Source organism: Thermogemmatispora aurantia (genome assembly GCF_008974285.1).
Lineage (GTDB): Bacteria > Chloroflexota > Ktedonobacteria > Ktedonobacterales > Ktedonobacteraceae > Thermogemmatispora > Thermogemmatispora aurantia.
On the sequence record NZ_BKZV01000004.1, the window covers coordinates 166,423 to 223,698 of the forward strand.

Here is a 57,276-nt window from a genome sequence, read left to right on the forward strand (position 1 = left end):
CCAGGAGCCACGCGGCACGGGACCGCTCCAGGGGAGCGGGAGCGGCAGAAGCGCCACCGACGGCGACGGTGACCCGCAAGCAGCGCGGACCCGGGCCCAGTCCACAGAGCATCGGCCATCTGTTCCTCCACTCTGCTCCTCAGTGTAGCTGGACCGGGGTCAGAGTTCACTACCGTTCGCTTCCGTTTTCGCCTTTCCGGTTGCTTCCGGTCCACTGCTCCCGCCGCGCTCCTGCAACGCAAGTGGAGAAGAGACCAGCTCAGTCGCAGTGGCTGCCTTGTATGAGGAAGGCAGGAAGGGGAAGGAAAAAAGCGGGGGGAGCCGCTAGGGAGCGCCCGCGCTTAGCTTAAGGGAGTGGGCGGAGTGGGTGGCGTCGCCTCGCTGCCTCCTTCGCAGGCGCCCAGGGCTTTGAGGGAGGCTTTCTGTGCCTCGCTGAGGCCGCGCACATGGCGAATGCTCATCCCCTCGTAGGGGCGCTCGCTCCGCAGGACGTAGAGACAGGCCCCGGTTTTGGCCTGGGAGACGAAAATCACGCCATCGTCGTCGCCACTGGCGAGCAGCTCGCCGTCGGCGCTGAAGGCCACCGACCAGACCTGGCCCCGGTGGCTGGCAAAGGTCTGCTCGCAGAGATGGTAGCTCAGGCCGTCGATCTGGCCCAGGCGCAGGCTATGCTCATCGCCGCTGGCGAGCAGGCTACCATCGGGGCTGAAGGCGATGGCCCGGAACCAGGTAAGCGCTCCGTGACCAGGCCAGCGCTGGCAGCGGTAGCCGCTGCTCACCTCCCAGAGGCTCAGACTGCCATCGTTGCCGCTGCTCAGCAGGAAGCGTCCATCGGGGCTGAACGTCAGGGCCCCGATAGGACTGGCCTCGCCCTGGAGCGTTCGCAAGCAGCGCCCGCTCTCGACTTCCCAGAGCTTGATCTCGCCGTCGTTATCGCCGCTGGCGAGCAGGCTACCATCGGGACTGAAGGCCACCGACCAGACCATCGAGCCATGACCGTGGAGGGTCTTCAGACAGGCCGCCTGGCCCTCACGACGCATGTCCCAGAGCTGGACAGTGCGATCGTGGCTCCCGCTGGCGAGTCGCTGGCCGTCGGGGGCGAGAGCCAGAGACCAGATGACGGCGCTGTGACCATGCCAGGTTTTCAGGCAGCGTGTTGTCCCCTCCTGGTCCTGCTCGCTCAGGGACCAGAGGCGGATCGCCTGGTCGTCACCGCTGCTGATAAAGGTCCGGCTGTCGCGGAAGAGAATCGACCAGATCGGGCCGGCATGGCCCTGGAAGGCGCACAGGCAGCGGGCCTGGCCATCAGGCTCCAGCAGCCAGAGGCGCAGCAAGCCGTTATCGTCTCCGTGCACCAGATAGCGCCCGTCAGGGCTAAAGGCCATCGAGCGGGCCACGCTGCTGTGGCCCTGCAGTGTGCGCAGGCACTTGCCGCTCTCCACATCCCAGAGCTTGACCTTGCCGCTGTAGGAGACACTGATCAGCAGGCCGGCGGGACCGAAGGCCACGGCGCTCACGAACGTCGAATGGCCGTGCAGAATGCGCAGCCGCTGGGCCTCGCCGTTCAATCGCCAGATCTCGACCGCGCCGTCGTCGCAACCGCTGGCCAGGAGCGTCCCCTCGGGGTTGAAAGCAATAGTGGCCGCGCGCGTCGTATGCAGGCGCAGCGTGGTCAGAAGACGTCCGCTGGCCACATCCCAGAGATTGACCAGGCCATCTTCGCCACCGCTGGCGAACAGCTTGCCCTGGGGATGGAAAGCGACCGCCATGATATCGCCGCTGTGGCCGTGCAGAATGCGCAGGCAGGCGCCCGACTGAAGCTCCCAGAGACGCACTGTCTCATCATTGCCGCTGCTCACCAGAAAGCGGCCATCGGGGCTGAAAGCCAGATCCCAGACGGGTCCGATGTGGCCGTAGAGCACCTTCAGGCAGCGGCCCGTCTCGATCTCCCAGAGGCGAATCGTCTGATCCATGCCGCTGCTGGCGAGCAGGCGCCCGTCAGGGCTAAAGGCCACGGCGCGCACCCATTTCTCGTGGCCCTGAAAGAGGCGAAAGCATTGTCCACGCTCCTCGCCGCTCACATGCCAGAGCTTCACGCTGCGATCGTAGCCACCGCTGGCGAGCAGGCGCCCATCGGGGCTAAAAGCCAGGGCCCAGGCCATGCGACTGTGGCCACGCAGTGTCAACAGCGGGCGACCTTCCGTCAGATGCCAGAGGCGAATCTGCCCGCTGAAGCTGCCCACAGCGAGCAGGTGCCCGTCAGGGCTGAGGGTCAGCGAGGCGATGCTCTCGACTGGCTCTGTGAAGAGCGAATCGCTAATCCAGGCCGAGGCGAAGCTGGCCCGCTGGGCCTCTATGCCCTGTAGATAAGCCTGACGCACGGCCAAGCCGGAGAAATCCTTGCCGCGCAGATGGCCGTCCAGCGTCGCCATCAGATTGACCAGGTTGCCGCCACCGTAGCCCTGCACAGCGTACGGCAGGCCACGCAGACTTCCCGCTAGCGCCATCAATCGCTCCTCTAGCCGCTGCTCATCGCCGCAGAACGATAGCAGGCGCTCCAGCAGCGGCTGCAGTAGCATACGGACCTGGCTCTCACGGATATAGTCCTGGCTACTAGCCTTCATCAGCGCGTGCGAGAGCAAGAGCCGCGGGCGCTCCTGCAAGATCTCGCTGCAGACCTCCTCGACCAGGCGCTCGCTCACATACTCCATCACCACCGGCTGCAAGGTGAAAATGGCCCCCTGCTCGGCGCGCTCTACCAGGCAGCGCCAGCGCAGCGACTTGAGAGCCGCCAGTACCTCGCGACGCGAGACCGCCCCCAGCAAGTCCTGGCTCAGCTCTTCCAGGGGGACCATCTCGCGCTCGATGGCCAGCCAGTACATCAGATCGCTCTCCAGGGAAGAGAGGCGCTCAAACTGGTAGTCGAGCAGCTGACGCACCGTGTGAAGCAGCATTGGCCCCTCGCGCAAGAAGGCCTCGATCTGGCCGCCAAAGACCTCCTGCACAGTAGCGGCGGCGATTTTCAGCGCCAGAGGATTGCCGGCGTAGTGGCGTACCAGCTCATCCCAGGCGTGCGGTGTGCCCGAGAGACGGCGCTCCTCTAGCAGCTGCTGGATGGCCTCGCGCTCCAATCCGAACAGCTTCAGGACACGCACCGGCGAGAGCGGCCCCTCCAGCGGCTCCAGCTCGCCAGGCAGCTCGCGACTGGTTAGCAGCAGGCAGCTCTGATGAGTACACTCCGCCACCTGGCGTAGCAGGCGGCCATAGCCCTCATAGCCTTCGCGATAGCGTCCCTCAAAGCTGCCGGGCTGCAGCAAGGTCTCCATGTTATCAAAGATCAGCAGGCAGCGTCGCTTGCGCAGCTGATCGAGCAGCAGGGTCATGCGTCCTTCGAGCTGAGATGGCAGCGCCAGACCCTGCTGCTGAGTCAGGGCCTGAATGCAATCGGCCAGCAGCTCATCGAGCGGGGGAGCGTTGCGCAGCGAGCGCCAGAGGACAAGCTCGAAGCGGGGCGCCACCTGTTGAGCAAAGCGTACCGCCAGGGTAGTCTTGCCGATGCCACCCATGCCGAGGACAACGACCAGGCGGCAGTGGTCGGAGAGCAGCCAGCGCTCCAGAGTGGCCAGCTCCTGCTGTCGGCCATAGAACGCAGAAGCATCGGGGGCCTCGCCCCACTCAACGTGTGTCTCGGTCGTCGGCTGGGGGACGGGTGCCGAGCGCGCGGGCTGAGCTGGGAGCGGTCCAGTGGAGGCAGTGGCCGACTCTTCAGAAGGGGTCGAAGCTGAGGCAAAGGCAGAAGAAGAGGGGCGAAGATGAGCGGGCGCGCGGCGCTGAGTCTGAAGCAGCTCCTCAAACCAAAGCTCATCGAAGGGGATCGAACGCCGGGCAGCGCTCTCGGCAGCCTGATGCCAGAGCGTACGGGCCTCGTCGCGCGCGTGCTCCTCATGGAAGGCGCCGTAATGCCAGTAGATCTCGATGAGCTTCTTCAGATTCTCGCTCGTAGGGAAGGCCGTGCCGCCCTCCCAGTGACGGATCGTGCGCTCCGACACTCCGAGCATGGTCGCGATCTCAGCCTGCGTCAGACCGGCCTTCTCGCGCAGCGTGAGTGCCAGCAGACCGAAGCGGTCATCTTTGAGCTTATACCGACGGTGATAGCCCACGGCGTCGTGCTCCCAAATCGATGTCCTTCCATCTTGCTTGCAGTATCCTCTTGTGGACAGAGCGCAGCGGGTGCTTTCCCTCACCGGAAGCAACCGGAAAGAGAAAAGCGGAAGCGAGTGGTAGTGATCTTTCCCCCGCCCTTCGCTACACTGTGAGCGAGTCTGGCGAACGGGAGGGAGGAACGAACGGATCGCTCTACCAGACACAGCCTTCGGTCAGATGAGGCGCCAGGTGCGATGCCCGTCGTTTGCAAATGGGAAGGCAGGCTCTTTCACAGCGTTGTGAGAGGCATGACGGGCACTCTGCAGCGTCCTGGCTGTTATGGTAGCACAGAACTGGCTGAGCGTCAATCAAGAGCGGCGCCCTCCCCTGTTCGCTTGTTTGTCTGGCCGTTAATTGGGCCGGCTCCGCCGTTGGCGGCAGCGGCGACAGGCAGGCGCCTTATCTGGACCTGTGCCGCCGGCTGCCGAGGAAGGCTGGCGCCGATCGAGGCGGCGCTGCTACCTGGGGCGAGGGGCAAGGCCGCGCCGGACCTCATGCTGCTGCTCCTGCTGTTACCGCTGTTGGTGCTATCGACCACCCAATGAGGAGAGAACGAGACCATGAGCAAACACCTGCTTGCCCACCTGGCCCATGTAGAGATCGTGACCCCTGCGTTGGAGGACTCTCTGCGCTTCTTCACGGAGGTGATGGGGATGGAGCTGAGCGAGCGTGTCGGGGACTCCTGCTACCTGCGCTGCTGGGGAGAGTTCTATCATCACAGTCTGGTGCTCACCGCTGGCGAGCAGCCGGCCCTGGGCCACATCGGCTGGCGCACCTGGGGACCGGAAGAGCTAGAGCAAGCCGTCAAGGAGATCGAAGCGGCTGGCCAGCAAGGTCAATGGATCGAGCGCGGTCCGGGGCATGGCCCAGCCTATCGCTTCCGTGGTCCTGGTGGCCATCTCAACGAAGTCTTCTGGGAGGTAGATCGCTACAGCGCGCCGCCCGAGCTGCGCTCAACCTATCCCGCTCGCCCGCAGCGCTTCACCGGGCGTGGCGTGGCCCCGCGCCAGATCGACCACGTCACCGTGGCTTCACTCGACGTCATGCGAGACACCCACTGGTACTGCGACACCCTCGGCTTCCGCTTCATGGAATATACCGTTCCTGACGAGATGCCAGATATCGTCGTCTTCACGCAGATCACCACCAACGAGAAGTCGCACGATCTCGGTTTTGTCGCCGACTTCTCGGGTATCCCGGGCCGTGTCAACCATGTGGCCTTCTTCCTCCCGGAGATCAAGGACCTGCTGCGGGCCACCGACATCCTGCTGGAGGCCGGCCTGAGCATGGAGTATGGTCCCGGCCAGCACGGCATGGGCGAGCAATACTATCTCTACTTCCGCGAGCCGGGCGGCATGCGTATCGAGCTGAACTCGGGCGGCTATCGCAACTACATTCCGGACTGGGAGCCGGTGCGCTGGGTGCCCTCGCAGGGATCGAACACTATGTACCGCAATGCCGCCATGCCCGACTCGATGACGGAGTCCTTCCCGCTGGCGCCGGGCGGCTCCTTCCCCGAGCCGGCGGCCACCGGGGGCACGCAGATCGATCCCGATCTGGTCAATCCTTTCCGTCGGCGCGGGCGTGGCTAAGCAGCTCGCTCGGGCGGAGGGAGAATCCTCAGCGAAAGATGGAGTGTCCTACGATGGACAAAAGCGCGCAGAAGATATTGATTGTCGGCGGCGGCATCGCCGGCCTGACGGCGGCAGTGGCGCTGCGACAGATCGGCTGCGAGGTCGAGGTCGTCGAGCTTAATCCCCAGTGGTCCGTCTATGGGGTGGGGATCATCCAGCAAGGTAATGCTCTGCGGGCCCTCGATCGCATCGGCCTGGCCGAGAAGTGCATTGCTGCCGGGCACCCGATGGGAGGTGTTCGTTTCTACGATCTTCAGGGGACCTTCCTCTTCGAGGTGCCCCAGCCTCCGATTGCAGGGCCGCGCTATCCCCCAGGGAACGGCCTGACGCGCTCCCGTCTGCATGCCATTCTACAGGACGCCGTGCGGCAGTCCGGCGCCACCATCCGCCTGGGCCTGACGGTGGCGACCCTGGCGCAGTCCGAGAGCGAGGTCTCGGTGACCTTCTCCGACGGCTCCTTCGCCAGCTACGATCTGGTCGTGGGGGCCGATGGTCTGAAGTCGCTGGTGCGCCGCCTGGTCTTCGGCTCTGAGTACCAGCCGACCTACGTGGGCCAGGTCTGCTGGCGCTGCAATGTGCCGCGCCTGCCCGACGTTACGACAGGCTGGCTTTTCGAAGGCGGCCCCCACGGCAAAGCCGGTTTTATTCCGCTGGCCCCCGATTTGATGTACATCTTGCTGGTGGAGACGCCTCCTCCGGGACCGCCGCCCCGCTTCCCACGCGAATGCCTGCCAGCGGCCTATCGCGAGCGGCTCGCTCCTTTCGGTGGGCCGGTGGCTCTGGTGCGCGATCGCTACATTACCGATGAGTCCGAGGTCATCTATCGTCCTTTCGAGACGCTATTGCTGCCCTCACCCTGGTATCGTGGGCGCGTGCTGCTGATTGGCGATGCGGCCCACGCCATGACGGCCCATGTGGCCCAGGGGGCGGCGATGGCCATCGAGGATGCGATCGTCCTGGCCGAGGAGGTGGCGAGCGGCGACCCGCTGCCGCAGGCCCTGGACCGCTTTATGCAGCGTCGCTACGAACGCTGCAAGGCCCTGGTCGAGATCTCATCGCAGCTAAGCCAGTGGGAGCGCGATCAGACGCCCGATGCCGACGTGGAGGGCCTGACGCGCCGCTCGTTCGAGATTGCCGCCACCCCCATCTGAGGGGCAAGGCACCCACCGACCGACCCAATCACTGGCGCGCGGTGGGGCCTACCCGCTCGGTGCTCAGGCTCGCTGGAGCCGTGGTGCAGAGACTAACAGCAGACAGAGGCAGTATGATTATCGATTTCCATGCCCATTATCTGGCGCGTGAGCATCTCCAGATGCATGCTCGCGCCCCCGACGGGCGCATCCTGGGGGCCCGCTGGCGGGGGGAAGGCCCGGAGGCAATACTGGAAACTGGCGGTATTCCTCTGGGCAGCGCCTGTCAACCCGAGGAGTTCTACGACCTCGATGCGCGCCTGGAGCTGCTAGCGACGACGGGTGTCGATCTGCAGGTGCTGTCGCCGCCGCCTTTCATGGCCTTCTACGAGCTGCCGGGCGCAGAAGCGGCGCCCCTCTTGCGTGAGCAGAACGAGGCGATCGCCGCGGTGGTACGTCGCTATCCACATTCTTTTCACGGCTTGGGTCTGGCCCCGCTGCAGGACCCGGCGCGGGCCGTGGAAGAGATTGCCTATCTGATGGATCGGCTCCACCTGGCAGGAATCGAGATTCTGACGCGCGTCAATGCCTGGAACCTTGATGCGCCCGAGCTGGAACCGGTCTGGCAGGCCCTGGAGGCCCGCCAGGCCCTGGTCCTGATTCATCCGCTGGAGGTCCTGGGCTCTGAGCGCCTGACACGCTACTATCTGCGCAATCTGCTGGGCAACCCGGCGGAGACAGCCTTTGCCCTGGCTTCGCTGCTCTTCAGCGGCGTGGTGGAGCGCTATCCGCAGATCCGCTTTGTAGCAGCCCACGGCGGAGGGGTAGCTCCCTTTGTGGTGGGACGCTGGCAGCATGGGGCCCGGGTCCGGCCCGAGCTATCTCATCTGCATCAGACGCCGCTCAATCTGCTGCGCCGTATCTATGTTGATTCGCTGGTGCATGGGGCCGAGCCGCTGCGTTACCTGGTGACACTCCTCGGGGCTGAGCGCGTGGTGCTCGGCACGGACCTGCCTTTCGATATGGGGACGCGCGCGCCAACAGCTCTCTTTGAGGCAGAGCTGGAGCCGCAGGTGCGTCAGCAGATCTTGAGCGGCCACGTCGATCTGCTCCCCCACGCGCCCTGACCTGCTCTGAGCGAGCTGCAGACTCCCTTTCCCCTTCTGGTCCTCAGCGGACGGTGAACGGCTGCGTCGGGAGGTCAACCCGCCACGGCGGGCGACTCGCCTTCCTGGCTGGGCCGTGCCGTCCGCTCGCCTTTGCCGGAGCGCGCCGTCCACCGCTCTAGCCTGGCGCGGCCAGGGGACAGCGAGGGCTGGTCAGAGTGGAAAGGGTCAGGCTCTCCGAGAGGGCCGCGACCAGCCGGCTCTGAATGAGGCAAGGACCTGGGTGGAGTGGGTACGCTCTAAGCTCAGGGCTGGCTCCAGGGATTGACGTTGATGGGAGTCTCGGAATTGATCAGGTAGGAATGGAAGAGGCCTGTAGGATCATAGCGGGCGCGCACGGCCTGCAGGCGCTGCCAGTGCTGCTCGTCCATAAAGCGGGCCGGGCGCGTGGTAAAATCCGAATCGGCCAGAAAGAGACCCTCGCTGATCGGCTCGATGCGTCGCATCTGCTCGGTCAGCCAGCGGCGGCAGCGGGCGTCATCCGCCGGCTGTTTCCAGACTACGTAGCTGGCGAAATAGACATCGGCCTGCAGCGAGAGAGCCATGTCCGGCAGCGGGTGCAGGGGGGCCATGCCGAACCAGAGCGAGAACGACTGTGCAGTAGGCAGGCTAACGAAGGCCTCCCGCAGGGCTGGAATAGCCGTCGTCGCTGGCGCATTGAGCCAGGCATTATCGACGGCGTAGCGGTGCTCTTTGGGATTGGCACGTCGCTGCTCGGCGTATTCTGCGGCCAGGGTTGTGGGAACCAGCACCTGCTCCAGCAGGGCGCGCTCGCGCGCCGGACAGCGCTCGAAGGGCGCCAGGGCCTCGCGCGCCTCGGCGGGCGTCTCGGCGAAGCTCAGGCCCTGAACCAGCAAGACCGGCGTGGCCTGGCTCGTCAGCTCGCCACCGCTGCCCATGCCCACGGCGACCACTTCGACGCTGGGAGCCAGCCGAGGATGCTCCTCGTAGAGCCAACCCATGACCTCATCAAAGAGGGCGGCGGGATAGAAGAAGCTGCTGCGCGTCAAGGCTCCTGGCAGAGGACGTACGCGCAGGTAGAAGCGCGTGACAATGGCGAAGAAGCCCGGGCCGGCGCCACGGGCTGCCCAGAGCAGGTCGGGGTGATGCTCTGCGTCAGCGTGAACCAGCTCGCCGTCGGCAGTCACGGCGTCGATGGCCTCAATGCGCTGACAGGCCCAGCCCCAGCCGCGGCAATTCCAGCCCATGCCACCCTGGAGCAGGAAGCCGCCCAGGCCGACATCGGGGCAGTGACCGCCGGGAAACATCAGGCCCTGCTGCGTCAGCAGGCCATTCAGCTCGCTGCCCGTGACCGCCGGGCTGACGCGCACAATGCCGGCTTCGCGGTCCAGCTCGATCTGACGCAGGCCACCCAGGTCGATCAGCAGGGCCTCGTCGCGCAGGCTCCAGGCGGCCCAGCTATGGCCGCCGGCGCGCACAGAGACCTTCAGGCCATGCGCACGAGCCAGACGCACCCCTGCCACCACGTCATCCTCGCTGGTGGCCAGCAGGATGGCGGCGGGATAGCGCTCAGGTCGGCGCCCGTTGAAAATACGTCCGCAGCGTGCCTCTTCGTAGCCGCTCTCGCCCCGCCAAAAAAGGCGGCCTTGCAGTGTCGCCGGCGTGCTTCCGCGGCTCCATCTATGCTGCTCGCTCATGCCCACCGCCTTTCTGGGCATACGCTCGTCTGCTGACTGGCGGCTCTCACGGCTACCCTCCAAAAATACGGTCCGATCATGATGGCATGTGCTCCTCTCGTCTCCTCACCCTTACTCTTGTCTCGCTTCTTTGCTGGCTTATCCATTCACCGCTGTCCTGAGACAGCGCTGGCTGGGGCAGACGGATACGAGTGCCTGCCTGACCTGCGCACGGCCTTCCTCTCTCTTACCAGCTTCTCCCATGCGGGGAGAGGAGTAAGCCCGCACCAGGGAAGGGGAGAGGTGCACGCAGCCGCGCAGGCTCTCTCGCCCTCTTTCGTCTGCCCTCAGTCATGAGTGTAGCCGGCCAGGCCCAAGAAATCACTACCACTTGCTTCCGACTTTCTCTTCCGCTCGCTTCCCACGACCAACTAAGAGCGAGGGGCCACTTATGGCCCAGGCTCTCGGCGTGTCCGAGGCCGTAGCGGCGAGCGTCGCCTGACAAAGAGGGGAACCAACTGCTCTGGTGAAGGGTGCCGCCTGGCTGGCGATGACCCTGGTCTTGCGGCCTACTCAACCGGAAGCGACCGGAAAGGAAAAACGGAAGCGAGTGGTAGTGATTTTGTCCTACGCCTCCCCTACACTGCAGGAAAGACAAAGTCACAGGCAGGTCACAGCTTCACGGATCAGCAAGCGAGGTGCTCGACGTCAGTCAGGGGCTACTCCGCCTGGCTCAGCGTCAGCGAGCCGCCTGCCCTGATCTGTTGGCAGGCCCGCCCGTCGCCGTCAGCGATGCTGCCTGGTGGTACGCTGACCGACGGGGTCAGGTGTCTAGAGACAGCAAGCGAACAGACGAGCGAGCATGTGCCCGGGAGGAAGAGCGCAACGATGAGTGGGCGACTCCAAGGAAAAGTGGCCATCATTACAGGAACAGCCAGCGGCCAGGGGCGCGTTGCCGCCCTACGCTTTGCCGCCGAAGGCTGCAAAATTGTCGGCTGCGACCTGAACGTTGCAGGCGCCGAGGAGACCGTGCGCCTGGTGCGTGAGGCTGGCGGTGAGATGGTCTCGCTGCAGCCCTGCGACCTGAGCGATCCTGAGCAGGCCCAGCGAGTCGTAGAGCTGGCCGTCAAGACCTACGGTGGCTTCGACATCCTCTACAACAACGCCGGCACGGCCTGGATCGCGCCAATCGAACAGATGACGACGCGCATGTGGCACGATACCCTGCGCAGCGAGCTAGATACTGTCTACTACATGTGTAAGGCCGCCTGGCCGCACCTCGTTGCCCGTGGCGGCGGCTCCATCATCAACGTCGGTTCCGTCTCTGCCAAGTTTGGCAGCGAGGATGTCCCCGGTCTGGCCCACGCCGCCAGTAAGGGCGCGGTCATTGCTATGACACGCCAGCTGGCCGCCGAGGGGGGTAAATACGGCATCCGGGCCAACACCATTTCGCCGGCCCTCATACGTACGCCACAAACCGAATGGGCGATCAACTCCGGCGCTCTCGACGGCATCATGCGCAAGCTGATGCTCAAGCGTATCGGTACACCAGAGGACGTGGTTTTCTGCGCCATCTATCTGGCCTCCGACGAAGCCTCGTGGATCACAGGGGCCGACTTCGCCGTCGACGGCGGAGCCAGCGCGTTCTAGCCCCAGGGAGCGACGAGAGCGGCCCGCATCGTGGAGCAGCCTGAGTGAGCTGAGTGAGCAGCGGAGGAGAGCGCGCCGGCCAGCGATGGCGGATCGCCACGATCAGGCAGTCAAGTCAGACCAGGATACCATCGAGCTAGACAGCAAGTAAGCTAAAAAGAGAGGGGGGGCATGATGCAAGCAGCTTCCACTGTGGGAGGGGGACCGCAGCAAACCGATGAGGCCCCGCTGCTGGTGTTGCGTCATGTGACCAGACGCTTCGGGGGCGTCACGGCCCTCAACGATATCAGCTTTGAGGTGCGCAGCGGCGAGCTGCTCGGCGTCATTGGACCCAATGGAGCGGGCAAAAGCACCCTCCTGAGCCTCATTTCTGGGGCCCAGCGCGTTAGCGAGGGGGAGATCCTCTTCGCCGGGCAGCGCCTCGATCGTCTGCCCGCGCACGCGATCGCCCGTCTCGGCATCGGACGCGCCCATCAGATTCCCCGCCCTTTTGGGCGCATGACCGTCCTGCAGAACGTCTTGATCCCCGTCCATGCCCGACGAAACGAGACCCCGGGCCGGCGAAGCCTCAGCGACGATGCCGAGGAAATCCTGCGCCTCTGCGGCCTGCTCGACCGCAAGGATCGCCAGGCTGGCTCTCTGACCCTCCTGGATCTCAAGCGGCTGGAACTCGCCCGCGCTCTGGCGCTGAAGCCACGGCTGCTGCTGCTGGACGAAGTGGCCGCCGGTCTGGTGGGCCAGGAGATCGAGGAGATTACCAGCTTGATCGCTTCTATCCATGCCCGCGGGGTCACTATTCTCCTCGTCGAACACGTCCAGGCTGTAGTCCGGTCCCTGGCCAGACGGGTCATCGTGCTGGACTGGGGGCGCAAGATTGCCGAAGGGACCCCTGATGAAATCGCTCGCCATCCCGAAGTCATCGCCGTCTATCTGGGCAGCGAGCAAGGAGAGCAGCCGTCGACCCCGGCGGCGACAGGAGCCGAGAGGGGAGACAGCACGAGAAGCAGACATTCTCTCCCTTCTGCCCGAGCTACGTCGACAGCGGCGGTTCGACCTTCCCCGCCGCCGCTGCTCGACGTGCAGAACCTCAGCGTCGACTACGGTAAGCTGCGCGCTCTGCGCTCCCTGGATTTCAGCGTTGGGGAGGGTGAAATTGTGGCGGTTGTGGGAGCCAACGGAGCCGGCAAAACGACCCTGACCCAGGCGATCAGTGGCCTGGTGCCCGTCAGTGAGGGGCACGTCCTCTTTGCCGGCCAGGAGATTACACGCTTGCCGGCTCACCAGCGCGCTCGCCTGGGAATCGCTCTCTGCCACGAGGGAAGGCGGCTCTTCCGCGAGCAGACGGTTCGCGAGAACCTGGAGCTGGGTGCTGTCTACGCCACTCGCGGAGCAACCACTACCTTTGCTCAGCGCCTGGAGCGAGTCTACAATCTCTTTCCGGTGCTGCGCGAGCGCGCCGGCAGCCGGGCTGGGCGCCTCTCGGGCGGGCAGCAGCAGATGGTCGCCATCGGGCGGGCGCTGATGGCGGAGCCGCGTCTGCTCCTGCTTGATGAGCTGTCGCTGGGCCTGGCTCCGGCGGTCGTTGACCAGCTCTTCGCGGCCCTGCCGCGAATTCTGGCCTGGGGGATCAGCGTCGTCCTCATCGAGCAGCATGTCCAGCGCTCGCTGGCAGTGGCCGACCGGGTCTACGTCCTGGAGCGAGGGCGCGTCGTCTTCTGCGGTACGCCGGACCAGGTGCGCGCCCACCCGGCGCTGCAGCAAGCCTATCTGGGCGTCGCGGCGGCCCCTGCCGGCCCTGCCAGCTCGCCGGCAGCTAGCGAGCAAGAACAGTATCCCGTCTCGGGAACCTGAGCCAGACTACGCACGGCAGGCCATGCTGCGCCTGCTTTGGCTCTCCAACAGCATTGGCAACAGATGAACGCGCGAACAAACGAGCGCCCACGCGAGCAGAGAAGGTCGCTAGCGTTCAGCGGCGAACGTCTCCGGTCGAGAGACAGACACTGCAGAGGAGGAGAAGTATATGAGCACAGTCTCTAAGGCAGCGCGGTCCTTATTTTTGATGGCCATGTTGGCCCTGAGCATGGTCGCCTGTGGTGGCACGGGCGGCTCCGGTAACCAGACCATTGTGATTGGGGCAACGCTGCCCTTAACGGGAGCGCTGGCCGCTGTCGGCGTCCTGCTGAAGGCCGGCTATCAGGCCGCCGTTGACGATATCAATGCCGCTGGGGGACTGGAGGTCAACGGGCAAAAGTATCACGTCAACCTGATCATCCTCGATAACACCTCCGATCCCAATACCGCCAGCAACCAGGCGACGACCCTCTATTTGCAGGATAACGCCGTGGCTCTCCTGGGACCGTTCACGCCGCCGCTGGTCATCCCAGTCTCGCAGGTGGCCGAGCGCGTCAAGCGCCCGCTGATTTCGACCACGGCCCCCATCGAAGCCTGGCTCTCGGCTCGCCCCTCTGGCTGGCAATATTCCTGGGATGTCTTCTTCGATGAGAAGCAGCAGACCAGCATGAGCTTCCAGGTAGCCAACATGGTCAAGACCAATAAGCGCGTAGCTCTCTTCACCGATAACGAGGAGGATGGGGTGACGATGGGCAAGCTCTGGACCGAGGAGGCGCCGCAGTTCGGCTATACCATTGCCTACCGGGCGATCTTCCCCGTCGGTACCACCAATTTCTCCAGTCAGATCGCTGCAGCCAAGGCCGCCAACGCCGAGGTGCTGATTGCCCAGATGACGCCGCCCGATGCGATGGCTCTCTGGAAGCAGATGAAGGCCCTGGGCTATCATCCGATTGTGGCCGAGAGTGAGAAAGGATCGTCGACCACTACCTGGATGCAGGCCCTGGGCAACGTCGGAGAGGGCGCCCTCATCGCCAACTTCTGGTCGCGCTCCTTTACCTATCCAGGTAGTCAGGAATTGGCAGCGCGCGCTGAGAAGGCCGGCATCAAGGCTACCATCGAGCAGGCTGGCTACATCATGGGCTACTCGATCACTGAGGTACTCTTCGATGCTATCAAGCGCGCTGACTCGACCGATCCTGATGCTATTAACCGGGCCATCGGCCAGACCAATAAGACCTATCCTGTTGGCCCAATCCGCTTCGGTAGCAACCATGCTGATCCCATTCGGGCCATTATGCTCCAATGGCAGAATGGTGACACGGTCCAGGTCTATCCTCCAGTCTCGGGTGTAAGCCTGGAGGCGCCCGCCAAGGGTCTGGCCTGAGCAGACCAGTACAGACGACCGACCGGCGGACGAACGCGCGGACGCGGCGAGTGAGCCTGAGCAGATGCGCCCACAGTGCTCTGTTGCCTTACCATTGAGTTGTGCGAAGGTCAGCGCAGCGGGGCCGGGCTTGATCGAGCCTGATCAAGCCTGGTCCCGTCTGCCGCCGCTGTGGTGCTGCTCCAGGCCGTGCCGCTGTTTGTAGAGGGAAGGAGAGGGACCTGTATGTTGTTTTATCATTTGATCGATGGCTTTTTCCTGGGCGGCCTCTACGTGACCATCGCCCTGGGGCTGACGCTGGTCTTTGGCGTCATGAATACCGTTAACCTGGCTCAAGGCGAGGTCCTGATCGGTTCCGCCTACCTGACCTATACGCTCGCCAGCCTCACCCATCTTGACCCGCTCCTCTGCCTGCTGCTGGTGGCCCCCATCATGTTCGTCATTGGCTACCTGGTGCAGCGCCTCCTGCTCAATCCGCTCATTCCCCGTGGGCAGGAGACCCTGCTGGTGGCAACCTTCGGCCTGCTGCTGGTAGCCGAGACGCTGTTTGGGTTGATCTACGGCAATAACACGCTCTCGTTGAGCGCCTCGTATACCCTGACGGGCGTTACCATCTTTGGCGATACCGTACGTACCATCTATGTGATCGCCCTGGTGGCGGCTCTGCTGCTGGTGGTGGGAACCCATCTGCTGATGACCTATCTGCCGCTGGGGAAGGCTATCCGGGCTGCGGCGGAAGATCCTGGGGCGGCGGCCTCGATTGGGATCAATGTGCCGCTGGTCTACGGGATCACTTTCGGTCTGGCGGCGGCCATTTCTGCCGTGGGCGGCACGTTGATTGGCCTCTCCTTCGGCTTCGGTCCGACGACCGGCTCTAGCTGGTTGCTGCGCAGCTTTACGGTGATCGTGCTGGGTGGCATGGGGTCACTGTGGGGCACACTCCTCGGCGGCCTGCTCATTGGGGTGCTGGAAGAGGTGGCGGCCAGCGTTGTCGGGCCGCAGTTCCGCGATCTGATCGTCTTCGCCTTTCTGGTGATTGTCTTGATTGTACGGCCCGAGGGCTTCTTTGGTCAGCGCGTGGGGGTGGCCAAATGAAGACGCATCCTGCTTCCTCCGACCAGCTTGCTCCGCCTGTGACCAGACGCCAGTCCCTGCGCCACCTGGCTCCCTGGCTCGGCTGGGGTGTACTAGGGTTGCTGGTCCTCCTGGCGGCGCTGGGGCCACTCTACTTGAGCGCTTTCGATCTGGTGCTGGCCTTTACGCTCTTCAACTATATGACGATGGCCCAGTCCTGGAACCTCTTGGGCGGCTATGGCGGCCAGTTCTCGCTGGGTCACTCGCTCTTCGTGGGGGCCGGCTCCTATACTATTGCCGTGCTGCTGCTGCATAGCGGGCTGCCGCTGCTGCTGGATCTCTTGCTGAGCGGTCTGCTGGCGGCGGCCCTGGCGACGCTGGCGGCCCTCTTGCTGATGCGCCTGCGCGAGGCCTATTTCTCGATCGGCTCGCTCGGCCTGGCAATGGCCGCCCTGACCTGGATGCTCAACTGGTCCTTCACTGGCGCCACCAGCGGCCTCAATCTGCCGCCCGCTGCCACCCTGGATTATTCCACACTCTACTATCTGGCCCTCGGCTTGCTGGTCGTGACCACCCTGACCATCGTGCTGCTGGTGCGCAGTCCCTTCGGCCTGCGCCTGATGGCCATCCGCGACGATCAGGAGGCCGCCGCCGAGCTGGGAGTCAATAGCTTCCCGGTGAAGCTGGTGACCTTTGCCATCAGTGCCTTCTTTGTCGGCCTGGCTGGCGGACTGATCGCCCTCAATAAGCTGGAGATAGAGCCGGACTCGGCCTTCAGCATGAACTGGGTGATTACGATGATCATTATTACGATCATCGGCGGCATTGCCACCTCGACCGGGCCGCTGCTGGGGGCGGTGGTCTTCTTTACTTTGCAGCAGGTGCTGCAGAATTCGCAGGCCCTCAGCAGCCTGTTGACCGGCCTGCTGCTGATCCTGATTATTCGCCTGGCCCCCGAAGGACTCTGGCCACTGGCCCTTAAGCTCGGGCGCCGCCTGGGCGAAGGCCTGCTGAGCCGCTTCGCCCACAGCAAGCAGGCGGAGACTGTCCTGAGCGCCCAGGAGGCCGTAGGAGGGCGGTCAAGGCTGGGCGAGCGCTAGCCTGACCGACAGTCTGATTGGCGCAGCGGGTGCCACTTCAATTAGGCCAAGAGAGACAGAGAGGAGAGAGGTCGTCGTGAAATTTGCTCGTATTGCTGTCACCGGTGTTGATGGAGAAGAGGCGCGCCTGGTCGTCGTGCAGCCGGAGGCCCAGCGTGTCATCGATCTGGCCACGGCCTGGCGCCTGCGGCTCGAAAGACGAGGAGCCACGCGCGAAGCGGCGCGCCGCCTGGCCACGGCACTCTTTCCAGCCAGTATGAGCGCTGCCATCGCCCTGGGCGAGGCCTTTCGCGAGGCGGCTGCTGAGGCGAGCGCTGCCCCAGCGGAGGAGGCCGTGCTCCCGCTGGCGAGCGTGCGCTGGCTTGCCCCTCTTGATCCGCCGACCATCCGCGATTTTACGGCCTTTGAGCAGCACGTGCGCAATATGGCTGCGCGCCAGGGAGGAAGCGTCTTCCCAGAGTTTTATCAGCGCCCGCCATACTTTAAGATCAATCCCCTGACTATCGTGGCCCCCGAGGCCGAGGTGCCCTGGCCGCACTATACTCGCCACCTGGACTACGAGCTAGAGATAGGTCTGGTCATTGGCAGGCAGGGCCGCAATGTCTCGCCCGAGGAGGCCCTGGACCTGCTCTTCGGTGTGACCATCCTCAACGACTTCAGCGCGCGCGATGTCCAGGGACCGGAGATGAGCAGCGGCTTTGGTCCGGCCAAGGGCAAGGACTTCGCGACGGCGCTCGGCCCCTGGATTGCGACCTGCGATGAACTTGATCTGAATAACCTGACGATGGTGGCGCGCGTCAATGGAGAGGAGTGGTCGCGCGGCTCGACGGCAAGCCTGACCTGGAAGATTGAGGAGCTGGTAGCTTACGCCGCCTGCGGTGAGACCCTCTGGCCCGGCGAACTGCTCGGCTCGGGCACCGTCGGAACAGGCAGCGGCGCCGAGCATGGGCGCTCCCTGCAACCAGGGGCCGTGGTCGAGCTGGAGATCAGCGGCCTGGGCGTGCTGCGCAATCGCATCGGCCAGCCCGAGCCGCCTGGCTGGCTACCGGAGCCGCGCCGCTCCTCCACCGCGCCCTAGCTAAGGGCCTGGCCTGAGCAGATTCAACAGAACCAACGCGCACAGGGCGCCTGTGCTCTCCCAAAGCAGACGGGAAGGTCGCGGGCGGACGGCTGTACTTCTGCCCCTACCTCTGCGTTCCGTCCCTACCGTGCTGCCTGCGAGCCGTCCCCTTCCACGGCCTTCCCCTTCTCTTTCCCTGGCTCTCCCAAACACCCCCTGTCCCTCGATGCCCTCAGTCGCCGGGCTGCGTTCCTGCTGGCTGGCTGGCGAGCGTTAGCTTGACAAGGTGGTCCCCGTCCGGTTATACTCTATCCAGTATTCTGGATATTGAGCGAGCAAGGTGAGCAGAGCGAAAGAGAGCGCCAGCGCTATGGCCCTGCCAGACACCGAAGACTTTCTCTCCCAGACGGGCAAAGTGACCATTGGCTTAGCGCGTCTGCTGTTGGGCTATCGTCAGGGCGAGCGGCTGCCGCGCATGGTCGACGTCGCGCGCCGGCTACGCTCGGGGAATGGGACCGTTCAGGAAGCCTTCAGCTATCTGACGCGAGCGGGGGCCATTGTAGTAGCTGCGCATGGCGCCCAAGGCTCCGTCCTGGAGCAGGTCAACTACCCGCTGCTCTGGCGCTATGCTGGCAACGAATGGATCATTGGCTCGATGCCCTTGCCCTACACGCTGCGCTACGAAGGGCTGGCCACGGCCCTCTACGACCGACTGGAGGTCTCGGGTCTGCCGTTCAACATGACCTATCAGCGCGGCTCACTCTCGCGGGCTGAGATGGTGCGCCAGGGGCACTACCACTACGCCGTCATGTCGCTGCTGGCCGCCGAGCACCTGGTGGGGCGCTATCCCGAGCTAGCCATCGTCGCCAGCTTGCCCCCTGGTTCCTATGTCAGTGAGCACATCCTCATCAGCCGTCTGCCGCGCGAGCAGATCCGCCGCGTCGGCGTTGATCAGACCTCCCTCGATGAGATCCTGCTCACTGCCGAGGAGTTCCGCGAGCGCCAGGACTGGGAGAGCGTGCCGGCCACGCGCCTGCAGGTCCTCGATTTGCTACGCGAAGGGCAGTTTGATGCCATCATCTGGAACCGCGAGGGCGTAGGGAGCCTGCCCTCCACTCTGCAGCTCCTGCCGCTGCAGGGCGCGGCACGCCTGCGCACCCTGGCCACGCAGGCCGCCATTGTGGCCCTGCGCGAGGCTCCAGTCTACCAGGTGCTTGCCAGCATCTTCGTGCCCGAGGAGATCACCGCTGCCCAGCAGGAAGTGATCGATCAGCGACGCTTGCCCCGCTACTGAGCGGCTATAACACTATGACAGGCTGACAGGCCGCCGGCGCTGGAGGGAAGGGAGCCGCAGTGGCCCTATCCAGTGGTTTGATCGAAGAAGGAGCAGGAGATGGAGCAAGACCTTGAGCAGCGCCTGACCATCTTTGAGCGCGAGGGCCTGGCCGCTCCGGCGATCGTCGCCTTTGTGCGCCAGATCCTGGGCTGGCTAGAGCAAGAAGCGCAGTGCCCCGGCGACGAAGAGCACATGGGGCCGCTGGCCAGTCACCTACTACTGGCCCTGGAGCGCGTACGGCGTGGCGAGGATCTTGGCTCGGCCTGGAGTCCGCTCGTGCACGAGGAGGCCAGCGCCCTCGCGGTCTTGCCCCACCTGCAAGACTGGGCCGGGCAGATTCGCGTCCAGGCTCTCCAGCAGCTTGGCCTGCGTCTGCCAGCCGAGGAGGAAGATTTTCTCCTGCTCCATCTCGGAGCCCTGGTGCTCCGCGGTCAGGAGCTGTAGAGCGCCCGGCGGAGCGCGGCGTCGAGGGCGGCGCGCCTGGCCTGATCCGATCGATGGGCTGCTGACTCCAAAACAGGCCCGACAGGGGGGTGAGAAGAGTAATCCATAACCAGCAAGTAACTCAGTCGATCAACGACATGACCGGACGACAGTAAAGCCTGGCACGGGCCTGCCGGTCAGGCTTGCCATCAGAGAGGCAGGAGGTGCGCGAACGATGGCAACCATCTACATTGGCGGTGTGGGCAAGGCCGATCTCAAGCGCCTGCTCGAACAACGCCGTGATCCCACCCTCAACGTTGTCGTCAGCAACGATCTGGAAGCCGGGCAGCTCCTCAAGCGCCGCAGCGACGCCTACTACATCGGCACCTGCCACACCGGGGCTGGTGGCTCGCTGGGTGCCCTGATGGCCTTCCTTGGGCGACAGCGCTGCCACACCTTTGGGAGGCAGGCGCGGGTTAGCGTCGAGGAAGTGCAAAAGCTGCTCGCGGCAGGTATTCGCGCCTTTGGCGTCTCCGTTGACCAGATCAATACCGTTGTCCCCGTGCTGGTCGAGGCCATCCAGAGTTACCAGCCTCCCCGCTCGTAGCTCGCGGCGCCCAGTTTCCAGTCTCCAGTCTCCAGTCTCAGCCAGCACTGACAGCGATCAAGCGAATGCAGCAAGCCAAGCGCAGCGGCAGCGGCTTGCTCCCCGAAGCGCAGATACAAAACGACGCCGCGCCATCTCGCGCCTGCTCTGCCTGGTGCTGGCGCCGGGCGGGAGGCGCAGGCCGTCGGACGTCGTGAAAGGAAAGGACCGCTATGAGTCTGCATCTGACGCCCCTGGTCATTGTCTTTACCATTCTAGCAACGGCCTTTGCTGCCCTCCTCTCGCAGATGGCCCTGGCCGTCTTCAACGACGGTGTCCGGCCTTTCCTGCTCGACTTTTACCGTGGCGAGCTGGCGCGTCCCCAGATGACAGCCATTGCCTTCGGCCTCTCGGCGGGCTTCATCTTTGGTCTTGGCGTGCCCGTCGCCTTCTCCTCTGGCGTTCTCAACCCTTGGGTCCTCTTTCTGCCGTCGGACATCCTCGGCATCCTCTCGCCGCGCAAGTGGATCGCCCCCATTCTGGGCGCGGCCTGGGGCGCGGTCGTGGTCTTCGGCCTCAGCGCCGCTACCACCGCTGCCAACAGCCTGCCGGTCAACTTCCTGACGGCCATGCAGCAGATGTCGACGCCTATCCTCTATCTCTTCTCCTTTTTCCCGGCGGTCGCTGTGACGATGCAATTCGGGCGCCTGCGGGGAATCATCACCTTTGTGGTGAGCATTTTTGTCATGCTATTCACCATGAAGTGGCTGCCCTCAGTTTTCCCTGGAGCAACCACGATGGCGATCGGCGTCATTCTGCTGGTGGCCTTTGCCGTCGCTGAGGAGCTAACGCGCGCTCGCAGCGAGCGACAGAAGGCCCAGGCGGTCCAGGTGGCTCCGGCGGACGCGGGGAGCGAGTCGGCTGAGGAAGATGATCCGCCGGCTGCGGCCAACGCGGTGGCAGGCGCTGCCGATGCCGATGATGAGACCTCCTCGATCTTTGCGGCCAACGCGGCGCGCCTGCGTCGCCATGCACCCTATTTTATGATTATGGGTCTCCTGCTCGGGGTGCTGGTGAATACCCACATGTTCGCTGGTGGCGAGGCGACCAGCTACATTATTGCCAAAGGCCAGTTTGCCAATGCGGCCCAGATCGACTTTTATCGCGCTCTTGGTTTCATTCCTCTGATTGTGACGACGGCGGTGGCCTCGGGGGCCTTCCAGATCGTGGGCTTCACCCTGATCTACCCGGTGGCTTATCTGCTGCCCAACCCGATCCTGGCGGCCATTGCCGGGGCTTTGCTCTTCGGCATCGAGGTCTTTATCTTGAGCTATATCGCCAAAGGCATTGCGGCCCTGCATACGATCCGCGATGCTTCCGATAACATTCGCAACGCCATCAATCTGACGCTGGAGGTGGCCATTCTCTTCGGCTCGCTGGCAGCGGGCAATGCGATGGCCAGCGGCCTGGGGATTGCCATCGTGGGTGGCCTCTATGCCCTCAACGAGGTTCTTGGGCGACCGGTAGTACGTATGGCAGCGGGGCCAGTCGGCGTCATCATTGCCGGCATCGCTCTGAACCTACTGGCCTATGCCCATCTCTTTACGCCGATCCCGATCAAATAGGATCGAGCGAGCGTAGCAGCCTGTTGGCCCAGGTTGCTGGTCTGGCGGATGTCTGGAGCGGAGCGCCAGGCCGGGACCTGGGCAACTGGAGTCTGAGTCTTCTCTCTGAGGAAAGGAGCGGTCATTGTCTGTAGCCAGTGCCTCTGCCGGAGCGCCTGAGCGGCTGCTGGTGCCGACGGCTGCCGGTGTGCAGCCGCTGGCCGATGGCCTCATCTATGCCCATGAGCACCTCTGGCTCGACCTGACCACGCCCGAGGACCCGGCGGGCAGGCTGGACCGTCTGGATTTGATCGCCGAGGAGCTGGTCGAGCTGAAGCAGCTTGGGGTGGCCGCGCTGATCGAGCAGACCTGTCGCGGCATGGGGCGCGACGTCGGGCGCCTGCGCCAGCTGCAGCTTGCCAGCGGTGTGCAGATCATTCCAAGCACCGGTTTCTATCATCAGCGCTTTCACCCGCCGGAGCTGGCGCACCTGAGTGTGGACGAGATTGCGGCCCTGCTGGAGGAAGAGCTAGGCACGGGTCTCGACGGCACCGGGGTGCGTCCGCTGGTGCTGGGAGAGATTGGCGGCTCAGGGAGCGTGCTCCATCCCAACGAGGAGAAGGTCCTGCGCGCCGTGGCCCGGGTCGCCAGGCACCAGGCGGTCGTCGTAGCGACGCATGCTCATCTGGGGCAGGGAGGACTGCGCCAGCTCCAGATCCTCTGTGAGGAAGGGCTGGCGCCGGCGCGCATCCTGATCGGTCACCTGGATCTGGCGCCCTCGCTGGAGGACGTGCTCGCTGTGGCGCGCCAGGGGGCCTACGTGGGCTTCGATACAGTGGGCAAGGAGCGCTATGCTCCCGATGAGCGGCGCCTGGCCTGGATTGTGGCCCTCTGCCAGGCCGGGCTGGCGGAGCGCCTGTTGCTCTCCTGCGATATCTCGCGCAACAGCTATCTACAGCGCCTCGGTGGGCAGGGCTATGCCTATCTCGTGCGCGACTTTCTGCCGCGCCTGCAGGCGGCGGGTCTGCCGGCGGCCACCATTGAGGGCCTGGTCGTGAGGAATCCGCGGCGCTTTCTGGCTGCCGCCCTGGGAAGGAGGGAGGCGTAAGCGTATGAGTATAGTGCATGTGGGGGCGCGTCTGCCGCCCTTGACGCTGGAGGAAGCGCGGCGCCTGCAGTTTCGCCTGATCGAGACGCTACGTCATCACTTCCCTGGCCAGGAGTGGCTGACGCGGGGCGAGCTGGGAGTCGGTGCCGACGGTGAGGGCAGCCGCTTCACACGTCGCGTCGAGCGGGTGCTGGCGGCCTTCTTCGGCAGCGAAGAGGCTGTGCTGGTGACCGGGGCCGGCACGGGAGCCATTCGTGCCGCCCTCTTTGCCCTCCTGCCGCCGCTCAGTCGTCTGCTCGTACACGACGCTCCACTCTACGCCACCACGGCGGTCACCTTCCGCGCCGCTGGCTACGTGCCCGTGCCCGTCGACCTGCACGATCTGGGACGCCTGCGCCAGGTCCTCAGCAGCGAGACGCTGCAGGCCGTCTATCTGCAGCACGCGCGCCAGCGACCGGATGATCACTATGATCTGGCGCAGGTGATTGCTGAGGTGCGGGCCGTCAGGCCGGAGCTGCCGATTGTGGTTGACGACAACTATGCCGTTGCCAACACGCCGCGCATCGGCGTCGAGCTGGGAGCGGACGTCAGTGCCTTCTCGGCCTACAAGCTGCTCGGGCCGGAGGGGATCGGGGTCGTGCTCTGTCGGCAGCAGCTGGCGCGGGCGATCCGGGCCGATATGTATTCGGGCGGCAGCCGCGTGCAGGGCTTTCAGGCTCAGGAGGTGCTGATCGGGCTGGCTCTGTCCTTCGTGGCCAATGCTCTGACCCAGGAGAGCGCCGAGGCTGTGGTGGAGCGCCTGCGCACTGCGCCGCCGCCGGCCTGTGCCCGCCACATCGTCGAGGCGCATGTGGCCAGCCTGCAGTCGCCGGTGGTGCTCGTGCGCCTGCGCTGGCCTCTGGCGGAGCGGGTCGTCGCGCGCGCCGCCGCTCATGGGGCAGCGCCCTTCCCAGTGGGGGCAATGGCCCGCTATGAGCTGGTGCCCCTCTTTTACCGCATCTCGGGCACGATGAGCGCGAGCCTGGGGGCCGAGGAAGCCCAGCATTGGCTGCGCATCAATCCCATGCGGGCCGGTCCCGAGACCGTGCTCGCCATTCTGGAAGAGGCACTGAGCGAGGTATGACTGTATGTTTCTCGACGCTGTGCGCCGGCGCAATCCCGGGCTGCTGCGCTGCGCGGCCCTGCTGCATCGCAGCGGCGTGATTCCGCCCAATACCTTTGTCTTCGACCGCGGCGCAGTGCGGCGCAATGCGGAGCGCCTGGCGGCACGGGCGGCGACGTTGGGGCTGGGCCTCTACTACATGGCCAAGCAGATCGCCTACGATGCCCAGCTGGTGGCGGCCATCCGCGCCTCTATTGCGGGAGCAGTAGCAGTCGACTGGATGGGAGCCGAGGCGCTGCTAGCTCAGGGGGCGGTGGTGCGGCACGTGGGCCATCTGGTGCCGGTGCCCCAGCGCCTGGTGCCGACCCTGATGGCTCAGGCGCGGCCCGAAGTCTGGACGCTCCTCGATCTGGAGGCGGCGGCGACCATCAGCCGGGCAGCGCTGGCCTTGGGGCGGGTGCAGCCGGTGCTCTTGCGCATCAACGGCGGCGACTTTTTTCCCGGTCAGGAGGGCGGTTTCGCGCCGGAGGAGGTGATGGCAGCGGCGACGGCGATCGCGCGCTTGCCCGGCCTGCGCCTGAGCGGCGTCACCAGCTATCCCTGTTTTACCTGGGACGAAGAGGCGGCCTGCTATCGCCCGACAGCTAACCTGGAGGCCCTGATCGCCTCGGCTGAGCGACTGCGGGCCGCTGGCTTCGCTATTGAGCAGATCAATGCGCCGGGCAATACCTCGCTGAGCGTGCTGCCGCTGCTGGCGCAGTACGGGGCCAGCCACGGCGAGCCGGGCCATGCTCTGACCGGCACGACGCCCGAGCAGAGTCTCGGTAGCAGCGAGGAGGAGCCTGCAGTGGTCTACGTCAGCGAGGTCTCGGCCCAACTCCCCGGGGGGCAGGCCCTGGCCTACGGAGGCGGACTCTATGCCCGCGCCCACGCTCGCCAGGCCCTGGTCGGTGAGAGTCCGGAGGAGCTGGAGGAGCGTGCGCCCGTGGTGGTGCGCTTTCCTCCACCGCAGTTCATCGATTATCAGTGCTTGTTAGAGCCGCCCCCTGGGCGCCGCCTGCCGACCGGGGCGACGGTGATCATGGCCTTCCGCTTCCAGCTCTTTGTCTTGCGCAGCTATCGGGCCGTGGTTGAGCAGGATGACCAGGGAAACTGGCAATTGCTTTCCTTGACACCGCCGACTTGGCAGCCGGCTTCTTTGCTGGCTGACCCTTCGGGAAGTGGTGGAGGATGAGCGGGGCGCCCACTGGAGGAGCGGGCGCCCCGCCTCTCTCGACCGCCTCGTTGCGGCGAGAGGATAGGACGGGGCGCCCCATGCGCAGAGAGCACCGCATGCAGCACCAAGGCCGGTGGTGCCTGTAGGGAGAGGGGTCTGACTCGTCGGTCTCTGGCGCGGGTCTCGCCAAAACCGGCCCGGTGCATGTCAGGGGTGCCGTGGGGGGCCACCTCCTATGAGAACAGCCCCAGCTCGACCCCCAGATGGAGGACATGGGGATGATTGCTATCCCGCTCTAGTAGGCGCTCGTAGAGCTGTTGCACCTGTTCCCTTCCCTGTCGAGATTGCATAAAGCGGGCCAGTCCCAGGGCTTCCTTAGCGCTGTGGGCACTGGCTTCCAGTTCATTGGCCGCCAGGTGTAGGCGGGCCTCGGTCAGAGAGAAATAGAGCTGCCAGAGCACCAGGTCTGGTGTCAGGGCTTGCCAGGCCAGGGCCAGCTCCTCGCGCGCCTGCTGCAGGAGCAGGCGGTCGCCCTGCTGTTGGCCGAAGGTCAGCAAGGTTTTGGCGCGCTCGTGGTGGACGCCAGCCAGGTTTAACTTCAGAAAGGAGCCGTCGTCTTCGGGGGGGCGGCGATAGGCCAGGGTGGTAGCCTGCTCCTGCCAGCGCCGACATTGGCTGCGCAGCGTCTCGTCCTCGACGGCAAAGGGGGCGTGGGCGGCGGCGCTCACCAGGTAAATGTTGCCCCGGAGCACCGGCTGAACGCGCTCACTGTACTGTAACGCGCCCTCAGCAGCCCGCTTGGCCTCGACGAGGTTGCCATACTCTAGCTGCGCTTCGGTCAGGCTCATCAGGGTGGCGCCGGCTAGCTGGGGGTCCTCCAGCTCCTCGGCCAGGCGCAGAGCCGTGTCGTAATAGTGGAGCACGCGCTGGCGAGCGGCGGGGTCGCTGGCTCCCTGGTCGCGCTCGATCTCGGCGGCCAGGCGGTAGTAGCGGCAGAGCAGGGCCTGCCAGGCTTCGCGATCGTGGGCTGGGGCCTGCTCTACGGCCAGCTCCAGACGGCTCAGACAGCGATTCAGACGATAGAGATAGTTGGCGAGCGTGCCCTGACGGCGGGCCTGCCAGGCCAGGGCCAGGATGTCCTCGTAGTGATAGTAGGCGTCTTCGGCAGCCAGTTCGCTGAGCGGCTCCTGGGCCGTGGGCGTTCCGTGGGCGTCCTGGTAGCCGAGCAGGCGCCAGTCGAGGCCGAGCAGGGCCGGAGGAATGCGCAGGAGCTTGGCCAGGAAGATCCGACGCGCGGTATCGTTCAGCATGGCGATCGCCTCCCATTCACGCACCGTGCGCCACTCGACGCCGGCGGCAATGGCCAGGTCTTGCTGCGTCCACCCACGTCGCTTGCGGTAGCAGGCGATGACCGCACCGTGATGCGGCTGGTTGTAGTCGCCGGGCGGGAAGTCGCCGTAGCGAGACCACCAGTACGAGCCAGTGATCATCTGTCTGGACCTCCTCCCTTCACTGTAAGCAGTATAACCGTAATCTTTTCAATTGAAAAGACGGTAGTTATGATGCTCATTTCTCCAGTGACATGTTCGGGCTATTGTTAGTATGCCATGCCTGACTTATAATTGTGGAGAGAGATCGATTTTTGATCTCTCGCCAAATTATGAATTATTGTTTAATTGCCGGTCCTGGCTCTCTGGCCGAGCCGGCTCGGCCAGAGAGCCAGAGGCAAAGAGAGGAAGAGATGGAGAGTGACGATCGATCGAGAGCGCCCCATGATGGCCCTGAGCCGCAAGCTGAGCGCGTGGCCTCTCTCTTGCAGCAGCTGGCTGAGGAGTACGAGGCGGCGCGTCGCGAGCTGGCGCAGGCCTCGTGTGACTACAGCCGCCGGGCGGTGGTTGAGGCGCATCTGCAGGTGGTGACGGCCTGTCAGGCTGAGCTGAGCCAGTTGCTGGGTGAGGCGCAGGTTCAGGCTCTGATCAAGGTGCGTCTGGAGGAGGTTGATCGGCGGCTGGCCGCTGAGGAAGGTGGAGGTGCCACGGCGCCGGGGGACCGTCCATTGGCCTGACTGGCTGCGGCTTCCTCTGCTGACCTGGTTCGCTGGTCTAGTCCAGGCTCCTGCCCAGCCTGGACCGGTGGTTAGCGGTCTGCTTCTCTGGCTTCCGGCAAGACTCGTCTGGGTCTCTTCTGGCACGGGCCTGGTCTCCTTTCTGTGTTTCTGTGTGGTTTTGTCCTTCTTCTTCCTTGTTGGCTCTCCTGGTAAGCTGACCGAGGCGGAGGGTGCTCAATTGAGGCCCTCACGCCGCGGGTAATAGCGTAGGGTGCGGGCGAGATAGCGGATGAGGCGCTGGCCCATGTGTAGCTCCGGGGGGCACGGCTGGAGACTGCGGCAGCGCTGCAACCGGCGCAGGGCGCTTTCGCTGAGGCCCAGCAGCCAGCGAAGCTGGCGAATCTCTGGTTCGCTGAAATAGAGCGGAGAGTCGGGGTCATGTTCCAGGATCTCCTGAGTGCGGGTCTGCAGCAGGCTGATGCCTTGCTCCAGTTCGATCAGGATCTCTAGCATGCAGTGGTCGTCGGTGTTCAGCTCGGGAAGGGGGCTTTCCAGCTCACTGATCTGCTGGTTCTCCCGCCAGCGCTGCCAGTGGGCCTGAGCATGTGGTGAGAGCAGCTCGCTGGCCAGGGTTTGGAGATCTTCAAGGGTGCGCCTGGCCAGCACCCACTCGAGCAGTCCTGGCAGGGGGAATGGTTGCGAGTTGGCCAGGATGGGGTGAGTGGAGCGATGGCGGCGTTTGGGTGACTGGCGCCCTTTCTTGTGTTTGTGGCGGCTCATGGCTTGCACCCCCAGACGGCCAGGAGGCCGCAGTGTGTGCCGTGGTGCTCCCATTCGGCGGGCAGGGCGGCCAGGGTCTCCTTTACCTGAGAGAGGGGGACCTGGTTGACGCTGGCCAGAGCGGGGGCGACGCTCTCCAGGGAGGCGAGCAGGTCCTGACGGAAGAGGGGGGCGCCATGTGCTTTGCCCGCGAGAGGGGCCTGACAGTGGCGTACGACCGGGTCGAGGCCGAGGCTGCGCAGCCAGTCGGGGAGCTGGAGGGGGGCGGCCATGTGCAGACCGCGCCGGGCGGCCAGGGCTTCGAACCAGGTGCGGACCTGGGCATGGCGTGGGCCTTCGTGGAAGACTTCATTGGTGGCTTCGACGAGTTCGAGCCAGCCGCCGGGTCGGGTGACGCGCAGCAGGTCGGCGAGGACGCCGGGCCAGGCGGTGAGGGGGATGGCGGCGGCGAGGAGGCGCTGATGGACGTAGTCGAAGGAGGCGTCGGGGAAGGGGAGGCCGCTGAGGAGGTCGGCCTGGATGGATTGGCAGCGTGGGGGCAGGGGGCTACGCAGGAGGGAGAGGTCTTTGTCGAGGGCGATGAGCCGGGCCTGGCGCCAGCGGCGGGCGGCCTCGCGCAGCCAGATGCCGGTACCGCTGCCGACGTCGAGGATGGCCTGCGGGTGCTGGACGGGGGCGAGGAAGTGGGTGCCGAGCAGTTGGCGCAGGGCGAAGTGTTGCAGGTCGAGGCGGTCCTGTTCCTGGCGGGAGCGGGGCAGGACGTAGGGGTCGTCCGGCCCGCTGGGCGCCAGGGAGCCGGCGGCGGCCTGGGCAGCCTGGCTGGCTGGAAAGCCGAGCAGACGGGTAAGCCAGTGGCGGATCATGCGTGCTCCTCCTCTTCTGTGGTCTGGCGGGAGAGCAGGCGATGTAACTGAACAGCCCACTGCGAGCGCGGTAGGCGCGGCAGAACAATGGGCTGCGGCGCGGTGAGGCAGAGGTCACGCAGGCGACAGCGCGCGCAAGGGCGCACGAGCTGCCCGGGCGCTCGGTATGAAACAGGTTGGGGTGCGGTGGCCATTGGCCGATTTCCTCCTTCTTTTATCGCTGCAATAGTCCCTCTGCAGCAAAGGTGCATGCTGCCAAAGCTCTTATCAATCCAAGTTCTCCTTGGAACGGCTACTTTATCATTGGCCCCTTCTTATCCTAAGAGGCCGCTCCTGACCTTTGCTATGTAGCTGGGCCAAAGCTGAAATTCCATTTCTGGATGCATCTGCCTGCCAGGCAGCAGTCTTCCTTGCCGTGGAGGCTGCTGCCCCAGCCCTGCCCTGAGAGGAGCAACAGTCTCTTTCTCTTTCCAGGTGCTGGGGAAACGTCACCATAAGGACCCCTGGCTTGTAGGGTGGTTGTCACTAGCGGTTCTATTTGAATGGATAAATCGCCATACATATCGCGTTACTATCCATGAGTATAGCCTGCGTTTCTGGCAGGGAGCCTTATCTAAGCTATCAGTTCTGCAGGATTTCCCTTCAGTTGTAAAGGCTTGGCCAGCATTGAGTGGTGTTAACACCGCTCTTTCTTCTGCAGAGACTCTTGTCTGTGTTATACTGTCGATAGTTGATGGATAGATTGAGGGCGGAAAGTGAGGAAGAAAGACGCTGTGTTTATAGGAAGAGGAGGAGTGTCTGTAGATGGGGCCGCTGGATGACGATCCTGGTAAACAGCTGCAGAGAAAGGTCAATCTGCTTTTGCGTACAGCGCGAATGCAGCGCGGCTGGAGTCAGCAACAATTAGCAGACTTTGCGGGCATTAGTGTTGCGACAGTAGAGCGTGCAGAGCGTGGAGAGCCGATCCGCATAGATAGCGTACAGCGTCTCTGCCAATGCCTGGGACGTACGCCGGAAGAGTTAGGATTAGTCCCTCCTTTGGTAGGAACAGGACAGATATCGGCAGGACCGTCAGCTGCCCTGTTGCGAGGATCATCGATTTCTGCTGCTGTGCCCCCTTTCACTACGGGCTTTGTGCAAACAGAAAAAGATGCCAACGACGAGGAAGAGGCCATGAAGAGACGAGATGCTAGCTTGCTCCTTGCCAGCCTTGCAGGGGGGATGATTGCAGTTCCATCCAGCTCAATTGCTTCTATTGCCTCCCTGTGGTCAGATGAGCTTTTGGCCCTCTACAGGCGAGCTGTAGAAGCATGCCAGGGCCTCTACAATGAAGGTAAATTTATCTATCTAGAGGCTATCCTCCCTCTCTATATTCAGCAGCTTAGCGCCCTTGCAGAACGTACTTCGCCGCTGCAGCGAGAATCTGCCCGTCTGGCTGCTTCAGCCTGTGAGTTGGGATGTGCCCTTGCGACTGAACGCACTGATTTTGGTACAGCGATCCAGTACGGCAAACGAGCCCTCGACTTTGCGCGGCAAGCTCAGGATGCAAGCCTCTCTGTTGTTGCTTGTATACGCCTTGCTAATGTCGGTTGGCACCAGGGACAAGGGACTGTCGCCATACGTGCCTACCGGCGCGCATTGACCTTTGTAGATGAGGAAAAGTCGTCTATCTCTCCTGCCTTGAAGGGGCGAATCTACGCCGGCCTAGCTGAGGCTTCAGCGCTCTGTGGAGATCGAGCAGGGGCCAGTCAAGCGCTTGACCTGGCCTACCAGCATTATGTTGCCGAGAATGGTCCACGCCGCTATGCGCTCTACATCTTTGGTGACGTTCAGACGCGTCTTTTGCTTGGGCAAATACATGAAGCACGCTCAGCCTTGGAGCAAGCAGCCAGGGAGATTCCTCCAGAGACCCTCACCGGCATCTACCGCGTGGATTTCCTTTATTACCAGGCTGCTCTTGCCCATGCCCAAGGGGATCTTGAAGCGGAATGCACATTCCTTGTTAATGGGATTTATCAAGCCAGGAGTATAGAGTCACGTCTTTACTTTCATAAATTTGCGAATAGCTACCAAGCGCTTAAATTGCAATGGAAGCATGAAAAGAGAGTGACGAGCTTAGAGGAGCATTTTCAGCTCTGGTAGTAAGCGAAGGGTTCCCGTCGGGCTAGCCGGTTCCATGAACAGGCAATCGAGGGCATTGCGTCTGGCGCGCAAGCGTCGCGGGTGGAGTCAGCGCGAGCTGGCCGATTTTGCGGGGGTCTCGCTCTCGACGGTCGAGCGGGCTGAACGCGGGGAGGCGATCCGCATTGATAGCATCCAGCGTTTGTGTCGCTGTCTTGAGGCCTCGCCCGAAGCGTTGGGCCTCTTGGGCTTGCCAGCCGAGGAAGGTTCTGGCCGTGCTCTGGCTGAGGATCTGCGTGAGTTGATGGCGCCTGCCGGCCAGGAGTTGCCGCCACTCGCCCAGCTTTGCGCTCAAGACCTGCTGGCTGCCTATCAGCGAGGCATCAGGGCCCTGCAAGATCTCTACTTTGGCGGCGCCCCTGCTCAGGTAGAGGCCCTGCTGCCCCTCTATAGGGAGCAAATCATGCTGCTGGCCCAGTCGCCGACGCTGAGCCAGGCAGGAGCCGCGGCGCTGGCGGCTCAGGCCCAGTTGCTGACCTGCGAGCTGGCGACCGATCGCGAAGACTTCGGACAGGCGGCGCGGGCTGGTAAGCGGGCGCTGGAACTGGCCAGGCGAGCCGGCGATCGCAATCTGGCAATAGCGGCCTGGATTGGCCTGGCTAACCTCCATTTTCACCAGCGACAGAGTGCGGCAGCCCTGGCCTGCTACCAGCAGGCTGTGGCGCACTTCACGCCGGCGGTCACGCCCCTGCTGAAAGGGCGGACGTACGCAGGACTGGCGGAAGTGTCTGCTATGCGCCAGGCCAGGCAAGAAGCGCTCCGCGCCAGGGAACTGGCTTACGAGCACTATCCGCAGCGGCCTGAAGAGGACCCAGCCTATAGCTATCAGCGGTCGAGCCGCTACTCGCTCTATGTCTTTGGAGATGCGCAGACACAGCTCTTTCTGGGGCAGCCGAAAGCGGCAGAGAAGGCGCTGCAGGCATTGGAGGGGGAGACGAGCGATCCAGAGCAGGAACCTATCACAAGGGTGGATCTGCTCTACTACTATGCGCAGGTGCGCCTGCAGCAGGGATCGATGGAAGAGGCCGGCAGCGTCGTGGCTGAGGCGGTGCAGTTGGCGCACCGGTTGGGGTCGCGGCTCTACTTCAACAAGCTGGCAGAGGTCTATGAGCGTCTGCGGGAGCGCTGGCCGCATGAGCGGCAGATTGGGGCGCTGGAGGATCTCTTTGATCCCTGGTAGAGGGAGCGGGTGGGGAGGTACCCAGGAAAAGGCTGACCTGCAAGGAGCTGGGAGCCAGCGAGGGAGACGGACAAACATCTGATCTCCTTCCTCTCTCTTCTCTCCAATAAAAGCTTGTTGCTTACCAGCATGTAGAACTGAAGCTGTGAAGCTGTCAGGGGCCAGGGCGGGCACAGTCTTCTCTTATTTACTTGTCTGCTTCTATCCTAAGAGACCGCTCCTGTCCTGTGCTATGTAGCTGGGCAGAAGCTGAAATTGCATTTCTGGATGCATCCGCCTTCCAGGCAGCAGTCTTCTCTGCCGTGGTGGCTGCTGCTGAGTGGCCTCGCCCGGGCCAGGTGATCCGCTACTGCCGGTGTCTGAAGCGGCGTCCTGATGGCAAATGCTGGACCCAGGCCGACCTGGCGCGGGCGTGCGCTGTAAGCATGCAGAGCGTTTGCAATCGGTGACCTGCCTGGAGGGGGAGAAGCGGGAGCAAAGGGAGCAAGAGGATACCTGGCTCCAGGCAGGCCAGGCGTGGGCACGAGGACAGAGCTGACGAGACTGCCACCTACCACGACCTCAGTGCGCTTCCCCCAATGGTTCCCGAGAGAGGGAATCGATCCCTGCCATCGATTGTCAAAGCAATCGCTCGCCTTTTTCACTGGTCTAGTCTCGCTATCAAGAGATGATGAACTCCTGGTTCTGCTTTTCCTTCGGAAGCTCTTGCGTTGCTCTCCCTCCCTCCGTATACTGGCTCTAGCGTTTACGTGGCTTCCCTGTTTTCCGCAGAGGGAAAGGAGCGCCTGATAGCAATGGCTGCTACGTCTGAATCGCTGGGGAGCTGTCATGATCGCGCTGGCGGTTGTCCCTGGTGGGTACAGCTTGGCTATCCGCCTTTTGAGGCGGGGCCTGATCACCTTCCTCGCCCGGGGCAGGTGGTCCGTCACTATCGGCGTCTGAAGCGGCGTCCTGATGGCAAGCGCTGGACCCAAGCCGACCTGGCGCGGGCGCTGGGCGTCACTGAAAGGTATGTGAACCTCATGGAGCATCACGACGAAGGCTTTGACAGTTTCTCTCGACGACGATTTCTCGCGGAGATCCTGGCCATCCCTCCTGTCCTGTTGGGCCTGGCGGAGCTGCCGGGTTTCGGGCAGCAGACTGCAGCGCTGCAACCTCCCGCAGTGATCAGCCGTCCGGCCATTGATGTGGAGCAGGTGGCACGACGTTTGTCCGCCTTGAATCGCAAAGGGGACCTCAGTACCGCTGGCCCGGAGCTGCCAGTGGTTGAGACCACCCTGGGCGGGCTGTATGAGGCGTTGCCGTTTGCCAGAGGAGATCAGCCACACCTCAAACGCTTGCTGGTGGGTTATCACACCCTGGCGGGTTCGGTACTGCGCGATGAGCAGCAGCCGCAGCGAGCGCTGGAGCATCTCAACAAGGCTGTTGGTTGGGCCAATTCGCTGCAGCAGGAGCCGCAACTGGCCTTTGCACTCTACCGACGGATGACGGCCCTGATCGAGTTTGGCCAGATTGAGCAGGCGCTGCAGGATGAGCAACGGGCGCGGCGGCTGCTGCCGCGTCTGCCGGCTGATTTGCGGGTCGCGCTCTTGCTGCGCGGTGCGCTGGCTCAGGCGCGGACAGTGGAGGCGCAACGCCGGCCAGGCGGGGTGCTGGCGCTGTTGGATGAGGCGGCTGCCTGGCTGGGCGAGGCCCTGGCCGGCTCGGGAGGAGATCATCACTATCATCTGCCTTTGAGTAGGGAGCGTTTTCAGATCGATCGGGCCGCGGTGCTGTTGGCGCTCAACTGGCCCCGGGAGGCGTTGGATAGTCTGCCAACGCGCCAGTTGAGCGGTATGACGCGCGCCAATGTCTATGCAGAGCTGTTGGCGGCGGAGGCCTATGCGCGGCTGGGCGAGTATGAGCAGGCGGCGGCGCTGGGCCTGGAGGCGGTACCTGTGGCGCACGCGATCCGTAGTCAGGTGAATCTGGACCGGGCGCGCCGGCTCGTGGAGCAGCTGGCGGCTTCGCCGTTTGGCAGTGCGCCGGAAGTGGCGCGCCTGCGGTTGTTGCTGAACCAGCCGGGACGCGGGCGCGGGCGCACTCTCTAGACCAGGCCGGGCGAGGCAAGCAGCTCTGCAATGAAGATGGGGCCTGCCTGGGATGCCAGGCCGAAGGGAGGGGAAGCCAGAGGCTGATGCTGGATCTCAACTTCCAGGCAGGCCCTCTGGTCTCCTTGGTGACGGCAGGCTGAGCGAGGCCGCTGCTGTTCGCCCTCGCTGGAAGTGCTAAGGGAAAAGCCACGCTCCCATGAGCGTGGCTTTTTTTTGGTGTTCCAGTCCCAAACCGGGCTAAAGCGGCTTGCTGACTCTGCTGCGACGTTGTGTCCTTCCCGCCGCTTACATAGTTCTAGTCCCTAAACGGGCTAAAGCAGCTTTCTGACGTGCTTTTGCCGGAGCGCGGCGCGGATGGCACGCGAGTTCTAATCCCTAAACGGGCTAAAGCAGCTTTCTGACTCAGTCGCCTTGATCAGGTTCACCAGGTAGAGACCATAGCGTTCTAATCCCTAAACGGGCTAAAGCAGCTTTCTGACAGGGAGAAGAGGTGGAGGCAGGAGATCCGACCGAGATTGTTCTAATCCCTAAACGGGCTAAAGCAGCTTTCTGACCATAATATGCCATGATCGCCCGCGCGCTCGTAATGATGGTTCTAATCCCTAAACGGGCTAAAGCAGCTTTCTGACTTTGAGCGATCTGCCGGACGCTCTCCCCAGGGGCCTGGTTCTAATCCCTAAACGGGCTAAAGCAGCTTTCTGACTTTGAGCGATCTGCCGGACGCTCTCCCCAGGGGCCTGGTTCTAATCCCTAAACGGGCTAAAGCAGCTTTCTGACGGCGCGCGCTCCTGGAGTGGACCCGGCAGCAGGCCGCCCAGGAGTTCTAATCCCTAAACGGGCTAAAGCAGCTTTCTGACACCAAAAACCGGCTTTCAGAGAAGCCGGTCACAAGGTTCTAATCCCTAAACGGGCTAAAGCAGCTTTCTGACCCGCTTGCCGGACGACGCGCTAGAGGAATTCGTCTTGTTCTAATCCCTAAACGGGCTAAAGCAGCTTTCTGACCTAGTATGGAACAGGAGGTACACAATGAAGAATCGCCGGGTTCTAATCCCTAAACGGGCTAAAGCAGCTTTCTGACGCTCGCTCTGACAGCTGACTTGACGCTGGCTTTGCGTGGTTCTAATCCCTAAACGGGCTAAAGCAGCTTTCTGACGCTGAGGGAGCACGTGTCGGAAATGCCGATCTGGGGTTCTAATCCCTAAACGGGCTAAAGCAGCTTTCTGACTCCGTCCCCGTACGCCTCCGTGGAGGTTGCCGGCCAGTTCTAATCCCTAAACGGGCTAAAGCAGCTTTCTGACCCACGTGGTCCTGACGTTGCCACATGGTTCTTTCCTCCTGTTCTAATCCCTAAACGGGCTAAAGCAGCTTTCTGACAGCACCCTCTCTAATGTAGCATCTGGAGCGGCCTCTGTCAAGCTTTTTCGAGCATCCCAAAAAAGCGGTCATCAGTGACCGCTTTTTTGCGGTAATGATGCCAGCCATAATGGCCCTGGAGGCGCCTGAAAAGCCATTCGAGGATCGCTGCGTGGAAAAGCCGGAGCCGAGATGCTCGAAGCGACGAGCACCAACGGCAACAATGACTTGAGGAATATTTCTCTCTCTAGGAGAGCAAAGGATATTTTTAGCTCGTGAGTCCAAGATGGCTCGACCCTGCAGTGCTGGCAGGTCAGTGCCCTGTGCTGAAGAGGGCGAAGCAAGTGAATGGAAGCGGCTAATTCAGTGAGCGAGAGCGAGCGGTCAGCAAGGGGAGGAAGCCGCAACGACTGCCGCCGTAGGCCGTAGACGGTGGATGGGTCGCTCCTGCCCTGCTCTCCGAGGCTCACACGGCCAGCGCAGAAGCAGCACTAGCGAGCGAGCCGCCGCACCGTCCGGCGCCTGTCGCCGTGTGAGAGAGAAGAAGGATCAGCAACCCTACTGATCTGAGGGAAGCACGCGGCGCAACATGCTAATCACGAGCGCCATCTGCTCTTTGAGTGTAGCATTATCGGCTTGGAGAGCAGAAAAACGCCGCATTGCTTCCTCCTGGAAGCGAAGCGTCTGTTCCTCAAAGCGGATCAGGCGCTTCTCCTGGCGCTCGAAATCGAGCTTCAGGCTGTCCTGGGCGGTCTCAATGCGCGTCAGCGCCTGACGCATATTGCGGTGATCAATGGCCAGGAGATCGACTTTGCCCAGCTCTGCTTTGAGCATCGCGATCTCCTCTTGCAGAGGTGCCAGCTTTTGATCGATCAGTTGCTCAACTTCCTCCCGACTTAGCATGCGATCGACTCCTCATCATATTTCCTGAAGGCATACGCTGTTTCCTACCGCGCGGGCTGCTTGCTCAAAGCGAGACCGCCCACTGTGAGCATAACATCCCGGGCGTCTCCCGTCAAGCAACGCCAGGCAATCCCTGGCTGTCTCTCGCCTATGGGCCTGGCAGGCTCCCGGCTCCCCACCGCTCTCCCTCTTGGGGGCCGACCTTCTCCTGCCCGCTTGACTTTCGTTTATCGATAATTTATTCTTGATAGAGAGCAGCGGCACAGAGACATGTGCCGGCCTGGCTAGCCTGGACCTGCTCTTGCTTTACTACTTGCTTGCTTCTGAGTGCGCCAGCCGTGTGCACGCGCCACACGGCCCGGCCAGCGTTCAGCGCGAGGAACGCTCACACCCGACCAGGGCCGGCAGGATAGCCAGAGGGCGCGCCAGCCCAGCGCTGCGCAGAAGCCAGACAGCCCTCCCTGTACCCGAGGTCGGGACCCGTTTTCAGAGAGGAAGGCTTATTTTATGAGCAGCAACGACGAAGTCCTGGGCACATTCTACGGTGACGAGAGCTTTCCCATCAGTTGGGAAGAGGGCGAGCAGGAACTGTTCTGGATCTACGACGACCTGCACATCCCTAACCCCGTCTCGCCCATGTTCTTCGACATCGGCGGCTGGTGGCTCACCTGCGACCACATGTTCCGGCGCTTCGGCACCCCTTTCGCCTGCGACTGGATCGCCAAAAACATCAACGGTTACGTCTACACCGCCGCCGTACCCGCCGACTCCTCATTACACGCCGAAGCTACCGAATACCAGGCGCGCTACGTCCCGCGCGTCCCGCGCGATCCCGACTATCCCCAGAAAATCGGCGCCTACATGAACGCCGTCCTGCCCCACTACGCCCACAACTTCCTCGACTGGTGGCAGACACGGCTGCGTCCCGAAATGGAGCGCAACTTTGCCTACCTCGACAACTACGACACCGAGCACGCCAGTCTCGTCGAGCTAGCCGTCCTCCTCGAGGACGCCATCGACATCCACGACCGTCACTGGAAAATCCACTGGATGCTCAACTTTGCCCAGTTCTCTTCGACTCTCAACCTCAACGCCCTCATCCAGGAAATCAAAGGCCAGGTCGACCCCAACCTGATGGGGCGCCTGCAAAGCTCGCTGGCCGACCGTAACTGGGACTCCATCGAGGCCCTCTGGCGCATCAAAGAAGAGATCAAGGCCGACGACGACCTGCGCCAGCTCTTCAAGCGCGGCGAAACCGCCGCCGACATCTGGCGCGCCCTGCAACAATCCTCGCGCGGCCAGCAGCTCATTCGCGAACGCATCGAGCCGTATCAGCAGGAATTCGGCTACAAATCGATCTGGTCCCACGAATTCGCCTTCCCCACCTGGAAGGAGCAGGCCACGCCGATCATCGAGATCCTGCGCGGCTACCTGGAGACCGACTACGACTATCCGCGCACCATCCAGGGCGTACGCGAGGACCTTGACCGCGCCATTCACGAACTGATGGACGACGTCCCACCCGGCGAAGGGCGCGAGCGCCTGCAGCAGGCCCTTGACCTCTCACTGCGCATGAACCCACTCACCCCTGATCACCACTTCTACATCGACCAGGGGACCAACGCCCGCCTGCGCCTGGTGCTCATCGCCATCGGCAAGAAGCTGGTCCAGGCCAAACTGCTCGACGACCCCGAAGACGTCATGTACCTGCGCTACAACGAGCTGCGCCTGCTCATGACCAATCCCGGCGCCGTCCCCGCCCGCGAACTGGTCTCGCAGCGGCGCGACGAGCGCGAGCGCGCCTACAACATTCGCCCGCGCGAATGGGTCGGCACCGCCACCAAAACGGCCCTGGCCTTCCCCTACAACGCCCTCTGGGGCTTCCCGGAGAAGTTCTACAAGCAGCCGCCCCAGAAGAGCGACGAAATCCGCGGCCTGGCCGCCTCGCCCGGCGTTATCGAAGGACCGGCGCGCGTCGTCCTCTCACTGGAGCAGTTCGACCAGGTACGCGAAGGCGACATCCTCGTCTGCCGCATGACCAATCCCGCCTGGGTCGTACTCTTCACGCGCATCGTCGGCCTCGTCACCGACGCCGGCGGCGTGACCTCGCACCCGGCGGTTGTCTCGCGCGAGTTCGGCATCCCGGCAGTGGTTGGCACCTCCGACGCCACCCAGCGCATCAAGACGGGCGACCGCATCCGCGTCAACGGTGCCACCGGCGTAGTGGAGGTCCTTGCTTGACGCTGACACGCAAGAGCCTGCGCCAGCAGATCAAAGAGATCCTGCTCACACGCATCCTGCAGGGCGAGTACCGACCCGGCGACCGCCTGATCGAGCTGCAGATCGCCCAGGAATTCGGCACCAGCCAGGCGCCGGTGCGCGAATCCCTGCGTGAGCTAGAGGCCCTCGGCTTCGTCGAGTCGGTCCCCTACCGCGGCGCGCGCGTGCGCGCTGTCTCCCAGCAGGAACTGGCCGAAGTCTATCCCGTGCGCGCCGCCATTGAAGAGGTGGCGGCGCGAGCGGCGGCGGTCCGCCTGGCCGGCGACGTCGGTGCCCTGGAGGCCGAGATCGCCGCCATGCACCGCGCTGCCGACGACGGCGACCTCTATGCCCAGGTCTGCCACGACGTCGCCTTCCATCGCCTGATCGTCGACGCCTGCGGCAACCGCGTCCTGCAGGAAGTCTGGCGCTCGCTGCGCATCGAGGCCCGCACCCTCATCAGCGTCGTCAAAACCGAAATCGAGCCGCACCACCTGGCCGACATGCATCGTCCCATTCTGGAAGCGCTGCGCGCCGGCGACGGCGACCTGGCAGGCCGCCTGCTGCGCCAGCATGTCGAATTCTTCGGGGAACTGGTCCTGAAAGGAGAACACGCATGACTCGCCTTGTCGATCTCTCAATGCCGGTGCACAAGGGCATGATGACCTTCCCGCGCGTCGTCCCGCCGGCCCTGCTGATGTACGAGACCTGGCAAGAATTCGCCGAAGGCATCGGCGCCGCCCAATACGGAGCCACCTGGCTGACGGCCTCCTATCTCGTCATCCAGGGCGACCACATCGGCACCCACTGCGATGCCCTCAAACACGTGCGCGGCCCCGAGGCGCCCGGCCCCGAAGGCATTCCCCTGGAGTACTGCTACTCCGACGGCGTCGTCCTCGACTTCCGCGACAAGCCCTACGGCTACGGCATCACGCGCGCCGACATTGAGGAAGCCCTGGCCAGGATCAACTACACCCTCAAGCCGCGCGACATCGTTCTGATCCAGACCGGCGCCTCAGCCTACAATACCGAGCCACGCTATCTCACCGATCACTGCGGCATGACGGCGGAGGCCACCCGCTACCTGATCTCGCAGGGCGTGCGCATGATGGGAACCGATGCCCCAACCTTCGACCCGCCCGTCTGGGCCATGTTCGAGCGCAAACAGTTCTGGGAAGCCCACCTGGTCATGAAAGAAGAAGACTACTGGCACCTGGAGAACCTGGTCAATCTTGATCAGCTGCCGCCCTGCAACTTCAAAGTGGCCGTCTTCCCCATCAAGTGGGTCGGTACCACCGGGGCGCCCGTGCGCGCCGTCGGCATCGTCGAAGATGAGGGCTAGCGCCGGCAGTCAACGAGCGACGAGAGAGAAGGAGTGCGTGTATCATGCGACAGCAAGTGCAGGGGGCGATCCTCTGGTTTGACGAGGAAGCCTGCTGTGACGTGCGCCAGGCCGGCGGCAAAGGGGCCAGTCTGGCAACGATGACCGCCCAGGGCCTGCCGGTACCGCCGGGCTTCGTCATTCCGGCCTGCGTCCTGGAGCAGTCGGTCGACCGCGAGCGTCTCCTTGCCCTGGCACTGGACCAGCGCCACGCCGAAGCTCAGGAGCTGGTCCGTCAGGCCGAACCGCCACGCGAGGCCATCGTGGCCGCCTACGAGCGCCTTGCGCCCGGCAATGGCCTGGTAGCCGTGCGCTCCTCGGCCTGTGCTGAAGATTCCGAAGCGGCCAGCTACGCCGGCCAACAGGAGACCTACCTCAACGTGCGCGGGGCCGAAGAGGTCTGTCGCCGTGTCGTCGACTGCTGGGCCTCCTTCTTCAGCGAGCGCGCCCTCTTCTACCGCGCGCGCAAAGGCTCGCTGCGCGACCTTGGCATGGCCGTCGTTGTCCAGAAGATGCTTGCCCCCGAGAAGTCTGGCGTCCTCTTCACGGTTGACCCCGTCAACCGGCGCCGCGACCGCCTGATCATCGAAGCGGTCTTTGGTCTCGGCGAGCAAGTCGTCTCGGGCGAAGTCACTCCCGACCACTACGTGGTCGATCGCGCCGGCGCCATCAAGCGCGAGCAGATCGTCGGTACACAGCGCGTGCTGGAACCGGAGGAGGTTCGCCGTCTGACGGAGCTGGGCCTGCACCTGATGGAGCTGTTCGGCGTCCCCCAAGATATCGAGTGGGCCATCGAAAACGGACAACTCTATCTGCTGCAGTCGCGTCCCATTACCACCCTCTGAGCGGCTGCGCTGCTTCTTCTTTTTCTTCTTCCTTCCTTGCCAGGCTCGCCCGTCCTGCCGCTACGATCCACCGGAAGGTGAGGCCGGAGTGAGACGGGGCGGGCGAGCGGGTGGGAAGGACAGATAGGTGGGTGGCACTGGACCACCCCGGGCGACGGGCCAGAGCGATGGCGCCTGTCGCCCGACGCAACGAACGTGCAATGCAAGTGTGCGAGTGAGAGAGCGCGAGAGCTAGCGAGCTAGAAAGAAGCTGGAAGCCTTATGGCCAGACCAATTCCTGCGTGGCTTGCCCCGACCTCCCTGGAGGAGGCCCTGGAACTGCGCGCCCGCTATGGCGAGGAGGCCACGGTTGTGGCCGGCGGCACCTTTGTCGGCATTCTGATCAATCAGGGCCTGTTGCAACCCGCTGCCCTGCTCACCCTACGCCAGATAGCGGAACTGGCCTACCTCCGCGTCGAGGATGCCAGTGCCAGCGGCAAGCCTCTGCTGCGCATCGGCGCCATGACCACTCACCGCGCCCTGGAGCGCTCGCCGCTGGTTCAGCGCGGCTGGCCTGTGCTGGCCAGCACCTTCGCCCTGGTCGCCAGTCCGCGCGTGCGCAACCAGGCCACCGTCGGCGGAGTCCTGGCCGATGCCGACTATGCCTCTGATCCGCCGGCCCTGCTGCACGCCCTCGGCGCCAGCGTCGTCGCGCGCAGCCCCCAGGGCCAGCGCCTGATCTCCGTCGAAGAGCTGATTGTCGGCCACTATGAAACCAGCCTGCGCCCCGACGAGCTGCTCACCGAAATCCAGGTTCCCGGAGGGATCGAGGGAGCCGTCTACCGTAAATTCCGATCGCGCTCCAGCGAAGACCGCCCCTGCGTGGCCGTCGCCGCCGTGCGTCGTGAGGGACGCCTGCGCGTCACCGTCGGCGCCGTCGCCGAGCGCCCGCAGTATTTTCCCGAAATCTGCGCTCTGGCCGAGGGCCAGGCGGGCATCGATGCGGAGCTGGCGCGCGAGATCGGCGAGCGCTACGCCGCCGCCATCGAGCCGCTCAGCGACGCGCGCGGCTCGGCCCACTACCGCCGGCGCGTCATCGCGGTCGAGGTGCGCCGAGCGCTAGAAGATCTCCATCAGCAGATCATCGCCACGGGAGGAGGGAGCCAGCGCCATGTCTAGAGCCATGCCTGAGCCAGGCGAGAACACCCATCGTACTGAACCTGACCCGCGCGTGACCGGGGCCATCCGCTATGCCCAGGATGTCGAGCTGCCTGATATGCTCTATGCCTGCATTGTGCGCTCGCCCTACGCCCATGCCCGTGTTCTGCGCGTTGACACCTCGTCCTTGCCCGCCGATGTAGTGGCCTTGACTCCCGACGACGTACGCGCTCTCGGCCTCTACGGCTGCCAGATCAAAGATCAGCAGGTGCTGGCCGTTGAGCGCGCCCTCTACATTGGCGACCCGGTGGCCGCCGTGGCTGCCGCCAGCCCACGGGCCGCGCGCGAAGCCGCCGAGCTAATTGAGGTCGACTACGAAGAGCTGCCGGCAGTCTTCGACGCTGTCGAGGCCATGCAGCCGGGCGCGCCCCTGCTTCATGAAGATCTGGCCATCTCCGACAACGACGCCGCCTACTTCGGCATGCGCCCCGAGCCGCAGCGCAACGTCTGCCACCACTTTCGCATCCGCCACGGCGACATCGAGCAGGGCTTTGCCGAGGCCGACGTCATCGTCGAAGAGACCTATCGCACACCCAGCGCCCAGCATGTCCCGATGGAGCCTCATGCCTGTCTGGCGCGCTGGACAGCCGACGGGCGCCTGGAGGTCTGGACGGGGACGCAGACGCCCTTTAACCTGCGCATGGACCTGGCCGGCATCTTTGGTCTGCCCCAGGAGCGCATTCGCATCATCGCCCCGCCGATGGGAGGCGCCTTTGGCTCCAAAACCTTCGTGCGCTACGAGGCCATCGTCGCCTGCCTGGCGCGCAAGGCCGGGCGCCCCGTCAAGCTCGTCCTGCGGCGTGACGAGGAATGGCTGACCCTCAACCGCCATCCGTCCACCATCCATGTCAAGCTGGGCGCCAGACGCGATGGGACCCTGGTCGCCAAGCAAGTCACCTGCTGGGCCAACACCGGCGCCTACGCCGACTGCGGCCCCGGCGTCGCCCAGAAGATGGGCTTCGCCTCGCCCGGTCCCTATCGCATCCCTCACGTCTGGGTCGACTCCTACTGCGTCTATACCAACCTGCCATCAAACGGCGCCTTCCGCGGCTACGGGGCCACGCAAGCCGTCTGGGCCTCGGAGCGCACAATGGACCTCCTGGCCGAACGCCTGGGGCTGGACCCGCTGGAGCTGCGCCTCAAGAATGTGCTGGTTGATGGCGATCGCTACTGTACGGGCGAAGTCATGCACGATGTGCATTTCGCCGACTGCCTCAAGGCGGTAGCCGGGCAGATCGGCTGGCACGAGGGGCGGCGCGGCAAGGGCCTGGCCGTGCTGCTCAAGGGCATGCAGACGCCGAGCCGGGCCTCAATCGTCGTCGAGGCCAACGATGATGGCAGCTACACGGTCCACTGCGCCACCGCCGAGATGGGCCAGGGGGCCTGGCGAGCCATCCGCATGCTGGCCGCCGAACAGCTCGGCGTGCCTGTCGAACGTGTGCACTTCCCTGTGCCGGACACCGACATTGTGCCCTACGATACCCGCACCACCTCCAGCCGCTCGACCTACATGATGGGGCGGGCCCTGGTGGAGGCTGTGCGCCAGCTCAAGGAGAACGGCGAGCTGGGCTACGGCGAGTGCGTCAACGAGGGCGGCCTCGATCCCGACACGGGCCAGGGCATCGCCTCGACCCACTGGCATCAGGGAGCCGCTGCCGCCGAGGTGCGAGTCGACGAGGAGACCGGCAAGCTGGAGGTTGTTCACCTGCACACGGCCATCTACGCCGGGCGCGTCGTCAATCCGCCGGCGGCCCAGCTGCAAAACGAAGGCTCGATGATCATGGGACTCGGCAGCGCCCTCTTCGAGGAGATCACCTTTGCCGAGGGCCAGGTCACCAACGCCAATCTCTCCGACTACAACATCCCGGCGGCTGATGACCTGCCGCGCATCACCTATGACCTCATCGAGCGACCCGGCGCCGAGATCCACGGGCTGGGCGAGACCGCCCTACCGCCGGTGCCCGCCGCCATCGGCAACGCCCTCTTCTCGCTCGGCATCCATGTGCGCGACCTGCCGCTCACGCCCGAACGTGTCCTTGAAGCGAGCGAGCGCCGCCGCGTTCGCAGCGCTGCGCCGGTCTAATCTCGACGGAAGGGCAGAAGGAAGAAGGGAAGGAGCGCCATCATGGCAGCAATGGAGATCCATTTCACGCTCAACGGCCAGCCGGTCGCAGTGCAGGCCGAGCCAGACGAGATGCTGCTGGAGGTCCTGCGGCGCGAGCTGGGCCTGCGCAGCGTACGCGAGACCTGCGGCCTGGGCATCTGCGGCGCCTGTACGGCCTTGCTCAACGGCCAGCCCATCTCAACCTGTATTCTGCTGGCGCCGCTGGCCGAGGGCTGCGAGATCACCACCGTTGAGGGCCTGGGCGGCCATCATCCCGTCCAGCGCGCCTTTGAGGAGGTGCAGGCCTTTCAGTGCGGCTACTGCACTCCTGGCATGATTCTGACCATCAAGGCCCTGCTGGAGGAGCAACCAGCGCCAGACGAGGAGACGATCAGACGGGCGCTCGGGGGCAATCTCTGCCGCTGTGGCTGCTATCTCAAGATTGTACAGGCCGCCCAGCGCGCCGCGGCCCTGCTGGCCGAAGAACGGCGGCGTCAGCCGGGGCCTGGAGCCGCCCCTGTCTCGTAATGCCGCCTCTGTTATCCTTAGTGAGAGAGAGAATCAGGAGTCGCCAACCATGAAATTTGTGACCTACGATGCGGGCCAGGGACCGCGCGTCGGCCTGCTCGAGGGAGAGCAGATCCTTGATGTGGGCTTCGCGGGCGACATGGTGGCCTTCATCGAAGCCGGGGCCCCCATCGCCCGCCGGGAGCCTGTCAGCGGGGCGCGCCTGCTGGCGCCGCTGCGTCCTCGCTCCCTGCGCGACTTTCTGGCCTTTGAGGGCCACCTCAAGAACGCGATGGGGCGCCTCGGACGACCCATCGCCCCCGAATGGTACACAGTGCCCGCTTACTACAAAGGGCTGCCCGATACGGTCATTGGCCCTGACGAAGAGATCCCCTGGCCGGCCTACACCGAGCGCCTCGACCACGAGCTGGAGCTGGCCGCCATCATTGGACGGCGTGGCAAGGATATCCCCAAAGAGGAGGCCATGCACTACATCTTTGGCTACACCATCTGGAACGACGTGTCGGCCCGCGACGTGCAGACGCGCGAGCTGCCTGTCAACATGGGGCCGTGCAAGGCCAAGGATTGGGACGGCTCCAACGTGCTGGGACCCTGCATCGTCACCGCCGACGAGATCGATCCGGGCAACCTGCGCATGGTCGTGCGCGTCAACGGTGAGGTCTGGGGTGAGGACAACTCGGGCCATATGCACCACACCTTTGCCGACATGATCGCCTACGCCTCCCAGGCCCAGACCCTCTATCCCGGCGAGGTCTTCGGCTCCGGCACCGCCGCCGGCGGCTCCGGGCTGGAGCTGGATCGCTGGCTGCGCGAGGGCGACGTGGTCGAGCTAGAGATCGAAGGCATCGGCGTCCTGCGAAACCGCGTTGGCAAAAAACAGCCGCAGAGAGGAGCGTAACACAAGCTATGGCCTACATTGTTGCTGCCTATTGGCGTGCCAAGCCAGGTCAAGAGGAAACCATCCGTCGCGTCCTGGAGATCATGACTCCCCTGTCGCTCCAGGAACCTGGCTGTCTCTTCTACCAGCCGCATCGCTCGCCCGACGACCCGCGCCTCTTCTTTATCTATGAGCAATATGCTGACGAGGCGGCCTACGAGGCTCATATGGCCACCCCGCATTTCGAACAGTATGTCAAGGGTGAGGCCATTCCCAATCTGGAGAGCCGCGAGCGCCACTTTTTCTGGACGCTCTGATCAGTTGCGTCCGCTGCGGAGAGGAAGAAGCGCCCACCTGCAGGCTGGCTTGCCCATCTGGTGGGCTGGCCTGCAGCTCACCCCATATATAAGTAATAAGGAATCCATAGAGCAGAACGAAGGCGAGGGAGGCTATGACTAAAATCATCGATTTGACGCCGGCGGTCCCCGAGGGCTTCAAGGGACCACCGTCAACCAACATCGGCGTTCACTTCGAGGTACGCACCAAAATCGGTGAAGGGGCTGTGGGCGAGCGGCCCTACTGGCAGTCGGGCCAGGTGACCATGAGCCTGCATACGGGCTGTCACGTCGAGTCGGCCCTGCACTGCTTCGAGCGCGGCGAGGCCATCGACCAGGTGGCCCTTGAGCGCGTCATCGGTAGCGCCGTCGTCCTCGATCTGACGCCCGTTGAGGAGCGTATGCTTATCGACGTCCCGCTGCTGGAGCGAGCGGTTGAGCGCCTGCGCGCTCGCGGGGAAGCGATTCGCCCCGGCGACATCCTGCTCTTGCGCAGTGACTGGGCCCAGCGCGCCATCGGCACGCCCATCTACTTCCCGCGCTCGCCGGCCCTGACCGAGGCAGCGGCTCGCTGGCTGGTCGCGAAGCAACCCAAGAGCATCGGCTGCGACTTCTTCGAGGAGCCGGCGGCCCGTGAGCAGGGCTGGACCGCCGATCAGTTCGTGGTCCATCGCACCATTCTCGGGGCGGGCATTCCCCTCATTGAGGGGCTGGTCAACCTGGCGCAGTTGCCGCCGCGCTGCCAGTTCTTCGCCCCCTTCTACCACTTCGCTGGCATCGACAGCGCCCCGGCGCGCGCCTTCGCCCTCATCGCGGAGGAGCAGCCATGAGTGAGCGGCCCGCGCCGCTGGTGATCCAGCTTCTGCGTCACGGGCGCGTCGCCTCGCACCGCGGCGATATCCCCATGACCGAGGAGGGCAAGCAAGAGATCGCGCGCCTGGCGGAAGAGCTGGCCCCGCGCTTGCAGCCCGGCGAAGAGGTGATCATTCTGCACGCTGCGCCCCGGCGCGCCAGCGAGACCGCTCAGGTCCTCTACGAGGTGCTGAGCCGCACCTGCGCCGCCCGTGCCAGCGAGATGGCCACGTCGGAGCAGCGTATTGTTGTCCACGAGCCGCGGCGTAACGACGCCCTGCGCACGCCCGACCTCTACCTGGCCGGCACGCGCGTCGAGATGGTCAGTAGCGCCGCCGCCCTGCTGGAGCAGCTGCCACCCGGCTGCAGCCTCAGCGCCGAAGACGTCGCGCGTCACCCCTTCTGGCAGGGCTTCTGGAGCACGCCCGACCGCATTGGCTACTGGGTCACGCTGGCTGATCCGCCGGGCGAAGACTCCTTGTGCGCAGCGCGGCGCCTGTGGACCTTCGCGCGCAGTCTGGCCGACGACCCAGCTCGCCAGCCGCGGCGCTACCTCTGCGTCTCCCACTCGCCGCTCCTGCGTGCCTTCCTGCGCCACTACCTGTTCGACGGTGTCGACCCGGGCGAACCCGAGTATGGGGAGGCCATTGACATCGAAGTCCAGGTGGACGGCACCTTCTGCATCCGTTATCGCCAGCGCCAGCGCGTCCTGACCTGAGTGACCAGCAGAGCGGTCCGGTCCGGTCTCTCGTCCCTGCCTGGCGGGCAAGACCGGACCGACCGCGGTCCTCGGCCATCCGCTCAGGGCGCAAGCGCCTCCGGCTCGGGCGAGAACTCGACCAGGCCGTGCTGGCCTCCGCTCTTGCGCGCCACGTAAGCCTGCTCCAGCGTAATCGTGTGATCGACCGCCTTGCACATATCGTAGATCGTCAACGCGGCCACCGTCGCCGCCGTCAGCGCCTCCACCTCGACGCCGGTCTTATAGGTCGTGCGCGCGCTTGTCTCGATCAGGATGAGCCCCTGCTCGCGTTGCAGCTCGAAGGTGACACCGACGTGCGTCAGCGGCAGCGGGTGGCAGAGCGGAATCAGCTGCGGCGTCGCCTTGGCGGCCATGATGGCAGCGATGCGTGCCACCTCCAAGACGTTGCCCTTGGCGATCTGGTTCTGCTCGATGAGCGCCAGCGTCTGCGGCTGCAGGCGCACGCGGGCCCGGGCAATGGCCTCGCGCAAAGTCTCCACCTTCTCGCTCACATCGACCATGCGCACATGGCCACCAGCATCCACGTGACTCAGCTGAGCGGAGGGTTCCTCTGGCCCAGGCATCGCACAATTCCCCCTTTCGCCTGCCTTCTGCAGGTCTTTCTGTCTGTCCCATTGGCCTGCCGGTCCAGGTAAGTCGCCGAACCAGGCCGCTCATTCGGTTCTGCCGGCAGTATATCATGACAAGCTGTGGAGAAGCCAGGAGCGCGACGGCACTGCTGACTGCTGGCCGCGGGCGCCGCGCCCATGATTCTAACGTTCCTCTAACACAATTCCTACAGAACTCTAACGCTTCTCTTGTGTTGTTCTAACGGCGGATGTGGCATCTAGTATAGGCGGAGAGAACCCAGGACAGGACAACAAGCCAGGAAGAGAGTCACGAAACGGTCGAGGTCGAGTAACGGACGGTGAGCGGCGGTCAGCGCCTCGTGCCATGCCGTATCGCACTGAGCGGAGTCAGGCCGTCCCCAACCGGCCCGGTGCAGGGACGGATGGAGGGACGGGCGAGATCTGGCCGAAGCGGGCGGCGGGCCAGGCAGGCGACGAGACTGCGCCAGCCGTCCTTTTGTGAGCCTGCCTCTTCCCCTGGCGGAGTTCGCATCCGATCGATCGACCGACCAACCGACTGAACGAACGAACAAACGAACAGCGAAGGGAGTGTGTGCGCATGGCGAAGATTCGTCCTGTAGGCGACCGCGTCGTGGTCAAGCCGCTTCCGAAGGAGGAAGTGACCAAGAGCGGGATCGTCATCCCCGATACAGCTAAGGAGAAGCCGCAGGAAGGCACAGTGATCGCCGTCGGCAGCGGGCGCCTGCTCGATAATGGGGACCGGGTGCCCATCGAGGTGCGCGAGGGCGATCACGTCTTGTTTGCCAAGTATGGCGGCACCGAGTTCAAGCTCGACAACGAGGAGTATCTGGTCCTCAAAGAGAGCGATATTCTGGCCGTGTTGAGCTAAGCCGCGTTGAACGGCGCCGCGTGAGATCGCGCTCATCTCTCTTCTTATCCGTATTATCTGTTCTGCGAGCGAAACGCATCGTAAAGCAATACTTCTTACCACTTGTCTTGCGTCAGAGCTTGCCGACGCCGTGCGGCCTGACCGCTGGGGCTGAGGCAGGCTGCTAGTGAGAGAAGGCTGACGGGATACGCAAGCAAGCGAAGAAGAAGACGCAGTAGTAGTAGTTTGAAAGCGAGGTGGAGTACAGCGATGGCGAAGCAGCTGATCTTTGACGAGCAGGCGCGTCACGCTTTGAAGAAGGGTATTGACGTATTGGCGGAGGCCGTCAAGGTAACACTTGGCCCCAAGGGGCGCAACGTCGCGCTGGATAAGAAGTTTGGCGCGCCCAGCGTCACCCACGATGGCGTCACCGTCGCCAAGGAGATCCAGCTCGAGGACCCCTTTGAGAATATGGGGGCCCAGCTTCTGAAGGAAGCGGCCACCAAGACCAACGATGTCGCTGGCGATGGCACGACGACCGCCACCGTCCTGGCGCAGGCCATCGTCACTGAGGGTCTGAAGAACCTGGCCGCTGGTGCCAACCCGATGCAGCTCAAGCTCGGCATCGACAAGGGTACCGAGGCCGTTGTCGAATATATCCGCTCCAAGGCCATCCCCGTTGAGGGCAAGAAGGAAATCGCCCAGGTCGCCACAATCTCCGCCGCTGATGAGACCATCGGTAACCTGATCGCCGAGGTCATGGAGAAGGTCGGTAAGGACGGCGTCATCACCGTCGAAGAGTCCCGCGGCATCAACTTCGAGACCGAGTATGTCGAGGGTATGCAGATTGACCGCGGCTATATCTCCCCCTACTTCGTGACGAACTCCGAGAAGATGGAGGCCGTCATCGACGAGCCGTACATCTTGATCACCGATAAGAAGATCAGCGCCGTCCAGGATATCCTGCCTGTTCTGGAGCAGCTGACCCAGCAGGGCAAGCGCGAGATCGTCATCGTGGCGGAGGACGTCGATGGCGAGGCCCTGGCGACCCTGGTAGTCAACAAGCTGCGCGGTGTGCTGAATGTGCTGGCCGTCAAGGCCCCGGGCTTCGGTGATCGCCGCAAGGAGATGCTGCGCGACATGGCCATCCTGACTGGTGGCCAGGTGATCAGCGAGGAGATGGGCCGCCGCCTGGATAGCGCGACCGTGGCCGATCTGGGTCAGGCCCGCCGCGTGGTGGCCACCAAGGACAATATGACCATCGTTGAGGGTCGCGGCAACCCGGCTGACATCCAGGCCCGCATCCGCCAGATCAAGGCTCAGATCGAAGAGACGACCAGCGACTACGATCGCGAGAAGCTGCAGGAGCGCCTGGCGAAACTGGCCGGCGGCGTGGCCCTGATTAAGGTTGGCGCCGGTACCGAGGTCGAGCTGAAATATCGCAAGACACGCGTGGAGGACGCCCTGTCGGCGACCCGCGCCGCAGTCGAGGAGGGCATTGTCCCCGGCGGTGGCGTGGCCCTGCTCAACGCCATCAAGGCCCTCGATAATGTGAAGCTGGAAGGTGACGCCGCGACCGGCGTGTCGATCCTGCGCCGCGCTCTGGAGGAGCCAATGCGCCAGCTGGCCGTCAACGCGGGTCGCGATGGCTCGGTGGTGGTCGAGGGCGTGCGCCGCGCTCAGCAGGAGCAGAAGAACGAGAACGTTGGCTACAACGTGCTGACCGATCGCTACGAGGATATGGTCGCCGCCGGTATCATCGACCCGGCCAAGGTGACCCGCTCGGCCCTGCAGAATGCAGCCAGCATCGCCGCCATGATCCTGACGACGGAGGCCCTCGTCACCGATATTCCAGAGAAGGAGAAGGCCCCAGCGACGCCGGCTCCTGAGTACTAGTCGTCTCTAGCAGATGGGCTGTCCATAGCTCTAGCGCTTCCGCTCTGGATACCTCAAGGAGACTCCCTGAAGCTTGTCGCCCCTTCCCCCGCCAACCGGGGGAAGGGGCTTGTTTCTTGCTTAGACGCTTGCTCTCTCTCGCGCGCTCGCTGCACCAGCGCTCTTCCCTGGCCGCGGCGGCGGCGAAGCAGCCATCCCCTCCTCTTCCTCTGTCTCTGCTCTGTCCTTCCCTTCCCTGCCCTGCCCTGGACAATGCAGCCTGCTGGCTTGCTTGACGCCTGCCAGCGGCAGTGAGTAGACTACTCGTGGTAGCTGGATAGCCCTGTTCCCGGACAGGCTGAGCTGCCCGGGCCGCGCTATCCGCAGAACTCGTCATCACCTGCCCGTGACGTCTTGCCCTCCGCTGCTATGAGGGCTGGGTAGGGGTCTTTCCTGACTGGCTGATCTGATCAATGCCGAGATCAGAAAAGCGAGGGCGAGCGGCCCGCGCCTGGATCGCGTACGTACGATCTGAGAGCAGCCAGAGCAGGATGACAGAGAAAGGACGAAGATGTCATGGCTACGGTTGTTCTGGTTGGCACTCTTGATACGAAGGGCCAGGAGTACGCCTATCTGCGTGAGCGCCTGCGAGCTGAGGGCTGTGATGTGCTGCTCGTCGACGCCGGCGTCAAGGGCACACCGTTGACGCAGCCGGACATCAGCCGCGAGGAGGTGGCGCGTGTCGCGGGGGCGGAGCTGGCGGAGCTGGTGACACGCGGCGATCGCGGCGCGGCCATTGAAACGATGGCCCGCGGCGCCACTGCCATCCTGACCGACCTCTTTGCCCAGGGCCGCCTGCATGGGGTACTCGGCCTGGGCGGCTCCGGCGGCTCAGCCCTGGTGACCCAGGCTATGCGCGCCTTGCCCATCGGGGTCCCCAAGCTGATGGTCTCAACGCTCGCCTCGGGTGACACCCGCCCCTATGTCGGGGCCGTTGACATCGCGATGATGTACTCGGTTGTCGACATCGCCGGCATCAATCGCCTCTCGGAGCGCATCTTGAGCAACGCTGCCGCCGCCATCGCCGGCATGGCTCGCACCTATGCCTCCTTCCAGCCGACGCCGAGCAGCCGCCCGCTCATCGGCGCCACCATGTTCGGCGTCACCACGCCCTGCGTGACGGAGGCGCGGCGCTACCTCGAGGAGCGCGGCTACGAAGTGCTGGTCTTCCACGCCACCGGTACCGGCGGTCAGTCGCTTGAAGCTCTGGTCCGGGGCGGTTTCCTGGCCGGCGTTCTCGATATTACCACGACCGAGCTGGCCGATGAACTGGTGGGCGGCGTCCTGAGCGCCGGCCCCGAGCGCCTGGAGGCCGCCGGTCAGGTGGGACTGCCACAGGTCGTCTCGCTCGGAGCCCTCGATATGGTCAACTTCGGCCCCATAGAGACGGTCCCCGAGAAATTCCGTTCGCGTCGCCTCTACAAGCACAATCCAACCGTCACCTTGATGCGCACCACTCCCGAAGAGTGCGCCGCTCTCGGCCACATCATCGCCCGCAAGCTCAACCAGGCGCGCGGTCCAACGGCCCTCTTCATCCCGCTGCGCGGCGTCTCACTCATCGATACCGAGGGGCAACCGTTCTACGATCCCGCTGCAGACCAGGCTCTTATCAGCGCACTCAAGGCTGATCTGCAGCCCCATATCGAGGTCCATGAGCTGGACATGGACCTCAACGACCCGCGTTTCGCTCGAGCAATGGCTCGTCGCCTCGATGAGCTGATCCAGCAGCAGCGGCCTCCGGCCAGTGAACAGACAGACAGTGGGCAGGCGCAGACTCAACAAACTCAGGCGCCCCACGAGGGAGGAGCAGTCTCATGAATCGAGCAGAGGCACTTGCGCGCTTGCGAGAAACCGTTAAGCAGGGAGGAGTGATTATCGGCGCTGGCGCAGGGACCGGCCTGTCGGCCAAATGCGCTGAGGCTGGCGGCGTTGACCTGATCATCATCTACAACTCGGGCCGCTACCGCATGGCTGGACGCGGCTCCCTGGCGGGCCTGCTTCCCTATGGAGATGCCAACGCCATCGTCGTTGAGATGGCGGGTGAAGTGCTGCCGATCGTCAAGCACACGCCCGTGCTGGCCGGCGTCTGCGGTACCGATCCCTTCCGCGTTATGCCCTACTTCCTGCGCCAGCTCAAGGAGATGGGCTTTGTTGGCGTCCAGAACTTCCCCACCGTCGGCCTGATCGATGGAGTTTTCCGCCAGAACCTGGAAGAGACCGGCATGGGCTTCGCTCTAGAGATCGAGATGATCCGTCAGGCGCACGAGCTGGATCTGTTGACGGCGCCCTACGTCTTCGATCCCGAACAGGCGCGCGCGATGGCCGAAGCTGGAGCCGATGTACTGGTCCCTCATATGGGACTGACAACCAAGGGGAGCATCGGCGCCCAGACCGCCCTGACGCTGGACCAGTGCGTTGAGCGCATCCAGGCCATGCACGATGCCGCCAAGGCCGTCAACCCCGATGTCCTGGTCCTCTGCCACGGTGGCCCGATTGCCGAACCGGAAGATGCCGCCTACGTGCTGGCACGCACGCGCGGCGTCGTCGGCTTCTTTGGGGCCTCCAGCATGGAGCGTCTGCCGACCGAGACGGCCATTACCGAGACCACCCGCCGCTTCAAGGCCCTGCGCCCCGGCCAGGCCGTCTGAGTAGCGCTCGGTGGACACAGCGGGGCACCGACCCGCCCCTCTGGCAATAGCCGGGCAGAGCGGGAGCGAGGCGGAATCACCTGGCCATGCAGGCGGGCGTCAGGCTCCGCTCCGCCTCGCTCCTCTGCTTATCCTCCTGCTCGGGCGGGCGAATGGCCCGGCGCGCTGTCCTCAAGGCGATAGACGCGGCGCGCAGTCTCCGACCACAGCAGGCGCTGCTCGTAGAGCGGGTAGGCGCTCAGCATGGTTCGCAGAGCCTCATACCAGCGTCGGTAGCTGGAAGCCAGCAAAACCACTGGCCAGTCGCCACCGAAGAGCAGGCGCTCGGGTCCGAAAGCTGCCATCACTGTCCCCAGATAGGGAACCAGGTCGTAGGCGCTCCAGCGCTCGTGGTCGGCCTCCGTCACCATGCCGCTGACCTTGCAGACCACGTTGGGCAGCTCGCCCAGAGCCTGAATGTGCTGCCGCCACGGCTCCCGCTCTCCTGTCCGAATGGGTGGCTTGCCCAGGTGATCCAGAATGAAATGCGTATCGGGGCAGCGCCGCACCAGCTCGACCACGCTGGCCAGCTGCTGGTGACGCACGCACACATCACAGGATAAGCCATAGTCGGCGAGTAAGCGCACGCCATCGACGAAGGCTGGGCGCAGGCAGAAGTCGTCTTCTGCCTCGTTCTCGATATTGCGCCGTACCCCCTTAATCAAGGGGGAGAGCGCTCGCAACGCCTCCAGATGCGCGCGCACCCCCAGGCCCTGCTCCAGGGGGGCCGCAGCGACAATGGCCTTCAGCCGTGGCTCCTCCCGCGCCACCTCAACGATCCAGGCCGCTTCCCGCAGCGCCTCCTCGGGCGCCACTACAACCTCGACGTAGACCAGAGCCTCGATCGGCAGCCCCTGCGTCTCCCGCCGGTAGTCCTCCGGTCCAAAAGAACGCTTGAGCTGTGGATGCGCCTCCAGCCAGGGCATGTGAAAGCGCTGCGGGTCCCAAAAGTGGACATGGGCATCGATGACTGGGAGCAGCTCATCTGCTCCCGCAGAGGAAGAGAGAGAAAGATCGCGCATGGCGGCTCTCGCTCCTTTCTGGGCCTCTCTGCGCAGGGAAGGACTTCCCCTGGCCTGCAAGGCCGACCCGCTCTCGTCGGCGGCCAGAACGGGCCAACCGGCCTGGCGCCGCCTCACTTACCATGCATTACGCAGCCTGATAGATAGCCTCCAGCTCATCCCATAGCTCCGCCGGAAGCGGCTGCTGAGCCAGGGCCAGTGTCTCAGCGACCCGCTCGGGTCGCGTCACGCCAACGATGGTCGAGGCAATGCGCTCATCGCGCAGCGAGAACTGCAGAGCCGCCGCCGCCAGCGGCACCCCATAACGCGCGCAGGCGGCCTGCATACGTCGGGCCTTCTCCAACAGCTTCGCGCTGGCCTCACCATACATGTAGCGCGGATAGGCGTCCGGTCCCTTGGCCAGCAGCCCGCTGCCGTAGGGAGCAGCATTCACTGCAGCCACCCCGCGGCTCCGGCACAAGTCCCAAAACCGATCAGCTTCGCGATTGAGCAGGGTATAGCGATTGTGGGAGATGGCCGCTTCGAAGAGGCCGGTCTCCACAAAGCGCGTCATCATCGCGATCGGGCCGCCGGCGATGCCCAGGTGCTCGATCAGACCCTCCTCCTTCAGCTGGAGCAGAACCTCGACCGGGCCACCCGGGGCCATCATCACCTCGAACGGGTCCTGCGCAGGATCAGGAATATACTCAGGATCGTGCAGGTAGACCAGCTGCAGCCGCTCCAGACCCAGCAGGCGCAGACTGCGCTCCACGCTACGGCGCATCTGTGGACCGCTGAACTCGCCCGTCTGCAGGTTGCGATCGGCCTTGGTCGCCAGGACGAAGCCAGGCGGCAGGCCACCCAGCTCGCGCAGCACAACGCCTATGCGGCGCTCGCTCTCGCCATCACCATAGGCCGCCGCCGTATCAAGGAAGTTGATCGGACTGGCAAAAACGGCGCGGATCGTCGCTAAAGCCCGCTCCTCGGGCACCTCGTAGGCAAAGGTCTCCGGCATATTGCCCAGTGGCGCACAGCCGATGCAGATCGGCGTCACCTGCAGACCAGTCTGGCCCAGCGCCCGCCGCGGCAGCGGGGCCGCAGCCCCCATTTCTGACGTCATGGCTACAACATACCTCCTCTGCGTTCACTCCTTCAGGACAGGGGTGGCAGCGCCTGGACGGCTCAGGCTCAGCGCAGCCAGCGGCTGACCTGGCCACGCAGGCTGCTTGCTGAACGGTCGGTCGACTCGCTCGCGTCCACTGTGCAGCCCAGCGCAGCCTGAGCGCCATCAGATGGCCGTCCAGCCACCGTCGATCACCAGCGCAGAGCCAGTCACAAAGGCCGCCTCATCTGAGGCCAGATAAAGGGCCGCCGCCGCAATCTCCTCGGGCCGTCCCATGCGCCCCAGTGGCTGGCGCGCATGGAGCTGCTGGCGTACCTCATCCTCGCGGCCTGCAAAATCGCGCGCCAGGTAGCCCTCCACAAACGGCGTATGCACCGTGCCCGGGCAGATGGCGTTGCAGCGAATGCCCTGCTTCACATAATCGGCGGCAATGGTGCGCGTCAGAGCCAGCACTGCCCCTTTGCTCGCGCTATAGACCAGGCGGCGCTCCACGCCGATCAGCGCTGCTACCGAGGCCATATTGATGATCACGCCGCCGCGCGGCTGCTGGGCCAGCATCTGGCGCACCCCCTCGCGGGCACAGAGAAAGACGCCGCGGGCATTGACGCGCATCACCCGCTCCCAATCCTCAAGCGACGTCTCCAAAACATTGCCCACGTGGCTGACACCAGCATTATTGACCAGAATATCCAGCCGGCCCTCACGAGAGGCCACCTCTGCCACCGCCGCTCGTACCTGATCCTCCTCAGCCACATCCAGCGTCCGGGCGCGGGCCTGCCCGCCAGCGGTCACAATTGCCTCCGTCACGCGCTGCGCCGCCTCCGGACGCACATCGGCCACCACCACCCGCGCCCCCTGGCGCGCGAAGAGCAGCGCAATCTGCTCCCCGATTCCCGAGCCGGCACCAGTGATCAATGCCACCTTCCCATCCAGACGAAAGACCACGCTTGCTCCTCCTTTCCGTTCCTGTCCTCTCTATTGATGAGGCCCCTTTCCGCCGCAGCGGAGAGAAAGGCAGGCCATCATCCTCGACGCTCGCGGCATAGGCGCTAGTCCGTGTGGAAGACCTCGCGCATCATCGCCCACCACTCGCCGGGCGCGCGCGACTCCACAGGCTCTTGCAGGGGATCGGTCAGCTTCCACCACTCCTGTGTTTTCGGATCGGCGGCCATCTTCGCCATGTCGGCCTCGTAGTCCTCGCCGACATACTCGAAATAGGCGAAGAGCAGCGTCCCGTGACGGAAAATCGTATAGTTGCGGATATTGCAGGCGTGAATGGTCGCCAGCACCT

The 57,276-nt window shown here is 64.1% G+C and carries 48 protein-coding genes and 1 CRISPR repeat array (1 of these 49 only partly in view); of the genes, 35 read left to right on the forward strand and 13 right to left on the reverse strand.

All coding sequences use genetic code 11. The features are described from left to right. Nucleotides 1–341: 341 nt before the first annotated feature. Together KTAU_RS13280 and KTAU_RS13285 are read right to left on the reverse strand one after the other, a co-directional pair. Nucleotides 342–4,160: a WD40 domain-containing protein gene (locus KTAU_RS13280; protein WP_170293282.1), complete on the reverse strand. Its 3,819-nt coding sequence runs from the start codon at nt 4,158–4,160 to the stop codon at nt 342–344. A 347-nt stretch (nt 4,161–4,507) separates the two neighbouring features. Continuing rightward, a complete protein-coding gene (locus KTAU_RS13285) occupies nt 4,508–4,699 on the reverse strand; it encodes a hypothetical protein (RefSeq protein WP_151728849.1) in 192 nt (63 codons plus the stop codon). 64 nt (nt 4,700–4,763) lie between these two features. Between KTAU_RS13285 and KTAU_RS13290 the strand changes: the two genes are divergently transcribed. From KTAU_RS13290 to KTAU_RS13300, 3 genes are all read left to right on the forward strand, one after another. Then, a complete protein-coding gene (locus KTAU_RS13290; RefSeq protein WP_151728850.1) occupies nt 4,764–5,795 on the forward strand; it encodes a VOC family protein in 1,032 nt (343 codons plus the stop codon). A gap of 53 nt (nt 5,796–5,848) precedes the next feature. Beyond that, nucleotides 5,849–6,988, forward strand: a complete 1,140-nt coding sequence (locus tag KTAU_RS13295) for an FAD-dependent oxidoreductase (protein ID WP_151728851.1) — start codon at nt 5,849–5,851, stop codon at nt 6,986–6,988. Nucleotides 6,989–7,101: 113 nt separating this feature from the next. Continuing rightward, entirely contained in the window at nt 7,102–8,094 is a 993-nt protein-coding gene (locus KTAU_RS13300) for an amidohydrolase family protein (RefSeq protein WP_151728852.1), read from the forward strand. 284 nt (nt 8,095–8,378) lie between these two features. Here KTAU_RS13300 and KTAU_RS13305 read toward each other — a convergent pair whose 3' ends face one another. Continuing rightward, nucleotides 8,379–9,812, reverse strand: a complete 1,434-nt coding sequence (locus KTAU_RS13305) for an FAD-binding oxidoreductase (protein ID WP_228026457.1) — start codon at nt 9,810–9,812, stop codon at nt 8,379–8,381. Nucleotides 9,813–10,658: 846 nt separating this feature from the next. Between KTAU_RS13305 and KTAU_RS13310 the strand changes: the two genes are divergently transcribed. The 13 genes from KTAU_RS13310 (at nt 10,659) to KTAU_RS13370 (ending at nt 25,282) form a co-directional block, all read left to right on the forward strand. Continuing rightward, complete coding sequence (locus KTAU_RS13310) at nt 10,659–11,420, forward strand: SDR family NAD(P)-dependent oxidoreductase (RefSeq protein WP_151728853.1); 762 nt, start codon at nt 10,659–10,661, stop codon at nt 11,418–11,420. Between the two features lie 171 nt (nt 11,421–11,591). Continuing rightward, entirely contained in the window at nt 11,592–13,271 is a 1,680-nt protein-coding gene (locus KTAU_RS13315) for an ATP-binding cassette domain-containing protein (protein WP_151728854.1), read from the forward strand. 169 nt (nt 13,272–13,440) lie between these two features. Further along, nucleotides 13,441–14,655, forward strand: coding sequence for an amino acid ABC transporter substrate-binding protein (locus KTAU_RS13320; RefSeq protein ID WP_151728855.1), 1,215 nt, complete (start codon nt 13,441–13,443; stop codon nt 14,653–14,655). Nucleotides 14,656–14,880: 225 nt separating this feature from the next. After that, nucleotides 14,881–15,750, forward strand: a complete 870-nt coding sequence (locus KTAU_RS13325) for a branched-chain amino acid ABC transporter permease (RefSeq protein ID WP_151728856.1) — start codon at nt 14,881–14,883, stop codon at nt 15,748–15,750. Then, nucleotides 15,747–16,829, forward strand: coding sequence for a branched-chain amino acid ABC transporter permease (locus tag KTAU_RS13330; RefSeq protein WP_151728857.1), 1,083 nt, complete (start codon nt 15,747–15,749; stop codon nt 16,827–16,829). The genes KTAU_RS13325 and KTAU_RS13330 overlap by 4 nt, the downstream gene beginning before the upstream one ends. Nucleotides 16,830–16,905: 76 nt before the next feature. Next, nucleotides 16,906–17,907 carry a fumarylacetoacetate hydrolase family protein gene (locus KTAU_RS13335; RefSeq protein ID WP_228026458.1) on the forward strand — a complete coding sequence of 334 codons (1,002 nt, stop codon included), beginning with the start codon at nt 16,906–16,908 and terminating at the stop codon, nt 17,905–17,907. Between the two features lie 352 nt (nt 17,908–18,259). Further along, nucleotides 18,260–19,183, forward strand: coding sequence for a GntR family transcriptional regulator YhfZ (yhfZ, locus tag KTAU_RS13340; RefSeq protein WP_151728858.1), 924 nt, complete (start codon nt 18,260–18,262; stop codon nt 19,181–19,183). Nucleotides 19,184–19,282: 99 nt separating this feature from the next. Next, nucleotides 19,283–19,669: a hypothetical protein gene (locus KTAU_RS13345; protein ID WP_151728859.1), complete on the forward strand. Its 387-nt coding sequence runs from the start codon at nt 19,283–19,285 to the stop codon at nt 19,667–19,669. Nucleotides 19,670–19,883: 214 nt separating this feature from the next. After that, on the forward strand, nt 19,884–20,255 hold the full coding sequence (locus KTAU_RS13350) for a DUF2620 family protein (RefSeq protein WP_112432109.1): 372 nt from the start codon (nt 19,884–19,886) through the stop codon (nt 20,253–20,255). A 212-nt stretch (nt 20,256–20,467) separates the two neighbouring features. Then, on the forward strand, nt 20,468–21,859 hold the full coding sequence (locus tag KTAU_RS13355; protein ID WP_151728860.1) for a YhfT family protein: 1,392 nt from the start codon (nt 20,468–20,470) through the stop codon (nt 21,857–21,859). A 124-nt stretch (nt 21,860–21,983) separates the two neighbouring features. Next, the gene (locus KTAU_RS13360) at nt 21,984–22,946 is read left to right on the forward strand and encodes a phosphotriesterase family protein (RefSeq protein ID WP_151728861.1); all 963 of its coding nucleotides are present in this window, start codon (nt 21,984–21,986) and stop codon (nt 22,944–22,946) included. Nucleotides 22,947–22,950: 4 nt separating this feature from the next. Next, a complete protein-coding gene (locus KTAU_RS13365) occupies nt 22,951–24,069 on the forward strand; it encodes an aminotransferase class V-fold PLP-dependent enzyme (protein WP_151728862.1) in 1,119 nt (372 codons plus the stop codon). Between the two features lie 4 nt (nt 24,070–24,073). Next, on the forward strand, nt 24,074–25,282 hold the full coding sequence (locus KTAU_RS13370; RefSeq protein WP_151728863.1) for an alanine racemase: 1,209 nt from the start codon (nt 24,074–24,076) through the stop codon (nt 25,280–25,282). A gap of 215 nt (nt 25,283–25,497) precedes the next feature. Here the strand turns inward: KTAU_RS13370 and KTAU_RS13375 are convergent, their stop codons facing one another. Continuing rightward, nucleotides 25,498–26,754, reverse strand: coding sequence for a helix-turn-helix domain-containing protein (locus KTAU_RS13375; RefSeq protein WP_151728864.1), 1,257 nt, complete (start codon nt 26,752–26,754; stop codon nt 25,498–25,500). A gap of 251 nt (nt 26,755–27,005) precedes the next feature. Between KTAU_RS13375 and KTAU_RS13380 the strand changes: the two genes are divergently transcribed. After that, on the forward strand, nt 27,006–27,329 hold the full coding sequence (locus KTAU_RS13380) for a hypothetical protein (protein WP_151728865.1): 324 nt from the start codon (nt 27,006–27,008) through the stop codon (nt 27,327–27,329). A gap of 216 nt (nt 27,330–27,545) precedes the next feature. On the opposite strand, the gene KTAU_RS13385 is transcribed toward KTAU_RS13380, so the two are convergent. Genes KTAU_RS13385 through KTAU_RS13395 form a run of 3 tightly spaced genes read right to left on the reverse strand, consistent with a single transcriptional unit; the run spans nt 27,546 to nt 29,148 of the window. Further along, the gene (locus tag KTAU_RS13385; RefSeq protein WP_151728866.1) at nt 27,546–28,091 is read right to left on the reverse strand and encodes a hypothetical protein; all 546 of its coding nucleotides are present in this window, start codon (nt 28,089–28,091) and stop codon (nt 27,546–27,548) included. Next, nucleotides 28,088–28,954 (reverse strand): class I SAM-dependent methyltransferase, encoded by an 867-nt coding sequence (locus KTAU_RS13390; protein ID WP_151728867.1) that lies wholly within the window; start codon nt 28,952–28,954, stop codon nt 28,088–28,090. The genes KTAU_RS13385 and KTAU_RS13390 overlap by 4 nt, the downstream gene beginning before the upstream one ends. Continuing rightward, nucleotides 28,951–29,148 (reverse strand): hypothetical protein, encoded by a 198-nt coding sequence (locus KTAU_RS13395; RefSeq protein WP_069805906.1) that lies wholly within the window; start codon nt 29,146–29,148, stop codon nt 28,951–28,953. Before KTAU_RS13395 ends, KTAU_RS13390 begins: the two co-directional genes overlap by 4 nt. A 610-nt stretch (nt 29,149–29,758) precedes the next feature. Between KTAU_RS13395 and KTAU_RS13400 the strand changes: the two genes are divergently transcribed. The 3 genes from KTAU_RS13400 (at nt 29,759) to KTAU_RS13410 (ending at nt 34,405) form a co-directional block, all read left to right on the forward strand. Continuing rightward, on the forward strand, nt 29,759–31,096 hold the full coding sequence (locus KTAU_RS13400; RefSeq protein WP_151728868.1) for a helix-turn-helix domain-containing protein: 1,338 nt from the start codon (nt 29,759–29,761) through the stop codon (nt 31,094–31,096). A gap of 34 nt (nt 31,097–31,130) precedes the next feature. Further along, on the forward strand, nt 31,131–32,315 hold the full coding sequence (locus tag KTAU_RS13405; RefSeq protein WP_151728869.1) for a helix-turn-helix domain-containing protein: 1,185 nt from the start codon (nt 31,131–31,133) through the stop codon (nt 32,313–32,315). Between the two features lie 794 nt (nt 32,316–33,109). After that, a complete protein-coding gene (locus KTAU_RS13410) occupies nt 33,110–34,405 on the forward strand; it encodes a helix-turn-helix domain-containing protein (protein ID WP_151728870.1) in 1,296 nt (431 codons plus the stop codon). A gap of 221 nt (nt 34,406–34,626) precedes the next feature. Continuing rightward, nucleotides 34,627–35,782: direct repeats of the CRISPR family, unit length 37 nt; unit sequence GTTCTAATCCCTAAACGGGCTAAAGCAGCTTTCTGAC. A 537-nt stretch (nt 35,783–36,319) separates the two neighbouring features. On the opposite strand, the gene KTAU_RS13415 is transcribed toward KTAU_RS13410, so the two are convergent. Further along, nucleotides 36,320–36,664 carry a hypothetical protein gene (locus tag KTAU_RS13415; RefSeq protein ID WP_151728871.1) on the reverse strand — a complete coding sequence of 115 codons (345 nt, stop codon included), beginning with the start codon at nt 36,662–36,664 and terminating at the stop codon, nt 36,320–36,322. A gap of 327 nt (nt 36,665–36,991) precedes the next feature. Here KTAU_RS13415 and KTAU_RS13420 point away from each other — a divergent pair, with 327 nt between their 5' ends. From KTAU_RS13420 to KTAU_RS13470, 11 genes are all read left to right on the forward strand, one after another. Beyond that, nucleotides 36,992–38,905, forward strand: a complete 1,914-nt coding sequence (locus KTAU_RS13420) for a PEP-utilizing enzyme (RefSeq protein WP_228026459.1) — start codon at nt 36,992–36,994, stop codon at nt 38,903–38,905. Then, nucleotides 38,902–39,543, forward strand: a complete 642-nt coding sequence (locus tag KTAU_RS13425) for a GntR family transcriptional regulator (protein ID WP_069805896.1) — start codon at nt 38,902–38,904, stop codon at nt 39,541–39,543. The genes KTAU_RS13420 and KTAU_RS13425 overlap by 4 nt, the downstream gene beginning before the upstream one ends. Beyond that, nucleotides 39,540–40,265, forward strand: coding sequence for a cyclase family protein (locus KTAU_RS13430; RefSeq protein WP_069805895.1), 726 nt, complete (start codon nt 39,540–39,542; stop codon nt 40,263–40,265). The genes KTAU_RS13425 and KTAU_RS13430 overlap by 4 nt, the downstream gene beginning before the upstream one ends. Before the next feature lie 44 nt (nt 40,266–40,309). Next, the gene (locus KTAU_RS13435; RefSeq protein WP_151728872.1) at nt 40,310–41,149 is read left to right on the forward strand and encodes a PEP/pyruvate-binding domain-containing protein; all 840 of its coding nucleotides are present in this window, start codon (nt 40,310–40,312) and stop codon (nt 41,147–41,149) included. 261 nt (nt 41,150–41,410) lie between these two features. Further along, nucleotides 41,411–42,307: an FAD binding domain-containing protein gene (locus KTAU_RS13440; protein ID WP_151728873.1), complete on the forward strand. Its 897-nt coding sequence runs from the start codon at nt 41,411–41,413 to the stop codon at nt 42,305–42,307. Continuing rightward, the gene (locus KTAU_RS13445) at nt 42,300–44,429 is read left to right on the forward strand and encodes a xanthine dehydrogenase family protein molybdopterin-binding subunit (protein ID WP_228026460.1); all 2,130 of its coding nucleotides are present in this window, start codon (nt 42,300–42,302) and stop codon (nt 44,427–44,429) included. The genes KTAU_RS13440 and KTAU_RS13445 overlap by 8 nt, the downstream gene beginning before the upstream one ends. A gap of 42 nt (nt 44,430–44,471) precedes the next feature. Further along, on the forward strand, nt 44,472–44,978 hold the full coding sequence (locus KTAU_RS13450) for a (2Fe-2S)-binding protein (protein WP_069805891.1): 507 nt from the start codon (nt 44,472–44,474) through the stop codon (nt 44,976–44,978). A gap of 49 nt (nt 44,979–45,027) precedes the next feature. Next, complete coding sequence (locus tag KTAU_RS13455) at nt 45,028–45,876, forward strand: fumarylacetoacetate hydrolase family protein (RefSeq protein ID WP_151728874.1); 849 nt, start codon at nt 45,028–45,030, stop codon at nt 45,874–45,876. 8 nt (nt 45,877–45,884) lie between these two features. Continuing rightward, nucleotides 45,885–46,172: a putative quinol monooxygenase gene (locus KTAU_RS13460; protein ID WP_052890363.1), complete on the forward strand. Its 288-nt coding sequence runs from the start codon at nt 45,885–45,887 to the stop codon at nt 46,170–46,172. A 134-nt stretch (nt 46,173–46,306) separates the two neighbouring features. After that, nucleotides 46,307–47,020, forward strand: coding sequence for a cyclase family protein (locus tag KTAU_RS13465; RefSeq protein ID WP_069805889.1), 714 nt, complete (start codon nt 46,307–46,309; stop codon nt 47,018–47,020). Next, nucleotides 47,017–47,760, forward strand: a complete 744-nt coding sequence (locus KTAU_RS13470; protein ID WP_151728875.1) for a histidine phosphatase family protein — start codon at nt 47,017–47,019, stop codon at nt 47,758–47,760. The genes KTAU_RS13465 and KTAU_RS13470 overlap by 4 nt, the downstream gene beginning before the upstream one ends. 83 nt (nt 47,761–47,843) lie before the next feature. Here KTAU_RS13470 and moaC read toward each other — a convergent pair whose 3' ends face one another. Beyond that, a complete protein-coding gene (moaC, locus tag KTAU_RS13475; protein WP_151728876.1) occupies nt 47,844–48,365 on the reverse strand; it encodes a cyclic pyranopterin monophosphate synthase MoaC in 522 nt (173 codons plus the stop codon). Between the two features lie 604 nt (nt 48,366–48,969). On the opposite strand from moaC, the gene groES reads away from it, so the two are divergent. The 4 genes from groES to KTAU_RS13495 all read left to right on the forward strand — a co-directional run bounded on the left by groES (nt 48,970) and on the right by KTAU_RS13495 (nt 53,822). Beyond that, nucleotides 48,970–49,260 carry a co-chaperone GroES gene (groES, locus tag KTAU_RS13480; RefSeq protein ID WP_069805481.1) on the forward strand — a complete coding sequence of 97 codons (291 nt, stop codon included), beginning with the start codon at nt 48,970–48,972 and terminating at the stop codon, nt 49,258–49,260. 249 nt (nt 49,261–49,509) lie between these two features. Then, nucleotides 49,510–51,135, forward strand: a complete 1,626-nt coding sequence (gene groL, locus KTAU_RS13485; RefSeq protein ID WP_151728877.1) for a chaperonin GroEL — start codon at nt 49,510–49,512, stop codon at nt 51,133–51,135. A 555-nt stretch (nt 51,136–51,690) separates the two neighbouring features. After that, nucleotides 51,691–52,992: a Tm-1-like ATP-binding domain-containing protein gene (locus KTAU_RS13490; RefSeq protein WP_151728878.1), complete on the forward strand. Its 1,302-nt coding sequence runs from the start codon at nt 51,691–51,693 to the stop codon at nt 52,990–52,992. Continuing rightward, entirely contained in the window at nt 52,989–53,822 is an 834-nt protein-coding gene (locus KTAU_RS13495) for a phosphoenolpyruvate hydrolase family protein (RefSeq protein WP_151728879.1), read from the forward strand. The genes KTAU_RS13490 and KTAU_RS13495 overlap by 4 nt, the downstream gene beginning before the upstream one ends. A gap of 128 nt (nt 53,823–53,950) precedes the next feature. On the opposite strand, the gene KTAU_RS13500 is transcribed toward KTAU_RS13495, so the two are convergent. The 4 genes from KTAU_RS13500 to KTAU_RS13515 all read right to left on the reverse strand — a co-directional run. Beyond that, nucleotides 53,951–54,883 (reverse strand): amidohydrolase family protein, encoded by a 933-nt coding sequence (locus KTAU_RS13500; protein ID WP_151728880.1) that lies wholly within the window; start codon nt 54,881–54,883, stop codon nt 53,951–53,953. Between the two features lie 127 nt (nt 54,884–55,010). Beyond that, a complete protein-coding gene (locus KTAU_RS13505; RefSeq protein WP_151728881.1) occupies nt 55,011–55,982 on the reverse strand; it encodes an aldo/keto reductase in 972 nt (323 codons plus the stop codon). Nucleotides 55,983–56,150: 168 nt separating this feature from the next. Beyond that, the gene (locus KTAU_RS13510; RefSeq protein WP_151728882.1) at nt 56,151–56,930 is read right to left on the reverse strand and encodes an SDR family NAD(P)-dependent oxidoreductase; all 780 of its coding nucleotides are present in this window, start codon (nt 56,928–56,930) and stop codon (nt 56,151–56,153) included. A 104-nt stretch (nt 56,931–57,034) separates the two neighbouring features. Then, nucleotides 57,035–57,276 carry the 3' portion of an L-rhamnose mutarotase gene (locus KTAU_RS13515; RefSeq protein WP_112432160.1) on the reverse strand. It continues 82 nt past the right edge of the window, so 242 of the gene's 324 nt are visible here — the last part of the coding sequence; its start codon lies off the right edge, out of view; it ends in the stop codon at nt 57,035–57,037.

Coding starts and splice junctions, on each gene's coding strand:
- KTAU_RS13285 (WP_151728849.1), bottom strand. CDS start 4,699: ATGAGGTCCGGCGCGGCCTTGCCCCTCGCCCCAGGTAGCAGCGCCGCC.
- KTAU_RS13290 (WP_151728850.1), top strand. CDS start 4,764: ATGAGCAAACACCTGCTTGCCCACCTGGCCCATGTAGAGATCGTGACC.
- KTAU_RS13295 (WP_151728851.1), top strand. CDS start 5,849: ATGGACAAAAGCGCGCAGAAGATATTGATTGTCGGCGGCGGCATCGCC.
- KTAU_RS13300 (WP_151728852.1), top strand. CDS start 7,102: ATGATTATCGATTTCCATGCCCATTATCTGGCGCGTGAGCATCTCCAG.
- KTAU_RS13305 (WP_228026457.1), bottom strand. CDS start 9,812: ATGCCCAGAAAGGCGGTGGGCATGAGCGAGCAGCATAGATGGAGCCGC.
- KTAU_RS13310 (WP_151728853.1), top strand. CDS start 10,659: ATGAGTGGGCGACTCCAAGGAAAAGTGGCCATCATTACAGGAACAGCC.
- KTAU_RS13315 (WP_151728854.1), top strand. CDS start 11,592: ATGATGCAAGCAGCTTCCACTGTGGGAGGGGGACCGCAGCAAACCGAT.
- KTAU_RS13320 (WP_151728855.1), top strand. CDS start 13,441: ATGAGCACAGTCTCTAAGGCAGCGCGGTCCTTATTTTTGATGGCCATG.
- KTAU_RS13325 (WP_151728856.1), top strand. CDS start 14,881: ATGTTGTTTTATCATTTGATCGATGGCTTTTTCCTGGGCGGCCTCTAC.
- KTAU_RS13330 (WP_151728857.1), top strand. CDS start 15,747: ATGAAGACGCATCCTGCTTCCTCCGACCAGCTTGCTCCGCCTGTGACC.
- yhfZ (WP_151728858.1), top strand. CDS start 18,260: ATGGCCCTGCCAGACACCGAAGACTTTCTCTCCCAGACGGGCAAAGTG.
- KTAU_RS13345 (WP_151728859.1), top strand. CDS start 19,283: ATGGAGCAAGACCTTGAGCAGCGCCTGACCATCTTTGAGCGCGAGGGC.
- KTAU_RS13350 (WP_112432109.1), top strand. CDS start 19,884: ATGGCAACCATCTACATTGGCGGTGTGGGCAAGGCCGATCTCAAGCGC.
- KTAU_RS13355 (WP_151728860.1), top strand. CDS start 20,468: ATGAGTCTGCATCTGACGCCCCTGGTCATTGTCTTTACCATTCTAGCA.
- KTAU_RS13365 (WP_151728862.1), top strand. CDS start 22,951: ATGAGTATAGTGCATGTGGGGGCGCGTCTGCCGCCCTTGACGCTGGAG.
- KTAU_RS13370 (WP_151728863.1), top strand. CDS start 24,074: ATGTTTCTCGACGCTGTGCGCCGGCGCAATCCCGGGCTGCTGCGCTGC.
- KTAU_RS13375 (WP_151728864.1), bottom strand. CDS start 26,754: ATGATCACTGGCTCGTACTGGTGGTCTCGCTACGGCGACTTCCCGCCC.
- KTAU_RS13380 (WP_151728865.1), top strand. CDS start 27,006: ATGGAGAGTGACGATCGATCGAGAGCGCCCCATGATGGCCCTGAGCCG.
- KTAU_RS13385 (WP_151728866.1), bottom strand. CDS start 28,091: ATGAGCCGCCACAAACACAAGAAAGGGCGCCAGTCACCCAAACGCCGC.
- KTAU_RS13390 (WP_151728867.1), bottom strand. CDS start 28,954: ATGATCCGCCACTGGCTTACCCGTCTGCTCGGCTTTCCAGCCAGCCAG.
- KTAU_RS13395 (WP_069805906.1), bottom strand. CDS start 29,148: ATGGCCACCGCACCCCAACCTGTTTCATACCGAGCGCCCGGGCAGCTC.
- KTAU_RS13400 (WP_151728868.1), top strand. CDS start 29,759: ATGGGGCCGCTGGATGACGATCCTGGTAAACAGCTGCAGAGAAAGGTC.
- KTAU_RS13405 (WP_151728869.1), top strand. CDS start 31,131: ATGAACAGGCAATCGAGGGCATTGCGTCTGGCGCGCAAGCGTCGCGGG.
- KTAU_RS13410 (WP_151728870.1), top strand. CDS start 33,110: ATGGCTGCTACGTCTGAATCGCTGGGGAGCTGTCATGATCGCGCTGGC.
- KTAU_RS13415 (WP_151728871.1), bottom strand. CDS start 36,664: ATGCTAAGTCGGGAGGAAGTTGAGCAACTGATCGATCAAAAGCTGGCA.
- KTAU_RS13430 (WP_069805895.1), top strand. CDS start 39,540: ATGACTCGCCTTGTCGATCTCTCAATGCCGGTGCACAAGGGCATGATG.
- KTAU_RS13435 (WP_151728872.1), top strand. CDS start 40,310: ATGCGACAGCAAGTGCAGGGGGCGATCCTCTGGTTTGACGAGGAAGCC.
- KTAU_RS13440 (WP_151728873.1), top strand. CDS start 41,411: ATGGCCAGACCAATTCCTGCGTGGCTTGCCCCGACCTCCCTGGAGGAG.
- KTAU_RS13445 (WP_228026460.1), top strand. CDS start 42,300: ATGTCTAGAGCCATGCCTGAGCCAGGCGAGAACACCCATCGTACTGAA.
- KTAU_RS13450 (WP_069805891.1), top strand. CDS start 44,472: ATGGCAGCAATGGAGATCCATTTCACGCTCAACGGCCAGCCGGTCGCA.
- KTAU_RS13455 (WP_151728874.1), top strand. CDS start 45,028: ATGAAATTTGTGACCTACGATGCGGGCCAGGGACCGCGCGTCGGCCTG.
- KTAU_RS13460 (WP_052890363.1), top strand. CDS start 45,885: ATGGCCTACATTGTTGCTGCCTATTGGCGTGCCAAGCCAGGTCAAGAG.
- KTAU_RS13465 (WP_069805889.1), top strand. CDS start 46,307: ATGACTAAAATCATCGATTTGACGCCGGCGGTCCCCGAGGGCTTCAAG.
- KTAU_RS13470 (WP_151728875.1), top strand. CDS start 47,017: ATGAGTGAGCGGCCCGCGCCGCTGGTGATCCAGCTTCTGCGTCACGGG.
- moaC (WP_151728876.1), bottom strand. CDS start 48,365: ATGCCTGGGCCAGAGGAACCCTCCGCTCAGCTGAGTCACGTGGATGCT.
- groES (WP_069805481.1), top strand. CDS start 48,970: ATGGCGAAGATTCGTCCTGTAGGCGACCGCGTCGTGGTCAAGCCGCTT.
- groL (WP_151728877.1), top strand. CDS start 49,510: ATGGCGAAGCAGCTGATCTTTGACGAGCAGGCGCGTCACGCTTTGAAG.
- KTAU_RS13490 (WP_151728878.1), top strand. CDS start 51,691: ATGGCTACGGTTGTTCTGGTTGGCACTCTTGATACGAAGGGCCAGGAG.
- KTAU_RS13495 (WP_151728879.1), top strand. CDS start 52,989: ATGAATCGAGCAGAGGCACTTGCGCGCTTGCGAGAAACCGTTAAGCAG.
- KTAU_RS13500 (WP_151728880.1), bottom strand. CDS start 54,883: ATGCGCGATCTTTCTCTCTCTTCCTCTGCGGGAGCAGATGAGCTGCTC.
- KTAU_RS13505 (WP_151728881.1), bottom strand. CDS start 55,982: ATGACGTCAGAAATGGGGGCTGCGGCCCCGCTGCCGCGGCGGGCGCTG.